Origin of the sequence: Bacillus sp. CFBP9009, assembly GCF_036541465.1 — a bacterium.
Classification (GTDB): Bacteria; Bacillota; Bacilli; order Bacillales; family DSM-1321; genus Peribacillus.
Genome location: NZ_JAZHFU010000008.1, coordinates 115,343 through 173,013, shown reverse-complemented (window position 1 = coordinate 173,013; position 57,671 = coordinate 115,343). Strand labels below are relative to the sequence as shown.

At 37.2% G+C, this 57,671-nt stretch carries 62 protein-coding genes and 4 pseudogenes (1 of these 66 cut by a window edge); 51 read left to right on the top strand and 15 right to left on the bottom strand.

The features are described 5' to 3' along the window. Positions 1-539 precede the first annotated feature (539 nt). From V3595_RS19155 to V3595_RS19120, 8 genes and pseudogenes are all read left to right on the top strand, one after another. The gene (locus V3595_RS19155) at positions 540-1,292 is read left to right on the top strand and encodes a DeoR/GlpR family DNA-binding transcription regulator (protein WP_485908784.1); all 753 of its coding nucleotides are present in this window, start codon (positions 540-542) and stop codon (positions 1,290-1,292) included. 548 nt (positions 1,293-1,840) lie between these two features. After that, positions 1,841-2,821: a substrate-binding domain-containing protein gene (locus V3595_RS19150; RefSeq protein WP_241665200.1), complete on the top strand. Its 981-nt coding sequence runs from the start codon at positions 1,841-1,843 to the stop codon at positions 2,819-2,821. 82 nt (positions 2,822-2,903) lie between these two features. Continuing rightward, entirely contained in the window at positions 2,904-4,469 is a 1,566-nt protein-coding gene (locus V3595_RS19145) for a sugar ABC transporter ATP-binding protein (RefSeq protein ID WP_137020677.1), read from the top strand. An 80-nt stretch (positions 4,470-4,549) separates the two neighbouring features. Then, entirely contained in the window at positions 4,550-5,452 is a 903-nt protein-coding gene (locus tag V3595_RS19140) for an ABC transporter permease (RefSeq protein WP_225988884.1), read from the top strand. Positions 5,453-5,507: 55 nt separating this feature from the next. Continuing rightward, positions 5,508-6,542 (top strand): annotated as a pseudogene (locus V3595_RS19135) (glycoside hydrolase family 32 protein); the annotation flags it as partial. A gap of 78 nt (positions 6,543-6,620) precedes the next feature. Beyond that, a complete protein-coding gene (locus V3595_RS19130) occupies positions 6,621-8,555 on the top strand; it encodes a glycoside hydrolase family 32 protein (RefSeq protein ID WP_485908796.1) in 1,935 nt (644 codons plus the stop codon). Positions 8,556-8,672: 117 nt separating this feature from the next. Beyond that, positions 8,673-9,638 carry a carbohydrate kinase family protein gene (locus V3595_RS19125; RefSeq protein ID WP_485908783.1) on the top strand — a complete coding sequence of 322 codons (966 nt, stop codon included), beginning with the start codon at positions 8,673-8,675 and terminating at the stop codon, positions 9,636-9,638. A 92-nt stretch (positions 9,639-9,730) separates the two neighbouring features. After that, positions 9,731-10,213, top strand: a complete 483-nt coding sequence (locus V3595_RS19120; protein WP_485908782.1) for an HAD hydrolase-like protein — start codon at positions 9,731-9,733, stop codon at positions 10,211-10,213. Between the two features lie 378 nt (positions 10,214-10,591). Here the strand turns inward: V3595_RS19120 and V3595_RS19115 are convergent, their stop codons facing one another. From V3595_RS19115 to V3595_RS19090, 6 genes are all read right to left on the bottom strand, one after another. Continuing rightward, a complete protein-coding gene (locus V3595_RS19115) occupies positions 10,592-11,017 on the bottom strand; it encodes a Fur family transcriptional regulator (RefSeq protein ID WP_485908781.1) in 426 nt (141 codons plus the stop codon). A 524-nt stretch (positions 11,018-11,541) separates the two neighbouring features. Continuing rightward, positions 11,542-11,607: a hypothetical protein gene (locus V3595_RS19110; protein ID WP_485908795.1), complete on the bottom strand. Its 66-nt coding sequence runs from the start codon at positions 11,605-11,607 to the stop codon at positions 11,542-11,544. A gap of 270 nt (positions 11,608-11,877) precedes the next feature. Beyond that, a complete protein-coding gene (locus V3595_RS19105; protein ID WP_485908780.1) occupies positions 11,878-12,867 on the bottom strand; it encodes a CobW family GTP-binding protein in 990 nt (329 codons plus the stop codon). A gap of 15 nt (positions 12,868-12,882) precedes the next feature. Further along, the gene (locus V3595_RS19100; RefSeq protein ID WP_485908779.1) at positions 12,883-13,275 is read right to left on the bottom strand and encodes a (2Fe-2S) ferredoxin domain-containing protein; all 393 of its coding nucleotides are present in this window, start codon (positions 13,273-13,275) and stop codon (positions 12,883-12,885) included. A gap of 123 nt (positions 13,276-13,398) precedes the next feature. Next, positions 13,399-13,527, bottom strand: coding sequence for a hypothetical protein (locus tag V3595_RS19095; RefSeq protein ID WP_485908778.1), 129 nt, complete (start codon positions 13,525-13,527; stop codon positions 13,399-13,401). Positions 13,528-13,596: 69 nt separating this feature from the next. After that, on the bottom strand, positions 13,597-14,532 hold the full coding sequence (locus V3595_RS19090) for a CobW family GTP-binding protein (RefSeq protein ID WP_485908777.1): 936 nt from the start codon (positions 14,530-14,532) through the stop codon (positions 13,597-13,599). 393 nt (positions 14,533-14,925) lie between these two features. Between V3595_RS19090 and V3595_RS19085 the strand changes: the two genes are divergently transcribed. The 9 genes from V3595_RS19085 (at position 14,926) to V3595_RS19045 (ending at position 22,010) form a co-directional block, all read left to right on the top strand. Next, complete coding sequence (locus V3595_RS19085) at positions 14,926-15,909, top strand: metal ABC transporter substrate-binding protein (RefSeq protein ID WP_485908794.1); 984 nt, start codon at positions 14,926-14,928, stop codon at positions 15,907-15,909. An 88-nt stretch (positions 15,910-15,997) separates the two neighbouring features. Next, positions 15,998-16,705 carry a metal ABC transporter ATP-binding protein gene (locus V3595_RS19080; protein ID WP_485908776.1) on the top strand — a complete coding sequence of 236 codons (708 nt, stop codon included), beginning with the start codon at positions 15,998-16,000 and terminating at the stop codon, positions 16,703-16,705. Then, positions 16,651-17,499: a metal ABC transporter permease gene (locus tag V3595_RS19075; RefSeq protein WP_485908775.1), complete on the top strand. Its 849-nt coding sequence runs from the start codon at positions 16,651-16,653 to the stop codon at positions 17,497-17,499. The genes V3595_RS19080 and V3595_RS19075 overlap by 55 nt, the downstream gene beginning before the upstream one ends. Positions 17,500-17,546: 47 nt before the next feature. Further along, complete coding sequence (gene dcd, locus V3595_RS19070) at positions 17,547-18,122, top strand: dCTP deaminase (protein ID WP_485908774.1); 576 nt, start codon at positions 17,547-17,549, stop codon at positions 18,120-18,122. Positions 18,123-18,215: 93 nt separating this feature from the next. Continuing rightward, positions 18,216-18,731 (top strand): MogA/MoaB family molybdenum cofactor biosynthesis protein, encoded by a 516-nt coding sequence (locus tag V3595_RS19065; RefSeq protein ID WP_485908773.1) that lies wholly within the window; start codon positions 18,216-18,218, stop codon positions 18,729-18,731. 154 nt (positions 18,732-18,885) lie between these two features. After that, positions 18,886-19,647, top strand: coding sequence for a class I SAM-dependent methyltransferase (locus V3595_RS19060; protein ID WP_485908772.1), 762 nt, complete (start codon positions 18,886-18,888; stop codon positions 19,645-19,647). A 453-nt stretch (positions 19,648-20,100) separates the two neighbouring features. Next, positions 20,101-20,400 carry a DUF4279 domain-containing protein gene (locus V3595_RS19055; RefSeq protein ID WP_485908771.1) on the top strand — a complete coding sequence of 100 codons (300 nt, stop codon included), beginning with the start codon at positions 20,101-20,103 and terminating at the stop codon, positions 20,398-20,400. Between the two features lie 260 nt (positions 20,401-20,660). Continuing rightward, on the top strand, positions 20,661-21,407 hold the full coding sequence (locus V3595_RS19050) for a polysaccharide deacetylase family protein (protein WP_485908770.1): 747 nt from the start codon (positions 20,661-20,663) through the stop codon (positions 21,405-21,407). A gap of 450 nt (positions 21,408-21,857) precedes the next feature. Then, positions 21,858-22,010, top strand: coding sequence for a YfhD family protein (locus tag V3595_RS19045; RefSeq protein WP_137020665.1), 153 nt, complete (start codon positions 21,858-21,860; stop codon positions 22,008-22,010). Between the two features lie 294 nt (positions 22,011-22,304). Here V3595_RS19045 and V3595_RS19040 read toward each other — a convergent pair. Beyond that, positions 22,305-22,433, bottom strand: a pseudogene (locus V3595_RS19040) (YhjD/YihY/BrkB family envelope integrity protein); the annotation flags it as partial. A 98-nt stretch (positions 22,434-22,531) separates the two neighbouring features. On the opposite strand from V3595_RS19040, the gene V3595_RS19035 reads away from it, so the two are divergent. Both V3595_RS19035 and V3595_RS19030 read left to right on the top strand, forming a co-directional pair. Next, positions 22,532-22,924, top strand: a complete 393-nt coding sequence (locus V3595_RS19035) for a Type 1 glutamine amidotransferase-like domain-containing protein (protein ID WP_485908793.1) — start codon at positions 22,532-22,534, stop codon at positions 22,922-22,924. Between the two features lie 551 nt (positions 22,925-23,475). Further along, a complete protein-coding gene (locus V3595_RS19030) occupies positions 23,476-24,306 on the top strand; it encodes a metallophosphoesterase (RefSeq protein WP_485908769.1) in 831 nt (276 codons plus the stop codon). Between the two features lie 943 nt (positions 24,307-25,249). On the opposite strand, the gene V3595_RS19025 is transcribed toward V3595_RS19030, so the two are convergent. Continuing rightward, on the bottom strand, positions 25,250-25,588 hold the full coding sequence (locus V3595_RS19025) for a tyrosine-type recombinase/integrase (RefSeq protein WP_485908768.1): 339 nt from the start codon (positions 25,586-25,588) through the stop codon (positions 25,250-25,252). Between the two features lie 16 nt (positions 25,589-25,604). Then, a complete protein-coding gene (locus V3595_RS19020) occupies positions 25,605-26,105 on the bottom strand; it encodes a hypothetical protein (RefSeq protein ID WP_485908767.1) in 501 nt (166 codons plus the stop codon). Positions 26,106-26,201: 96 nt separating this feature from the next. Here V3595_RS19020 and V3595_RS19015 point away from each other — a divergent pair, with 96 nt between their 5' ends. The 9 genes and pseudogenes from V3595_RS19015 to V3595_RS18975 all read left to right on the top strand — a co-directional run bounded on the left by V3595_RS19015 (position 26,202) and on the right by V3595_RS18975 (position 30,459). After that, positions 26,202-26,435, top strand: coding sequence for a hypothetical protein (locus V3595_RS19015; protein ID WP_485908766.1), 234 nt, complete (start codon positions 26,202-26,204; stop codon positions 26,433-26,435). 193 nt (positions 26,436-26,628) lie between these two features. Then, positions 26,629-26,835: a DUF1657 domain-containing protein gene (locus V3595_RS19010; protein WP_137020802.1), complete on the top strand. Its 207-nt coding sequence runs from the start codon at positions 26,629-26,631 to the stop codon at positions 26,833-26,835. 181 nt (positions 26,836-27,016) lie between these two features. Next, a complete protein-coding gene (locus tag V3595_RS19005; RefSeq protein ID WP_485908765.1) occupies positions 27,017-27,406 on the top strand; it encodes a hypothetical protein in 390 nt (129 codons plus the stop codon). Between the two features lie 2 nt (positions 27,407-27,408). Then, a pseudogene (spoVAE, locus tag V3595_RS19000) lies at positions 27,409-27,759 on the top strand (stage V sporulation protein AE). 12 nt (positions 27,760-27,771) lie between these two features. Further along, positions 27,772-27,968 (top strand): annotated as a pseudogene (locus tag V3595_RS18995) (DUF1657 domain-containing protein). A gap of 32 nt (positions 27,969-28,000) precedes the next feature. Further along, positions 28,001-28,861: a DUF421 domain-containing protein gene (locus tag V3595_RS18990; RefSeq protein WP_485908764.1), complete on the top strand. Its 861-nt coding sequence runs from the start codon at positions 28,001-28,003 to the stop codon at positions 28,859-28,861. 264 nt (positions 28,862-29,125) lie between these two features. Further along, positions 29,126-29,389, top strand: coding sequence for a YitT family protein (locus tag V3595_RS18985; protein ID WP_485908792.1), 264 nt, complete (start codon positions 29,126-29,128; stop codon positions 29,387-29,389). Between the two features lie 154 nt (positions 29,390-29,543). Beyond that, entirely contained in the window at positions 29,544-29,756 is a 213-nt protein-coding gene (locus tag V3595_RS18980; protein ID WP_485908763.1) for a hypothetical protein, read from the top strand. Positions 29,757-30,123: 367 nt separating this feature from the next. Further along, positions 30,124-30,459 (top strand): hypothetical protein, encoded by a 336-nt coding sequence (locus V3595_RS18975; protein WP_485908762.1) that lies wholly within the window; start codon positions 30,124-30,126, stop codon positions 30,457-30,459. A gap of 152 nt (positions 30,460-30,611) precedes the next feature. Here V3595_RS18975 and V3595_RS18970 read toward each other — a convergent pair whose 3' ends face one another. Both V3595_RS18970 and V3595_RS18965 read right to left on the bottom strand, forming a co-directional pair. After that, positions 30,612-31,127 (bottom strand): undecaprenyl-diphosphatase, encoded by a 516-nt coding sequence (locus V3595_RS18970; protein ID WP_485908761.1) that lies wholly within the window; start codon positions 31,125-31,127, stop codon positions 30,612-30,614. 1,000 nt (positions 31,128-32,127) lie between these two features. Beyond that, complete coding sequence (locus tag V3595_RS18965; protein ID WP_485908760.1) at positions 32,128-32,409, bottom strand: EamA family transporter; 282 nt, start codon at positions 32,407-32,409, stop codon at positions 32,128-32,130. 224 nt (positions 32,410-32,633) lie between these two features. On the opposite strand from V3595_RS18965, the gene V3595_RS18960 reads away from it, so the two are divergent. Next, on the top strand, positions 32,634-33,227 hold the full coding sequence (locus V3595_RS18960; protein WP_485908791.1) for a class I SAM-dependent methyltransferase: 594 nt from the start codon (positions 32,634-32,636) through the stop codon (positions 33,225-33,227). Between the two features lie 29 nt (positions 33,228-33,256). On the opposite strand, the gene V3595_RS18955 is transcribed toward V3595_RS18960, so the two are convergent. Next, the gene (locus V3595_RS18955; RefSeq protein WP_485908759.1) at positions 33,257-33,412 is read right to left on the bottom strand and encodes a hypothetical protein; all 156 of its coding nucleotides are present in this window, start codon (positions 33,410-33,412) and stop codon (positions 33,257-33,259) included. Between the two features lie 446 nt (positions 33,413-33,858). Here V3595_RS18955 and V3595_RS18950 point away from each other — a divergent pair, with 446 nt between their 5' ends. From V3595_RS18950 to V3595_RS18915, 8 genes are all read left to right on the top strand, one after another. Beyond that, positions 33,859-34,152: a hypothetical protein gene (locus V3595_RS18950; RefSeq protein WP_485908758.1), complete on the top strand. Its 294-nt coding sequence runs from the start codon at positions 33,859-33,861 to the stop codon at positions 34,150-34,152. Positions 34,153-34,772: 620 nt separating this feature from the next. Further along, positions 34,773-35,027: a GlsB/YeaQ/YmgE family stress response membrane protein gene (locus V3595_RS18945; protein ID WP_485908757.1), complete on the top strand. Its 255-nt coding sequence runs from the start codon at positions 34,773-34,775 to the stop codon at positions 35,025-35,027. Positions 35,028-35,190: 163 nt separating this feature from the next. Then, positions 35,191-35,319 carry a hypothetical protein gene (locus V3595_RS18940; protein WP_485908756.1) on the top strand — a complete coding sequence of 43 codons (129 nt, stop codon included), beginning with the start codon at positions 35,191-35,193 and terminating at the stop codon, positions 35,317-35,319. 353 nt (positions 35,320-35,672) lie between these two features. Continuing rightward, positions 35,673-35,783 (top strand): YjcZ family sporulation protein, encoded by a 111-nt coding sequence (locus V3595_RS18935; RefSeq protein WP_251543269.1) that lies wholly within the window; start codon positions 35,673-35,675, stop codon positions 35,781-35,783. A 444-nt stretch (positions 35,784-36,227) separates the two neighbouring features. Further along, complete coding sequence (locus tag V3595_RS18930; RefSeq protein WP_485908755.1) at positions 36,228-38,402, top strand: DNA topoisomerase III; 2,175 nt, start codon at positions 36,228-36,230, stop codon at positions 38,400-38,402. 102 nt (positions 38,403-38,504) lie between these two features. After that, positions 38,505-38,933 (top strand): transcriptional regulator MntR, encoded by a 429-nt coding sequence (gene mntR / locus V3595_RS18925; protein WP_063234342.1) that lies wholly within the window; start codon positions 38,505-38,507, stop codon positions 38,931-38,933. Between the two features lie 175 nt (positions 38,934-39,108). Further along, entirely contained in the window at positions 39,109-39,804 is a 696-nt protein-coding gene (locus V3595_RS18920) for a class I SAM-dependent methyltransferase (protein ID WP_485908754.1), read from the top strand. Beyond that, a complete protein-coding gene (locus V3595_RS18915; protein ID WP_350299181.1) occupies positions 39,804-40,499 on the top strand; it encodes an AIM24 family protein in 696 nt (231 codons plus the stop codon). The genes V3595_RS18920 and V3595_RS18915 overlap by 1 nt, the downstream gene beginning before the upstream one ends. A 108-nt stretch (positions 40,500-40,607) precedes the next feature. On the opposite strand, the gene metA is transcribed toward V3595_RS18915, so the two are convergent. Continuing rightward, the gene (gene metA, locus V3595_RS18910; protein WP_485908753.1) at positions 40,608-41,516 is read right to left on the bottom strand and encodes a homoserine O-acetyltransferase MetA; all 909 of its coding nucleotides are present in this window, start codon (positions 41,514-41,516) and stop codon (positions 40,608-40,610) included. Between the two features lie 168 nt (positions 41,517-41,684). On the opposite strand from metA, the gene V3595_RS18905 reads away from it, so the two are divergent. The 9 genes from V3595_RS18905 (at position 41,685) to V3595_RS18865 (ending at position 51,027) form a co-directional block, all read left to right on the top strand. Further along, positions 41,685-42,218, top strand: coding sequence for a hypothetical protein (locus V3595_RS18905; RefSeq protein ID WP_485908752.1), 534 nt, complete (start codon positions 41,685-41,687; stop codon positions 42,216-42,218). A 78-nt stretch (positions 42,219-42,296) separates the two neighbouring features. Continuing rightward, complete coding sequence (locus V3595_RS18900) at positions 42,297-42,773, top strand: glutathione peroxidase (RefSeq protein WP_350299179.1); 477 nt, start codon at positions 42,297-42,299, stop codon at positions 42,771-42,773. Positions 42,774-42,913: 140 nt separating this feature from the next. Further along, positions 42,914-43,759: a DegV family protein gene (locus tag V3595_RS18895; protein ID WP_485908751.1), complete on the top strand. Its 846-nt coding sequence runs from the start codon at positions 42,914-42,916 to the stop codon at positions 43,757-43,759. A gap of 53 nt (positions 43,760-43,812) precedes the next feature. After that, positions 43,813-44,457 (top strand): HD domain-containing protein, encoded by a 645-nt coding sequence (locus tag V3595_RS18890; protein WP_485908750.1) that lies wholly within the window; start codon positions 43,813-43,815, stop codon positions 44,455-44,457. Next, complete coding sequence (locus V3595_RS18885; protein WP_485908749.1) at positions 44,454-46,331, top strand: ABC-F family ATP-binding cassette domain-containing protein; 1,878 nt, start codon at positions 44,454-44,456, stop codon at positions 46,329-46,331. The genes V3595_RS18890 and V3595_RS18885 overlap by 4 nt, the downstream gene beginning before the upstream one ends. A 130-nt stretch (positions 46,332-46,461) precedes the next feature. Beyond that, a complete protein-coding gene (locus V3595_RS18880; protein ID WP_485908748.1) occupies positions 46,462-47,598 on the top strand; it encodes a conserved virulence factor C family protein in 1,137 nt (378 codons plus the stop codon). Positions 47,599-47,885: 287 nt separating this feature from the next. Further along, a complete protein-coding gene (gene ilvD / locus V3595_RS18875; RefSeq protein ID WP_485908747.1) occupies positions 47,886-49,571 on the top strand; it encodes a dihydroxy-acid dehydratase in 1,686 nt (561 codons plus the stop codon). A gap of 170 nt (positions 49,572-49,741) precedes the next feature. Then, positions 49,742-50,176 carry a BrxA/BrxB family bacilliredoxin gene (locus tag V3595_RS18870; protein ID WP_485908746.1) on the top strand — a complete coding sequence of 145 codons (435 nt, stop codon included), beginning with the start codon at positions 49,742-49,744 and terminating at the stop codon, positions 50,174-50,176. A gap of 71 nt (positions 50,177-50,247) precedes the next feature. Next, the gene (locus V3595_RS18865; protein ID WP_485908745.1) at positions 50,248-51,027 is read left to right on the top strand and encodes a class I SAM-dependent methyltransferase; all 780 of its coding nucleotides are present in this window, start codon (positions 50,248-50,250) and stop codon (positions 51,025-51,027) included. Here the strand turns inward: V3595_RS18865 and ggt are convergent, their stop codons facing one another. Continuing rightward, positions 51,028-52,716, bottom strand: a complete 1,689-nt coding sequence (gene ggt, locus V3595_RS18860; RefSeq protein WP_485908744.1) for a gamma-glutamyltransferase — start codon at positions 52,714-52,716, stop codon at positions 51,028-51,030. A gap of 447 nt (positions 52,717-53,163) precedes the next feature. On the opposite strand from ggt, the gene V3595_RS18855 reads away from it, so the two are divergent. From V3595_RS18855 to V3595_RS18845, 3 genes are all read left to right on the top strand, one after another. After that, the gene (locus V3595_RS18855; RefSeq protein WP_413018485.1) at positions 53,164-53,781 is read left to right on the top strand and encodes a YpjP family protein; all 618 of its coding nucleotides are present in this window, start codon (positions 53,164-53,166) and stop codon (positions 53,779-53,781) included. Positions 53,782-53,982: 201 nt separating this feature from the next. Next, entirely contained in the window at positions 53,983-54,747 is a 765-nt protein-coding gene (locus V3595_RS18850; protein ID WP_485908743.1) for a TerC family protein, read from the top strand. A gap of 349 nt (positions 54,748-55,096) precedes the next feature. After that, entirely contained in the window at positions 55,097-55,624 is a 528-nt protein-coding gene (locus V3595_RS18845; RefSeq protein WP_485908742.1) for a dihydrofolate reductase family protein, read from the top strand. Positions 55,625-55,829: 205 nt separating this feature from the next. On the opposite strand, the gene V3595_RS18840 is transcribed toward V3595_RS18845, so the two are convergent. Then, the gene (locus V3595_RS18840; RefSeq protein ID WP_413018481.1) at positions 55,830-56,072 is read right to left on the bottom strand and encodes a hypothetical protein; all 243 of its coding nucleotides are present in this window, start codon (positions 56,070-56,072) and stop codon (positions 55,830-55,832) included. 223 nt (positions 56,073-56,295) lie between these two features. On the opposite strand from V3595_RS18840, the gene V3595_RS18835 reads away from it, so the two are divergent. Both V3595_RS18835 and V3595_RS18830 read left to right on the top strand, forming a co-directional pair. Next, on the top strand, positions 56,296-57,006 hold the full coding sequence (locus V3595_RS18835; RefSeq protein WP_485908741.1) for an anthrax toxin lethal factor-related metalloendopeptidase: 711 nt from the start codon (positions 56,296-56,298) through the stop codon (positions 57,004-57,006). A gap of 57 nt (positions 57,007-57,063) precedes the next feature. Further along, positions 57,064-57,671, top strand: the 5' portion of a protein-coding gene (locus V3595_RS18830; protein WP_048686772.1) for a thymidylate synthase. Its footprint extends 187 nt past the window's final position; the window shows 608 of its 795 coding nt (coding positions 1-608); the start codon lies at positions 57,064-57,066; its stop codon lies off the right edge, out of view.

Genomic DNA, 57,671 nt, shown 5'->3' with positions numbered 1-57,671 from the left:
AATCGCTTTTCTTAATGAACTACCATGAAAATAAGTTTCTTTAAAAATGAAAAATGACAATACTTAAGAAGACCCTGCTCAATCGTTTAAAAAAAGAGGAGAGCGTTAATTAGTTAGTCTATGGATTAGGGTTGATTTGTTTCTTTGCTGGAACTATAACACAAGTAATTGACCCTGGAGTAACAACTTTTCGTGTATTGACGATATGTGGAATCATTATATCTTTCTCTTTCTCTTTTCTCAGTGAGAAAGGACTTTGGAGAAAATTAGCTTTAGGTCTTAGTATATTTGTTGGTTTAGTTTACTTTATGGCTGTTGAATTAATGAGAATAATATTCCAGGGTAATGGATTTTAAATTGTTTATTCAACAAACAGTTGCGTTATTTCATTACCAGGAGCTGATCAACGGCTCCTTTTTCTTATGGGGGTACCCCTAATAGTTCTCACATGTCACTGCAAAATTCTATATACTAAAATTAATTAAACTAGAATACACGAAGAACCTTTAAATAGAAGTGTAATACGAGGAGGAGATATCATGCTTATTACGGAACGGCATCAATTAATTATAAAGCTATTAAAAGAAAAGGAGAATGTTAAGATTCATGAGCTAGTAGAATTAACAAATACTTCAGAATCTACTTTGCGTCGTGATCTAGATCAATTAGAAAAGCAGAACTACTTAAAACGTGTACATGGTGGAGCTTCACTTTTACAAAGTAAACGAGACGAACCAAGTGTGTTTGAGAAAATAACGCAGAACCTTGAGGAAAAAGCTAAGATAGCAAAATATGCGGCAGAACTAATTTTGGACGGCGACTGTGTTTATCTTGATGCTGGAACAACAACGTATCAGATGATCAAACATTTAAGACAAAAAGATATCGTTGTCATTACAAACGGAATTGATCATTTAGATGCATTACTTGAAAATGAAATATGTACATATTTTATTGGTGGGTTTGTTAAAAAGATTACCAAAGCAACAGTTGGACGTTATGCATACGAAAGTATAAAAAAATACAGATTTGATAAGTGTTTCATGGGTGCGAACGCTATTCATTATAATTTTGGATTGACTACCCCAGATCCAGAAGAGGCGCAAATAAAAGAAAGAGCCATCTTTTTGTCACGTGAGGCCTTTGTATTAGCAGATCATACAAAATTTGGAGAAGTATCATTTTCTAAGTTTGCAGATTTAAACCAGACAAAAGTTATTACGAATGAGGAAGGTACAATAACGTTAGGAAAATATAAGGAGAAAACGGAGATAATTATTGTGAGGGACTAAAAACTAAATTTGCTATCGTTGAAGGAAAGCTGGTATTCAAACTGTCTGATTCAGACATTTAGAATACCAGATTTTTTTGAAGATTCTGAAATTATTTTATTGAAAATTTTCTCCTTTGTTTTATCAATATAATAAAGAATGCTTGATTTATTGTAATGTGGCCAATTAACAATGAGGGAAAATCTGCTCCATGTATTAAACATTCCATTTGAAACGTTTAATATTTTATGTTATTAATATATTTTTTGTAATAATTGGAACCGTTGACAATTACAAACAGCTCTAATATAATCAAAATCAATCAAAAACAACCAAAATCAATCAATTATAATTCTAATGTGTAAAGGGTAATCATATTGTTTTACAAGGGATGAAAGCGTTATCAATAAATAGTCAATGTGAAAAACTATCAAAATCAACCATACTTCCATTGTTTCAACCAAAAATATTCATTTAAGGAGGTGATCTAGTTTAAGAGATTGAGAGCGGTAACAATTTCTCGTTCAGTAGCTAATTATTTTCATCTTCAAAAACTAGGGGGGACTAATATGGTGAATTATGTAAAAGTAATAGGGATACTAGTTTTGGCGTTTGTAATTGCCACGATGACGGCATGTAGTGGGGCTAGTGAATCATCAAATGGATCAACAGACGGTAACGAAGGACAAAAAGGTAACAAACAATTAACGATCGGTGTAGCGGTGGGTAGTTTAGCAAACCCTTTCTTCGTCTCCATGGCTAAAGGTGCTGAAGAAGCAGGAAAAGAATTAGGTGCTGAAGTTCTAGTTGAAAGCGCTGAATATGATTTAGCCAAACAAGCAGCTCAAATTGAAAACTTTATTACGAAAAAGGTAGATATCATTCTTTTAAATGCTGTTGATACAAAAGGAATTGCGGCAGCTGTTCAACAGGCCAAAGCGGCTGATATTCCAGTAGTTGCTGTAGATACCAATGCTGAAGGTGGTGTCGATGCCACTGTTACTTCAGACAACTATCAAGCTGGTAAACTGGCCGGAGAATATGTGATTGAAAAATTAGATGGAAAAGGAAAAATAGTTATTATTGATGGACCTCCTGTTTCGGCTGTATCTGATCGTATTCAAGGATTTGAAGATGCAATAAAGGATTCCGAAATTAAAGTTATCGCGAAGCAAAATGGAGAAGGGAATCGCGAAAAGGCATTAACGGTGATGGAAAGTATTTTACAAGCTAATTCATCAGGCTCTATTGACGCTGTATTTGCGATTAATGATCCAGAAGCAATTGGTGTTGAAATTGCTCAAGAGCAAGCGAATCGTAAAGATGAATTTTTCATTGTCGGAGTGGACGGTGCTCCTGAAGCCACAGAAGCAATGGCAAAGGAAGGAAGTACAATTGCTGCTACTTCAGCTCAGTCACCTAGTAACATGATCAAAAAAGCTGTTGAAATCGGAATGAAAGTGAAAACTGGTGAAAAAGTTGAGGAGCTTATTAAAGTTCCAGTTGAGATTGTAACTCAAGATACATTAGATTCTTACCAAGGTTGGTAAGAATCTTTCAATAAATAGGCTGATAAGGATTCCTCCTTTAATCAGCCTATTCAAATCAAAAAAATAGGGGTGAGATAAAGGTATGGCTGTCAATGAAATGTCCCTTAAAGGCCAACAAAGTCTAAAAAAGCCAGTGTTGAATATGGAAGGGATTGGTAAGACGTTCTCGAGTGTAACCGTATTGAACAATGTGAGGATTGAACTTTATCCAGGTGAAGTACATGCATTAATGGGAGAGAATGGCGCTGGAAAGTCAACTTTCATGAAAATCCTCGCAGGCATTCATACACCTGATGACAATGGTGGGAAAATCTACTTGAAAGGTCAACCAATTTTATGGAAGGACCCTACTGATGCAAGGAACAAAGGAATTAGTGTTATTCATCAGGAGCTAAACCTTTCTCCTAATTTAACAATAAGTGAAAATATCTTAATGGGTTCCACCTTTCCTAGAAATGGTTTAGGAATGGTGAAATGGGATAAGGTCCATGAACGTGCCCAAGAGGTGTTAGATTCAATGGGGTCGAATCTAAATCCACGCCAATTGGTTTCGACCTTAAGTGTTGCTCAACAACAAATGGTCGAGATCGCCCGAGCATTATCCTTTAATGCAGAGGTACTCATAATGGATGAACCAACCGCCTCTTTAACAGATAAAGAAATAAAAAAGCTGTTTGAAATTATTGATGATTTGAAAAAGCAGGGAGTTGCCATTGTATATATCTCTCACAGAATGGAAGAAATCTTTAAAATTTCTAATAGGTTCACTGTATTACGTGACGGCGAATGGATTGCAAGTGGGCCGATTGAAGAGACAAATCCTGATCATCTCGTAAAGCTGATGGTAGGACGGGATTTAAAGGACTTGTTTAATCGGTCAAAAGCCTTTGGCACAAAAAATCCAAAGGAAGTTTCACCTGTACTTGAATTGAAAAATGTTTCTGATAACACAATTGTAAAGAATGTATCTTTAAAAATTTACCCAGGTGAAATTGTTGGTTTAGCGGGGCTTGTTGGTGCTGGCAGAACAGAATTGGTTAGGGCCATTTTCGGTTTGTCCGAGTTGAAAAGTGGCGAAATATTGGTTGATGGTCAATCTGTTAAAATCAAATCCTCAATAGATGCTATTGCTAATAGGATTGCACATGTACCTGAAAGCAGGAAAGAACAAGGGTTATTTTTATCAATGTCCGTAAAAGAAAACATCATAATGGCTGAATTGAAAAAACACGCTAAAGCAGGAATTGTTAGTTGGAAGCAAGCAAATGAAAGCGCTAACCAATATATTGAAGACTTAAATATAAAAATAGCTTCCCCAGAACAGCAAGTATCAAACTTAAGTGGTGGGAATCAACAAAAGGTAGTGATCGCTAGGTGGCTATCAATTGCACCAAAGGTATTACTACTGGATGAGCCAACACGAGGGGTTGATATAGGTGCCAAGACTGAAATCCACAAGATTGTTTCAAAGCTTGCAGATGAAGGATTGGCCGTTTTAATGATATCATCTGAACTTCCTGAAGTATTGGGGGTAAGTGATCGAATACTTGTCATGAGTGAAGGAAGGTTAACAGGCGAGCTTTCGAAGGAAGAAGCTACACAGGAAACTATTATGCGTTTAGCTACCATAGGGGGGAGAGAGATATGAGAGGGAATACGCAAACTATTACACATTCACAACGCCTAAATATAGGAAATGTCCTTTATTCTTTATGGAATAGGCTTGGCATGATCATGATTTTATTATTATTGTGTGTAGTACTTTCATTTACAGCACCAAATTTTTTAGATACAGCCAATTTATTGAATGTATTAAAACAAGTTTCCATTATTGCTATTTTAGCTGCTGGGATGACAATCGTTATTTTAACTGGTGGTATTGATTTATCAGTTGGTGCAACAGTTGCTCTATCTGGCGTTATCTCAGTCATGGTCTCTTCTGCAGGAGTTAATCCTATAATTGCGATGTTATCAGGCGTACTAGTAGGGTATGCAGTAGGACTGATTAATGGGTTTCTTACAGCCAAAGCAAAGTTACCAGCATTTATTGTTACACTAGGCAGCTTCACATATGTTCGTGGACTCGCTTATGTCATTAGTGGCGGTTATCCAATTGTTTTACAAAACGAAACATTTAAATTCATCGGTGGTGGAAGTATTTTCGGAATCCCCACTCCTATTTATATCATGTCTTTAGTATATGTTGTGATGTTTTTTGTTCTTAAATATACGATGTTCGGTCGTCATATTTATGCGATTGGTGGCAATGAAGAGGCAGCTCGGTTAACTGGAATTAAGGTTGAAAAGTCTTTAATCAATGTGTATTCGATTAGTGGTTTACTAGCTGGTTTAGGAGGAGTCGTTTTAGCGGGAAGGTTGTTTTCTGGACAGCCAACTGCTGGTCAAATGTATGAGTTAGACGCAATTGCTGCTGTTATTCTAGGAGGAACAAGTTTAACAGGTGGAAAAGGGAAAATAATAGGAACAATTATTGGGGTTTTAATTATGGGGGTAATCAGTAATGGGTTAACTCTAATGGATGTCAACTATTATTGGCAGTTAGTTGTAAAAGGTGGAGTTATTGTAGCAGCCGTTTTATTAGATCGATTGCGCGGAAATAGTCCAGCATAACGATCATATGTCATTTTAGATTTTAAAAAAGGGATGTGAAATAAAAGTGAAGAGGATCATTAGTATTCTACTAATATGTTCAACTGTCACTTGTTTACCATTTAATCGTGCATATGCAGAAGACCCTGGGTATTATAATGAACCATACCGTAATCAATTTCATTTTTCTCCTGAAGCTAACTGGATGAATGACCCGAATGGTATGGTTTTTTATAAAGGTGAATATCATTTGTTTTATCAATATCATCCGTATGGAACGACATGGGGACCGATGCATTGGGGGCATGCTGTCAGTAAAGATCTTGTTAATTGGGAGCATTTGCCGATTGCTTTATCGCCGGATGAAAACGGTCAGATTTTCTCGGGGAGTGCTGTTATTGATTGGAACAATACAGCTGGCTTTGGAAAAGAAGCAATGGTTGCCATCTTTACGCATGCAGGGGATAAGCAAGTCCAAAGTATAGCGTATAGCCTAGATAAAGGAAGAACTTGGGAAAAGTATAAAGGGAATCCCGTAATGCCAGACCCTCCTATACAAGATTGGCGCGATCCTAAAGTATTTTGGCATGAAGAATCAAACCAATGGGTTATGTCGTTAGCGGCTAAGGATAAGATCATGTTTTATACCTCACCTAATTTAAAAGAGTGGGAGTATGCAAGTGAATTCGGCGAAGATGGTGGAATACAAGCAAATAGCTTAGACAGAACTTCTTATACCATGTCATCCCAGACAGGTGAATCATTTAGCTATGAGGGAGATATTACCCTTAATGAGAAGAATGGGAGAGAAGGGGCAGGCGGTTTAGTTTTTCGGTCAGACAGGAGTGCAAAGAACGGCTATGTTGCGAGCTTAGATGCCAAAAACGATGTCATAACATTAAGTAAGAATGTAGATGGAACAAACGAGGAAATTGCGAGAAAACCTTTTACCCTCAAAACTTCAACTACCTACCATGTGAAGGTGGAAACAGATGGGGATCAAATTCAAGTCTCTGTAAACGATCAATCCGTTATAAAAAAAACAGATATAGAATTCGATTATGGATACTATGGATTGTCAGCGTGGAATTCAACGGCTGCCTTTCGAAATGTGGAGTTCAAGAATACATCTAACTTTGAAACCAATTTATCAAAATGGACAGATGTAAACGGAAGCTGGGAGAACACGATGGACGGAAAAAGTGGAGCCTCTACGGAGGATGCTTTTGTAATGAGTGGTCAAACAGGGGATAACTTTTTTTATGAAGCAAACATTGAGATATCTGGGGAAAAAGGTGGCAACGGAGCTGGCTCGCTCGTTTTTCGTGCAGATCCTAATGCAACAAATGGTTATATGGCGAATGTCGATGCTTTAAACGATACAATAAAAATCATGAAAATTGAAAATGGAGACATATCCATTCTAGCTGAAAAAACAATAAATCTAGATACAGATAAAAGGTACCATTTAAAAGCAAGCACTCATGGAAAAAATATTAAAATTTTTTTAGATGGTAATCTCATTCATGATGTAAATGATTCAACTTTTTCGTCAGGGCATTTTGGCTTGAATGTTTGGAATTCATCCACGTTATTCCAAGATGTTCAAGTTGGTAAGAACATCATGACAAATGAGAAGGAAGTTACTAATCATGATTTTGAGACAGGTGATCTAACTGGGTGGAGTACAATCGAAGGTAATGCTTTCACAAAAGATCATGTGACAAATGTACCATCTTACTGGGGAGGGGATTTCGGCCACCAAGGAAACTACCACCTATGGGGGTTTACTGATCTTCAAAAGGGAGATGACGCAACAGGTGAACTGCACTCCTCATATTTTAAACTAGGTGGCTCTGGAGAAATCAACTTTCTGTTGGGCGGTGGTAATGATATCAACAACCGCTATGTTTCGTTAGTGAGAGCCTCTGATGATCAAGAATTAATTCGACAAGCCAATACCAAATTTAAAGAAGAAAAATATCAAAAATACGTCTGGGATGCTTCTAAATACATTGGAGAAGTGTTATATATTAAAGCTGTAGACCATGCTACAGGTGGTTGGGGTCATTTAAACATGGATGATGTTAATGTTTATAATGAAGGGGCCATGCCAAATGAAGTAGACCAAGTTGCCAAAGAGCCTGAGAAAGACGATTCGAAAGAAAGCGGCATCCTTACAGACTGGTCTGCTGTTTCTGGAGAGTGGATACCTTCTACTCATGGTAGTAACGGAGGGATTTGGGAATGTCCTACTCTAATCGAATTACCAATTGATGGTGACCCTTCAAAAACAAAATGGGTACTACAGGTAAGCATTAATGATGGCGCTCCTGCAGGCGGGTCAGGTATGCAATATTTTGTAGGTACCTTTGACGGGAAAACGTTTAAAAATGAAAATTCTTCCGATCAAGTGTTATGGACTGACTACGGGGCAGATTATTATGCCGCAGTAGATTGGAGCGGAATTGATGGTAAGAATGGCGAAAAATATTGGATTGGCTGGATGAGTAATTGGCTGTATGCAAATAATACACCAACTTCGACTTGGAGAAGTTCAACGACATTGCCAAGAAAGATGGAGCTAACTCAGACAGATGAAGGTTTACGTTTAAAACAAACACCAGTTTCTTTAAAAACCATTCGAGATAAGAGTGAAAAAATTTCATATAAAAATAAAGTCATATCTGGTGAAAGTAATCTCCTATCCAAACTATCAGAAGATACATTTGAAATGATAGCTGAGTTTGATGTAGATGATATAAAAGCAACTGAATTCGGCTTTCAAGTTCGTAAAGGAGCAACTGAATATACGACTATTGGCTATGATGTTGCCACCAAACAATTATTCGTAGACCGTTCAAATTCAGGAAGCTTTGATTATGGGAACAATGTGGTCGGTAAGCATGACGGACCGTTAAATGCATTAAATGGGACTGTGAAAATGCATATTTTCATTGACCGATCTGCTGTAGAAGTGTTTGGAAACAAAGGTGAAACGGTTATTTCTGATCAAATTTTCCCGGATCCATCAAGTAAAGGATTACAAATTTATAGCAAGGGTGGAGAAGTTACGCTAAAGTCTTTGAAAATATACCCTTTAAAGAGTATATGGAAAAGATAAAGACTAAATTTGAATCCTATTAAAGAAGGGTTGATAGTAAGAGTTTATGAAGGCTGTCGAAAATGATCGATAGCCTTTCATTTTACTTAAATTACAAGAATGGAGAGTGTAATGTAAATGAAAAAAACAAACCGCGCAGTCATATGCGTTGGGGAGCTTTTGATCGATTTTTATTGTACAGATATTGATGTTAATTTAATAGAAGGTAATCATTTTCTAAAGAAAGCCGGGGGCGCACCAGCGAATGTCGCAGCTGCTATTTCAAAGCTAGGTGGGGAAGCGAGTCTTATTGGAAAAGTAGGAAATGACCCATTTGGATTATTTTTAATAGAAACGATAAAAGAGGTGGGGGTTGATACATCGATGATTGTTACTGATGATTTAGCACCAACTACTTTAGCATTTGTTTCTTTACAAGCAAATGGTGAAAGGGATTTTGTATTCAATAGAGGAGCGGATCGAAATTTAACAGAGGATAACTTATACATGGATAGATTAAGTGGTGCAAAGATCATTCACTTTGGATCTGCAACTGCATTTCTGGAAAACCCTTTTAAAACAACTTATTTAAAGGCAATGGAATTTGCACAAAATAGGGGGATATTTCTTTCGTTTGACCCTAACTTCCGAGATGATTTATGGAAAAATAGAGTGGCTGAATTTATTAGTTTAGCCAGAAAGGGTATATCAATGGCTGACTTTGTAAAAGTAAGCGAAGTAGAGCTTGAACTAATCACGGGAAAAATGGATAAATATGATGGAATAGCAATGCTCCATCATTTAGGGGCAAAAATAGTGGCTGTTACCCTTGGATGGGAAGGCACTCTTCTTTCAAATGGAAGTGGAATGAGTGTAATAAACAGCGTCGAAGTAAATTCAATTGACTCAACTGGTGCTGGTGATGCATTTGTCGGTGCTGCTTTATTTCAATTTGCAAATCTTGAGTCCTATGACACAATTCTTAGTGATTTTAGTAAACTTAAAGAGATCATTCTTTTTGCAAATAAAGTAGGTGCCGTCGTGTGTACGAAGGTAGGAGCGATTTCTTCTCTACCAAACGAAGAGGATATATATAACATTTAGTCTTCATCGTATTGTTTCGGATTGTGAACAAATCGCGGTACACCTGGCTTAGGAGGTCTAGGTGCATCGCGATTTTTTGTTTATATAAGCGGTTGTTAAAAAAAAAAGCGGTGGAAGTTGAATTATATAGGGAAAGGTTTAAGGAAAAGGGAATGTTTGAGAATGAGTTATATTCAAATATTGCATTACTATTGAAATCGTTAAAAGAACAACAATTTACTTTAGTTGTAGCAACTTTAAAGCCTACTGTATTTGCTGAACAAATACTAAAGTACTTTAATATTGACCAATATTTTGAACTTATTGTCGGAAGTAATCTTGATGGAACAAGAGCATCAAAAACTGAAATAATACAATACATACTAGATAAGGACAAGGAACATACGCCTAGTGACTTTATTATGATTGGCGACAGGAAGCACGATATTATTGGTGCAAATAACACTGGAATTAACTCTATTGGAGTAACTTATGGATATGGTTCATTTGAAGAACTAAGTCATTCAAACCCTACTCATATTGTCAAAAGTGTAAGCCAGTTAAAGGATATTTTGATGGGTAGTCAAGTCAAATAAAGATCTTGAACTAAAGGGTGTGTAGGCTAAAGATAGGAGCTGTCTATGGGACAGCTTTATTTTGTTCCACTAATGGGGGAAAGTCATATGCAAACAATTACTTTATTCCATTATATGACCCTTTAAAGTAGCCTTGTGAATATACGATCCTTCCTATTTTCGTACATTAAGATTAGAGAAAAAAGCTTCGAACAAGGAGTTTAAATATGCACTGGTTACCAATATCTCGCAATACAAGATATTGGATATTGGGTGTTATCATATTATTTAATACCTTGCAATTGAAACATTGTAAATTAATTTTAAAAAAGTATATGGTAATAGTTACATAGAGTAAATTGATATCATTTAATGAAAACATTGTACTAATATTAAAGTCTATTCCAAACAAGATGGACAAACTCCGTAAACTTCAAACTTATGATCATAAATTAAGTAATCATTAAGGGAGGTATCCATTTTTTCCATTGGACACAAGTTTAGATCGGTCGTATTCCCACATTCTGTACAAATGAACTTATATTCATGAGTATTAATTTCATTTTTTAAATGGAATAGGCTCTCCCCATCCTGAAAAGTAAGATCGATGATACCGATGTCCTTGAACAAGTGAAGGTTTCGATACACGGTATCAGAACTGACATTTCCCATTTTATTTTGTAAATGATCTGTTACAGATTTGGCTGTCACAAATCTGTTTTTTTGTCCTATAAAATAAGATAATATACTCGATCGTTGAGGGGTGCATCTGTAACCATTATCTTTTATGTAATCTAGATATATTTCTAAATTCAAGAAATTCATCCCCATTTAGTTTTTCTTTGTTTTAAATCTGAAATAAAACGTTCTTTGAAGTCTATATGTCCAAATCCCGGGTATGGATGATGACACATAAATAATAGCGCTGATTTATCTATTGCATCTTGCAAAAAACTTCATAGAGTTTTTAGCCCTAGTTTAGGTGATGTCTCTGCGATAATATGTGAGGGAAGATGCTCCAAAGTTGTTAGATAATTTCCAATACCAATACAGATAATTTTCCTTCCAAACTTAGAAAGAGAAGGGGTATGAACAAGACGGATACCTGAAAGGATCTTCGTATATGGAAACCACTAATACCGTATAAAGATGTTAATGGTTAAGTATGATACATAAACGAAAGAGCATCGTATTCCTTCTCATCTTTTAAAATTTTATCTAATGCTTGCCAAGTCATTAATGCACAATTATGTCTTGCTTTTACTGAAGGACTCCTTGTAGAGATAAACTATCACCTAAATCTACCCCATTTGGTATAACTCCATTCCGAATTAACTGCTCAAATTCTCTTAGCGAGAAATCTCTTTTAGGGACTTGTTTTCGATAAGTTCTGTTATCATAGATGCAGATGCCATACTAATGCTGCAGCCTTCACCAAGAAGGCTGCTTTATGAACTTGATTATGTTCAAGGTCAATAAATAAAGTCCTTTCCGTACAAATTCTCCTGTTAATTCTTCAAAATTTCTCTTTGTTCATAATGATCTTTGATAACTTGTCGACAAAGGTTATCCAGTATAGTAAGGAAGGAAGTTCCCATTTCATTGTGAATGTAGAGATTAAATCGGGTACTTTTCTTTTACACGTAAAATTAGATTATTGGTAGTGTAATAAAAAAACAATTATGTTAGTTCGCAATGCAATTTTTAAATTGCTGCTCTAACTCTTCTTTATTTAAGTCCTTTCCAATAAAAACAAGTTCACTTAGTCTTGTTTCGCTGTCTTTCCATTTCCGATCTGGTCTTCCTGAAAATAACATATGAAGTCCCTGGAATACTATTCGTTGTTGGATTCCTTGTATATGAAGTATTCCCTTATATCGTAATAGATCTTCCCCTTTTTCTTGAACAAGGTAACTCATCCATTCATTTATCTTATCGAAATCGAGTGGCTTCTCTTCACGAAAGGCAATAGATGATACCTTATCATCATGATGGTGATGGTGATGATCTTCTAAGAAATGAGGGTCAATTTCAAGCTTACGATTCACATCGAACGTATTAATTCCTAAAATATCTCTTAAATTTATATTGCAATTTTGAGCATGCATTCTCTTAGCTGCAGGGTTCATGTTGGTAATTCTTCGCTCCAACGTATTCAGGTCGTCATCAGATACTAAATCTGTTTTATTTAGAATAATCACATCAGCGAAAGCAATTTGTTCTTGTGCCTCATCATGACTATCCAAATGCTTTGTAACATGCTTGCTATCTACTACAGTGACAATACTGTCCACTTCGAATTTTTCGGATAGTAATTCATCCATAAAAAAGGTTTGAGCAACAGGTGCCGGATCAGCTAGACCTGTTGTCTCAATCAAAACACGATTGAATTTTGTCTCCCCCTGTTCACTTGAAAAAACCAAAGTTCTTAGGATGCGAATTAAATCCCCACGAACCGTACAACAGATGCAACCATTGTTCATCTCCAAGATCTCCTCATCAGCATCAACTACTAACTGGTTGTCTATTCCAACTTCCCCATACTCATTAACGATAACCGCGATCTTTTGATTGTGCTTTTCTGTTAGGATCCGATTTAAAAGCGTAGTTTTACCTGCACCTAAATATCCAGTCAGAATGGTGACCGGGATTTTGTTTGTTTCTATCAAAGTCATATTTTTTCTCTCCATTTATTTTATTTTTGATACTCTGATTACTTTTTCCTTGTCTTTTGTTACCCCGGCGACAACTCCTTCTGCGCGTTCAAAACCGTCCCCAAGAAATGAGTGGCTTACTTTCTCTGTATAATCCTCATTAGCAAGGAGTGAATCGACAAAGGGGGAGGCATCTTCAGGTTTTAAATCCTTATACCATGTTCCTTTGGGGTAGGCGATGACAACGCACTTATCATGGCACCTTCCATTACAACGTGTGCGAGTTGTGTGAATGGTGTCGTCTACCTGTCGGTCTGAGATTTCTTTCCGAATTGCTTGAGTTAGTTCTTCTGACCCGACCTCAGTACAGCTGCTACCGTTACAAATGAAAACATGATGCTTCGTATTACTTAAATTCCATGTGGCCATATTTAATTTTCCCTCCAGATAAATCGTAATAATTACGATTTAAAATAAATTATTGTCTCATTTTTAACATTCTAAACGAAAATTCACTTAATTACAGAGTAAGTATTTTCAGTAGAGCTATATCTAATGATATTTGATGCCTGTATTTACTTTTCTCGGTGTTGCTTCTGTTTTTTCCGCCTTCGATTTATTTGCCACATCGTTTTCTCCTTTCTCATATAAATATTGTATGATCGCACAAAGCGTAATCATTACGATTTGAATGATATTATTTTAACCCTTTTTTAAGCCATGTGCAAATACTAAAACGTTCAGCAAAAGTTAATGGTCCAAGGACATGCTATTTTTCTCTAAATTATTCAGTGTTTTCTGTAGGTAACAGTGATCTAATCCATCCCCAATAAACACTAGAATATTGTTCACCTTTAAACCTGATTTTGTATGGAAGGGCATGCCATAAGCATATTGGAAGAGAAATGTTTCCTGTTTACCAGTAAAACGGATATACCCCTTAATTCGATAAATTGAGTCAGGCATTATTTTTAAGAAATCTTCAAATAATTTCTCGTTAATAGGGTGAGAGAAGGTATGAACATAAGTCTTGATATGCAGGTGATCAATAGCATGTGTTTGCTCATGTTCATCTTGTCCTTTTCTATCGACAAATTGGATCGTACTCAAGTTGATATTGGCAAATCTCGTAGGAATAATCTTACCAGTTGGATTAATCATGGATAATTCCCTTTCAATAATCCTCTGGCTTTCATCTGAAATTCGATCAATTTTATTCAATACGATGGTATCAGCATGTTTGACTTGCTCCGTAATTAGCTTTCGAAGAGTAATCTTTAAATTATGGCGATCCATCCAACAGGCAGCATCTAATAGAGTAATAATCGAATGTATCCTTACCTTGTCAGCTAGCAGAGGAGATAAACAGGCGTCTAACACTTCAACTGGATGGGCAACCCCAGTCGTTTCAATGTAAATCGCATCCAATTCAAACTGATTTAGGAGTTCGGATAATTGGACTTCGAGTTTATCTGATAGTGTACAGCAAATACAGCCATTTAGTAATTCTTTTAAAGGAACATTTTTTGGAACCGCATCTGAATCTATCGAGACTTGTCCCATTTCATTCATAATTACAGCCACTTTCCTGTTATTTACTTGTTCCTCATTCATAATCCTTTGAAGCAGAGTCGTTTTACCTGCTCCTAAAAAGCCTGCTAGAATATAAATCTCCACACTTCTCATTGAATCATCCCCTCAACTATTAATTGGCGTAACAAAGTCTAACTTCATCCTGATTAGTAAATAAGTATTTAGTAAGTTGCTTAAAAAGTAATGATTACGATTTATAATTATAAAGTGAATGAAACGTTTCTACAAGGTAGGTGTACCACAATTCATTGATGGAAAGAGATCCATGTTAAGTACATTTGAACTTAATATGAACATCAAGATTTTAGAACTTTTTTTGTCACTGTGGTCGTTTTAAACAATAGATATTTATTTCCCTTTTTTAAAAATACACTTGTTCTTTTTTTGAAAAAGTGATAAATTATCAATGGCTTCTCATAAAACGTAATAATTACGATTTGTGAGAGAGATGTACAATTGGGTTTGATCAAAGAAAAGGGGAGAAAAATGAATCTATATAAAGTAAGAGCAATATTAGTAGCCTTGGTTTGTTTTACAGTCATGATGGGATGTAGCCATGAAGAAGAGGTTAACAATTCGGAGGAAAAAGAGTCTGCAAATGAAAAAATACATATCGTCACGACCTTTTATCCTATGTATGAATTTACTAAAAACATTACAAAAGATAAGGCCCAAGTGGACCTCTTGGTTCCATCAAATATTGAACCCCATGATTGGCAGCCTACTCCTAATGATATGGCAGCGATTCAAAAAGCAGATTTTCTTGTTTATAACAGTCCATTTATGGAAACATGGCTTTCTCCTATCCAAAAAAGTTTGGATAAAGACGGACCACTATTTATAGAAGCAAGTGAGAGGATTCCTTTAATGGAAGGAACCGAAGAGGAGTCAGATCACGATAACGATAACGAGGAATCAGACCATCATGATGAAGACCATAAACAGTTAGATCCGCATGTATGGTTAAGCCCAGTACTTGCTCAAAAGGAAGTTCAAACGATCACTGATGCGATAGTCAAACAAGATCCGGAAAACAAGGATTATTATGAAAGCAATAGTCTAGACTATATCGAACAATTGAAAGAGTTAGATGAACTTTACCGTACAACGCTCGATAAAGCTTCCAATAAAGAAATGATTACACAACATGCTGCTTTTGGATATTTAGCAAAAGAATATGGTCTTACACAGGTTCCCATTGCAGGACTATCTCCATCAGAAGAGCCAAGTCCAGCAAAACTTGCTGAACTCAAGGAATTTGCTAAGGAGCAACAAATTAACGTAATTTACTTTGAAGAAACTACTTCTCCTAAGGTTGCCCAAACATTAGCTGGAGAACTGGGAGCTGAAACAGAGGTATTAAATACGTTAGAGGGGTTAAGTAAGGAAGATCAAGAGAAAGGCCTAAGTTATATTGAAGTTATGAAGAATAACTTAAAGTCTCTTGAAAAATATTTTGTGAATAAATAGAACTATGCTGAATTAACCTTAAAAAGTGTGCGCCTTGAGTAGGAAAGGACGCACACTTTTTATAATCATTTCAGAGAGGAGTGGAAAAATGAAACTCGTTTCTTTGCATAATATTGTTTTTGGTTATTCCCATTCCCCTTCATTAAATGGGGTATCCTTTGAGATACAGAGTGGAGAGTTTGTTGGAATTACGGGACCCAACGGAGCTTCCAAATCAACGATGCTACGAGTAATGCTAGGATTACTAAAGCCTTGGGAAGGCACGATTACAATAAGTAAAAAAAACGCCGAAGGAAAACGTCTTACAATTGGGTACGTTCCTCAACAAATCGCCTCTTTTAATACGGGTTTTCCAAGTACAGTTATAGAGCTGGTACGATCTGGAAGATTCCTTAAGGGCAGATGGTTAAAAAGATTAAATCATGAAGATGAAGAAAAAATAGAAAATTCCTTGAAAATGGTAGGAATGTGGGAGTTTCGTCATCACAAAATTGGCGCCTTATCTGGAGGTCAAAAACAGAAAATTATTATAGCGAGAGTGCTCGCTACCGATCCAGACTTATTGGTATTGGACGAACCGACAACAGGAATGGATGCTGAGAGTAGAAAAGGGTTTTATGAATTTATGTACCATCAAGTAAAAAAACATCATCGGACCGTTGTGATGGTCACGCACGAACAGGATGAAGTGCAGGGATATTTGGATAAAATTCTTCGCTTAGAGAGGGGGGAGCAAGGTGGATGGAAATGTTTAACTTGGAATTCATGCAGCGAGCATTTTGGGCAGGTGGATTAATTTCCATTTTTGCTCCTATTTTAGGAGTATTCCTAGTATTAAGAAAACAAGCTTTAATGGCGGATACATTGTCCCATATATCTCTGGCTGGGGTAGCCATCGGTTTCTTTATTCATACAGATATTACGTTATCTAGTATTCTTGTCGTAATAGTAGGGGCAATAGGTATTGAATACATGAGGCAAGCATATCGAACGTATTCAGAGGTTTCAATTGCTATTCTAATGGCTGCAGGATTGTCATTCGCCTTATTTTTATTAAGTCTAAGTGAAGGCGGAATGACAACCAATATCGAGCAATATTTATTTGGGTCCATAGTAACGATCAGCCGGGAACAGCTTTATGTCATGGGCGGAGTAACCACAATTACACTCCTCTATTTCTTTTTTTTAAAGCGACCGTTATATTTAATGACATTTGATGAAGATACTGCCTTTACAAGTGGCATCAATACAAACCTATTGTCCCTGTCCTTTAGTATTTTGGTTGGTTTAGCTATTTCAGTCATTATACCAACGATCGGAGTTCTTTTAGTTTCAGCTCTATTGGTCTTGCCAGCTGCATTTGCGATAAGATTCATGAAAGGTTTTAAAGTGGTAATTGTGACTGCTGTTCTTATTGCCATGTTTAGTATCTTTTTGGGATTGGTCTCTTCCTATACATTAGGAACTCCACCAGGCGCTACCATTACTTTATTATTGGTCATCATCTTATTTATTGGTTTTCTTGTTCACAAATTAGTAGTAAATTTCAATAGAAAAATTAAGAAAAGAATACGTCAGGAAAGCTTATAACGATCATCGCAATATCAGAAATTATGGATTCGGGGGGTACCACTATTGTGATTCTGTCTAATAAAACAATCTTAAAGAAGATGAAGGAGCAAGAGCTTATCATTGAACCACTGAAACAATCCCAACTACAACCAGCTTCTATAGATTTGCGTCTAGGAAATCATTTTTTGACGATTGATGAATATTCCACACCTCTTATTTCACTGGACAAACCAGCTGCTTATAAAGAAATTTACAAAGATCATATTATTATTCCGCCTCATGCTTTTGTAATAGGAACGACCATGGAAGTTATTAAGTTACCAAATAATATGTCTGCTTTCGTCGAAGGCAGAAGCTCTATTGGAAGGTTAGGTTTGTTTATTCAAAATGCTGGATGGGTTAATCCTGGATTTGAGGGACATATTACATTAGAACTTTACAATGCAAACCGTGTGCCAATTGAGTTAAAGGCAGGGAGACGGATATGCCAGGTAGTTTTAGCTTCTTTGGATCAAGAAACTACTTCTTACATAGGAAAATACTATGGTCAAATTAAAGCAACTGAGAGCCAAGTCGATCGTGATGAGGAGTCTGAGGATGAGAGTCTGAAAACAAAATGGAAATTTAAAGAATTTGATTGATTTTTAGGTTTACTCCAGCCTTAGAATTTTAAATTATGTCAGCTATATTGAAACTTTCATTAGTTCATACATTCAAAGAAAAGAGGGAAAATAATGAGTGTTAAACTACATAAGGAAGAAGCGCCTAAAAAGGTGAATTGTAAAGTCATCACAGTAAGTGACACACGTTCAAAAGAGACAGATAAAAGTGGGAGCTTGATGATCAAGATGTTAGAGGATGCTTTATACTCTATACAAGATTATGAAATTGTGACAGATGACCATGAGGCTATCTATGAAGCTATAAAGGCAGGATGTTTAGACAAACGAATTGATGTCGTATTGTTGAATGGAGGAACAGGCATAGCAAACCGAGACGTTACAATTGAGGCTGTTCAAAGTTTGGTAGAGAAGCAACTTACAGGATTTGGTGAGATATTCCGGATGTTAAGTTATTTAGAGGATATTGGATCTGCAGCGATTTTAAGTAGATCTATTGCTGGCGTTTCCCATGATACAGCCATTTTTTCTATGCCGGGATCTAGTGGGGCGGTCAAATTAGCCATGGAAAAGATTATTATTCCTGAGATATCTCATGTAGTGAGGGAAATACGAAAAGATTTAAGATAGAGGATATAAGCAGAGTGAGGAAATGAATTTGTAATAAATAAGATTAATCAATTTTTAAATTATAGAGTGGGTTATAAATCGTAATAATTTCGTTTTGAGATTAAAATAAATTCCTTTAAATTTTTAAAAGATAGATTAGGAGAGTGAACTGGAAATGAACGCGTGGTATGAAGAACATTTTCAAACTGACTATATAAAAATTTATCAACATAGGCACAGTGAAGCAGGTAGTGAGTTGAAGGATCTACTTGAATTAATTCCCTGGAAGAAAGGTCAATCCGTTCTGGATTTGTGCTGTGGTTACGGAAGACATTCTCGCTACCTTGCTCAGCTTGGTTGGAGAGTTACTGGAGTGGATCTCTCCGCACCCCTTCTTCAAGAGGCTATCCACCTGTCATTGAACATGCCTATTCAATATATGAGGTGTGACATGAGGAAGATTCCGTTTCGAAAGGAAATGGATCTCGTTGTAAATATGTTTACAAGCTTTGGTTATTTTGACAGTGATGATGACAATGAGAAGGTGATTGAGGGAATAAGCCATTCTTTGAAGGAAGGAGGTTACTTTATTATGGATTATCTTAATCCTACATTTGTTGAAGAAAACCTTATTCCGTATTCAAGAGAGGAAGTTGGATCAGTGGAACTGATTCAATATAGGAGGATAGTAGGGGGACATGTACATAAAAAAATCATCATTAAATCCGGTAACGATGAAAAACGATATGAAGAGGTTATTAAGTTATATCATAAAGAAAAAATGCTTTCTATGCTAAATTCACATGGACTTGTCGTTCAGAACATCCTGGGTCACTATGATGCAAGTTGTTTTAATTCACGGCAATCACCCCGTATGATCTTTATTTGTCAGAAAGGTGTAAAAAAATATGAAGCGTCTAATAGCATGAAAAATTGAAAAAAATGGTGATTTAGCGCCTAAAACGTTCACTGATAATTGATATTTGTTCAATAGTTACGTACGGTTACTTACTATAATTGTTTGTAATTAAGAGTCTAGAATTTCAACAAAAGTTCCGTTACCAAACAATAAAAGATGTACAGTGGTTTAGGGATGGGGTGGAAAAAGGATTGAAAATCCAGTATGGTGTAAAGAAATTCAAACTGAGGGAGTTCAACAAGAGTATATAATACATTCTATATAAATGAGAACTAATGGAGGCAATATTTCAAATGAAGAAAACTCAAGTTAGGGTGTACTTCAGTTTATTGGTGATGAATTTCCAAGTGAAAAAGTAACGGATAAGTTAGGAATAACACCTACGCTTACCTACATAAGAGGTGAACTCATTAATCGAAGCAATTATTATAACCGCGACTTCCTTTGTAATTATTATAACCGCGACTTCCTTTGTATCGAAAAGAAACAGCTTGGAACTTAGATACTAGCTATCAAGAGTCCTATGATATGAAGGAACAAATTGACCAGATTTTGAAACCATTAAAAAATAAAACAGTTATAATAAATCAGTTAAAGGTGGACTATAAACTGGAGTGTAAAATCTTCATTGTAATTATAATGGAAAATGGAGATACACCTGGTTTGTATCTTGATAATGAGCAGATTGAATTTGCAAATAGTGTAAAAGCTGAATTTGATATTGATATGTATATGTATGGAAACCCTTATAAAGATGATATTAAGGATTAAATAGTACAAATTTTCTTCAACTAAAGGGTGCTTTACTTCATTAAGGGAGTTGCTTTGGCAGCTCTTTTTCTTATAGAGCTAATGTGGCAGTTAGTCCGATTCCTTAGTGTTTTAAGAAATTAGTTTTTCATTTGGGATTATCAAAGTCATCATTGATCAATGGGAGATAGAATCAAATATGGGAGAAATCATAATAGAACTATGCTTTTGAGGCACAATAAATTGAAAAGATATAAAAAGGATGCAAAGCGAGGAATTTTATGAAAAAGGTTGTAATGTTTTTCCTATGTCTTCTTATCTTAATTCTTCCATCACAAGTTTTTGCTCAACGAAAAGTACCTATTTTAATTTATCATTCGATTGACGAGTTTACTGGGCAGGGTTCTAAGGAGCTATATGTAACTCCTGATAATTTCCAGAAACAAATGATTTATTTAAAAGACCATGGCTACACATTATTAACTTTTGATCGTTGGCAAGACATTTATAAAGAAAATAAACCCATTTTCATTACCTTTGATGACGGATACAAAAACAATCTGAATGCATTTGCTATCTTTCAAAAACTTGAAAACGAACGTTTTAAACCAAGTGGTACCATTTTTGTTATTTCTGACTTTATCGGTCGTTCAAACCGATTATCGAAATCGGATTTAAAAATGATGGCTGATTCGGGTATAATCTCAATCCAGTCTCATACTGCTACACATCCTGATTTGACGGAAATAAAAAATTATGAATATGAACTGAAAGGGTCCAAAGATAAAATTCAAAAAATAACAGGCAAACCAGTTAATGCTCTTGCGTATCCATACGGAATTTTCAATGACAAAGTCGTAGAAGAAACGAAGAAATATTATTTGTTTGGACTTACGACAACTCCTGAACTATTTTCTGAGAAGGGCATTAATGACGAACTTTATCTTTTACCACGAATTTATATCAAGTATTCAACTACTCTTGATGACTTTGCAAAGATAGTTGAAGGCGGTTCCTATACCAGGTAATCGCTTTTTCTTTTGGAACCAAGGGAAAAGTACTTAATATTGTTTATAAGCAAATGGGTACGGAAAATAAGGAAAACATCAAATATAATTCAAAAGTTTAAGGAGATAGATATTGAACTAATTGGGTGATTTATGATTGAAGTTCTTTAAAAACAATGGAGTTGATGAATACCACCTTCGTGTGTCACCAAGTAACAAGCAAGCAATAGCTTTTTAAAAAAAGCAATGCTAGAACTTAAATCTGAGTTAGGTGTGAAAGTAATTAGAATGAAAGGTACAATTTAACTTTCACTCTTTTCAACTAGCGGGTGCGTTCGTAGTAGAAGAAGGAGCTGTCCCCAAAAACTGTTTTTAAGATAAAAATGTTCGTTCATGAGCAAATCTAAAGATATATAAATGTGATTCTTAGCCATACTAATAAAGATTAAAATTTCGTTAGGAGGAAATATTATGGGAAGATCAAACAATCAAAAACCATCTAGCAGTAAAAATTCATTACCTCAAACTCCCAAAAACTTAAAAATAGAACCGGATCGTGTGGATGAAGAGTTTTCTCGTGAGCTAGGTGAAAGTGGGAAAATAAGAGCTACAAGACCTAAATGAAACTACAAAAAAAGTGAAAAGATACGGATTGATTACACTCCTCTTTAAATTTTAGTAAAACAGATACAAAAGGGGCCACCCATAAGTCATTTCATTGACTAATATACAAAAGGGAGCCTAAAAGGCTCCCTTTTGTATGCAGCTTAACTTTTTAATGATAGCCATTCTGGTTCCCCTTTTTACCCTTATGCTTTCCTTTCTTACTCATGAAAGAATTCCTCCCCAATACAAGATGTTATTTCTTGATTAGTGTTCGTTGGAGAGCTTTCAGGTATTACGGGAACTGAAGGAAGCTCATTCACATTTTGGATGATCTTCATTTATGAAGGCATTGATTTCTCCCCCTATAATGATGATAAACCCAGATAAATAAAACCAGATCATTAACACAATGATGCCACCAAGACTGCCGTATGTAGCAGACTTAAAGAAATGAAAGCAAAAGAAGACCTTTTAGGATTTGGATTTAAGAAGGTTGATTTTACTGATATAGAATCCGACAAACCAGAACTACTTGAGAAATATATAATGTAATCTATATCAACGGAGGGAATCCGTTTTATTTGCTGTATCATATGAAAAAAAGTGGAGCTGACTTAATATTAAAGGACATGGCAAAACAAAACACTGTAATTGTAGAGGTAAGTGCCGGAGCGATTATTCTTGGACCAAACATTGAAGTGGTAAATTATTTTACACCTCAGATAAATACAGTAGATATGCAGGATTTAACAGCACTAGGATTAACTAATAAAGCTATGTTCCCTCAATATGATAGGGAAGATTTGTTTCAAAATAACTCTGGCAGGTCAATAGAAGATAGGTTGAAAGTGTTCGAAAATATAAATAAATGTTCTGTTGTTACAAGGATGACGAATCTGTACTTATACAATAAAAATGTCTTATTCCATTAACAGGTGCTTTAGCTGTAGATCGGAGCTGTCTTTAAGGCAGTTTTTTCTTATGGGGGTGCCGCCAAGGGTACCGCCAAAAAGGTCGGGCAAATACTGCCCGACCTTTCAACTATACCCCACGACATAGTTAATGGGATATTTATAATACGAAACTATAAAAATATCATGCCTCAATATGTATGTAGATTAGTTTTACTTTGCAAATAAGTGGTTGCCTATTCTAATGATTGTTTCCCTAGTAAAAATCCATTCATCTGTTGCCGAGAACGGAGTAAATATAACTATCGGGGCAGTATGCTTTTTTCTTTTTTATAGGGGGATAAAGATTCAATCCAGATAACTATTTTTAAGGCTGCTACCAATGAGGACATAACTTCACAATGGAATAATGAAATATCATCATTTTCTGTTAGTCATGCACCTGCAACGGATCGTGCAACAATTTAATCCGGCGGCTGTCAGGTTCTTAAGACACGTTTTGACTTCCTTTATTTTCATTTTACTTTTTTTTTCTCAATCCCTATACTGATTTAAAGGAAGGAGGAAATAGTTTGATTCTTTTATTCTTGTTGATATTTCTCGTTCTTGTTTATTTTATATATAGGGCGAATAAAAATACAAAAGTGGCAATCGTTAACACGGTAGCTCCTGTTTCTGCAAATGTGACTAGCCCCAACTGTTCTAATCTACGCGTTCTTCAATTATCAGATATGCATTTAGAAAACTTATCGATTTCTCCGGAAAAATTATATAATCAATTAAAGCAAGAGAATTTTGATTTAATCGCTTTAACGGGCGACTATTTAGATCGAACGAAAAGTATCCCTAAAATAATTCCTTATCTAGAAGTAATACAACAATTTAATCCAAAATATGGCATATATGCAGTCTTCGGAAATCATGATTATATTTTACGAGAGGAAAGTTTTGGACGTTTAAAGGCATTATTTGAACAATATGATATCAAAACAATGCAAAATCAGAATGATACGATTATTGTGGAAGGAAACTTAATTTATATTATCGGAATTGATGATTACCATACAAAAAGAAGCAACTTAAGCTTAGCATATAATGGCTTGATAGAAAAAGGTTATCGACTTGTTTTAACTCATGATCCCAACCTTGTTCTACAAATGGAAAAGTTCGACTTTGATTATTTACTTGCTGGACATTTTCATGGCGGTCAAATTTGTTGGCCGAAACCGTACCACTTAAAAAAGTTCGGAAAACTTGTTCGTCTCAACTTAATTAAGGGGCTTATTCATTACCAAGGGAAAGTTTTCTATATCAATGAGGGACTTGGACAAACCTTGTTTAATATTCGTATAGGAAGCAGACCGGAAATTACTATTCATGAACTAACAATTCATAATCTTTAATAAGTACAGAGGAACATGGATTTTCTATTTAGTTTGAATTTAAAAGTGCAAACAAGAAATTTTTCCTTATATTCGAAAGTTCTGTCACCTTCACCTCTTTGAGGTGAAGGTCTTATTATATTTTCCACTAGCTCGAGATATGATATGAATATATTGCCCGAAATTTGAAAAGTTCTTATTTTAGTTATGTCTTTAGACTAAAAAAAGAAAGCTTAATTTGGAACGAAATAAGCAATAATCACTTAGATATTAACTAAAGCCCAAGGTTAAGTCTCTTGGAAATTATTTTCTTCCGGTATGAAGCATCTAATAGAAGTCCTCTACAAGCGTCTATCAAAAGAACGAGTGAAATTGGTCAAGTTTTGGAAAATCATCGTTATCATTTATTATCAGGGAGCTATGTGATATTCCATCATTATTGAAAATAGGAAAGCCGTTTTATTTGGCTTTTTTGCATAATTTCGAATGAAGATAAGGATTTTAATTAAGAAATCTAGGAGAAAGTTGGTAAAGGACCTATTTTAACTGAATTTTTTCCGCAATTATATCATAATTTAGTACGTCCTAAGTGGTTTACAGAGAAGTATATACATTTTTACTTACAAGAGGAATTTGAATTTAATGATAAAACTGTCTTAGATTTCGGTTGGGGTACAGGGGTAAACTGCACTTTATTTTCTCCTGACCGTTATATGGGATTAGAACCTGACCAAAAAAGAGTTATGTATTCGAAAAAGCTATATTCAAATTATGAATTCAAAGTTTTAGAAGAATATTCTCTGCCAGTTGAAAGAAGAACGAAACTTCAAAAAAGGCAATCGACTCTCTTTAATGGCTTTTGTTAAGTATTGAGACAAATAAGAGGGAGAGTATGCACGGCCTGTATTGGTCGTAAAGAGTGGGTCGTCTCCTTCTGCTGCATCTATATCGTAGATTCCCCTAGCTAACGGAACATTCGAATACTATTCATTCCTTTTTCTTTCAATGGTATTTGCCTTCTTTTATTTTCTTTACCTATGACCTCTAAAAAATACGTGCTAGCAATGGAATCATATTGAAGATCCTTGACTCGGAGTCTTGTAAACTCTTCATTACGCATGCCTGTCATCGTTAGGATATGAATAATCGAAAAAACGATGGGGTGGTTGATTTCCCTGAAATAATCAAGTAGCTGAATGACTTCCTTCGGTCCCAAATCACGGTTCGGCCGATCATCTTTACGAATATTGATTTTAAAGAAACCTTCATGAATTGGCTCAGTGATATAGCCTGATTCGAACAAGAATTTTTAAAAATTCTTAATGATGGTTGTCTTTCTGGATAATGTGGCAACGGAATAAGCTCCTTTTGTTAAGACATAGGGTTCTTTTTTCTGATAACCATTCCTGATATCTTCGAATGTGCCGGGTAGATAGAGATTTAAAGAGGGAACCGTCCGTAACTTTTTCAAAGTCTACATTGATTTCCACCGAATAAGTGAGCAATTGTTCAATAAATTGAATAAGTTCTCGCTCATAGGCTTGGACGGTGCGGGTGGATTTTTCGTGTTGCTGTTTTAAATGCTCTCGCCGTTGTAGAAACCACTGTAGCATGTCTACATCGCTAAAGTCTGAAAAAGGATGATGCCCATTCTTTTCTGTTGTATCTAATCGTTCTTGTAACGTGTAGATAGAAATTTCTGAAAGGCTTTTTTTCCATGCACCACCCTGAAGCTCTTTCGTTTTTTCTATCAGATTATGGTTGCCGTTCTCCCAAAAGGAAAAATGAATGTCAAATATTTTATGAATAAATAACTTCATAAAATATTGTCCATTTTTCCAGAACCACCCATAACGGGTGGTTTTGTCTATTTATGATGGTAAACATGAAGTGTTGTGCAATAGCTCAAATTAGTAATGAAAATATTCTTGATAGATATATTAAAAATGTTCTTTATAAAAAATCTAAAAGTAGCTATTGTTATGCAATTACCCGAAGACTTTAAAAATTTTTTAGGAATAAATCCAGCTAGGCATAAAACAGAAGGGTTAAGTTTAGATCCATGCTTTTCACAACTCATCATACATAAGGAAATACACGGGGATAAAGTAGTCGTACCATTAGATAAAAGAATTTGGAATCGTTTATAGCAATAAAAAATAGAAACCGTGTGGATATAAACGATTGCTATTTTTTATTTTTAGGAAATAGGATGTAATTTTTATCAATTACATCTAAGGATGGATCTTAGGTATAAATATGGAAAAAATTTGAAGGTATAAAAAGATCTGTTTTCACCATTATAAAAGAGTAATATCTTTATAAAAAAGGGAGGCGTTATTCATGACAGTAATCAATGACGTTAAGACAACTCTTGCAGGTTTGAAAAGTGCTCAGGCTAGCTTCGAAACCTTTTCACTGGGTACAGACAACGAACAAGCAAAGCAGCTTTACCAGGATGCTGCTAAACAAACTCAATCCGTTATAGACACCATTGAACCACGTGTTCAACAAATCGAACAAGAAGAACCCCAATACAAACAACAATAATGTAAAAGCTAGGAAAGGTTGGTTGAGTATCAACCAACCTTTTTTATCTTCAATGATAATCAAAGGTGTGATTTCATGAAAGATAAAATAAAACAATTAATCATTCATATTAAATCAATCCGTTGCGAATCAAGTAAAAAAAAAGGTCATCACGGAGGAAGAAATTTCGGATGTGAAGGCTGTGAATACGGATAAAGAGCTATTAATAGCGATAAAAAAGGAACGGAACATTCATCCATCTTATTACGATTTAATTGTCATGGGGATCTTGGTCAGATTGGCCATGATGTATCCCTTGATTTATTTAAAAAGCATGAAACCCCAATTAGTGAAGATCAGTATCAGGACTGCGGATATGATTTATCGGAAAGGGCAACCGGTTTTGGCAGGAGGTAGTGGTGCGGGGTGTTCAGCAACAGTCGTCTATGGTCATTTATTAAACCGAATGAAAAAAGGTGAATTTATAGGAATGTTAGTGGTAGCAACAGGGGCCTTATTATCCCCCCCCTATCCTTTACAAATTCCTTGTATCGCCCATGCGGTATCGATTGAATACGGGGGTAAACAATAGACATGATCTATTTTGGGGCTTTTGTCATAGGTGGTTTGATTTGTGTTATTGGGCAAATTATGTTTGATTTGTTTAAACTTACACCGGGACATACGTTAAGTACCCCTGTAGTGATAGGTGCCATTTAAGATGGGGTGGGTTTATATGAACCCTTAATTGATTTTGCTGGGGCGGGAGCTACCGTTCCTATTACAAGCCTTGGGAACTCTCTTGTACATGGGGCTATACAAGAAGCCGATATACACGGGTTAGTCGGTGTACTCACAGGGATGTTCGAAGTGACAAGTGCCGTCATTTCAGCTGCCATTATTTTCGGCATGTTAGGAGCTTTGATTTTTAAACCAAAGGGATAAGGAGGATGTAAGATGACCATCGGTTCGGAAGTAAAGCAATGTCTTGCCAGCCTAAAAGGCGTAGAAGCTAGTCTATCGAGTTTAGCATTACGGACTCAAGAAAACGAATCCAAACAACCCTTACATGAAACGATGATGGTAGTGACCGAAGTAGTAAGAGATTTGAAAAAAGGGTTGGAGAATTGGAGAATGAGGAATTTCAGTATTAAGGGTTTTAAAATAAAAAAGGAGGTGTTATGTAGTGCCTGATTGGTTAGATGTATTTGTACGGGCTTTGTTGTTTCTAATTATCCTTTTTTTAGTAACTAAATTACTAGGTAAAAAGCAACTATCTCAACTGTCTTACTTTGAGTATGTGGTTGGTATAACCATAGGTAGTATTGGGGCAGAAGTGATTACGGGTCTTGAACGAAATATTTCAGTGGGGATTATAGGGATTGTAACCACTGCAGCAATACCTTTTATAGTTGGATTAATTACTTTGAAAAGTAAAACGCTTCGGGACCTTGTAGAAGGAAAAGGAACTGTTTTTATTAAAGATGGAAAAATCATGGAAGATAATTTAAAGAAGGAAAGATATACAACAGATGAATTGTTAGAGTTACTTCGAAAGAAGGATGTCTTTCAGGTGTCTGATGTTGAATTCGCGGCTTTAGAGGCAACTGGAGATTTATCCGTTATGTTGAAGAAAGAGAACCAGCCTTTAACCCCAAAGGATTTAAACATGACGGTCGCTTCAGTCAAGGAGCCTCAGACTGTCATAATGGATGGTAAAATATTGGATGAACCACTTGCGACGATTGGAAGTAGTCGAGGTTGGTTACACACTGAATTAGAAAAATTAGGGGTCATAATTGAAAATGTCTTTCTAGGACAAATAAATTCTTATGGAGAACTAACGGTGGATCTTTTTGATGATATATTGCAAGTCCCATCTCCTCAAGAAAGGCCTTTACTTCTTTCGACCATGAAAAAATGTCAAGCGGACTTAGAACTATTTGCACTAGGAACAGAAAATAAAGAAGCCAAGCAGTTATATGAAAAAAACAGTGAAAAACTACAAAAAGCTATTGATAACGTTGCCCACATCTTAAAAAGTTGATTGTATGATCGGTTTTTATAAGTTCATGGGTTATTTCATTAATTCTAAAAACATAGGAGCAGATAAATGCCTCCTAAAACTCACCCAAAAGTTATCAAACGTAATGCAGTAAAAGGAGATTTTATATGTATATGTTGACTAAGGGGAAATTCAACTTGTCACGCCCATTTTTAAAAAAGTTGATTTCAACTAGTTACAAATCTTAGCCTCATTCTGAAATAACATGCTTGTACATATATTAGCAATAAACAAGTGATAAAGGTGATGTATATTTTTCAGAAAATCGCGGCTATTTTGATAGGTAGTCTATTATTGAGTATCGGAATAAACGGCTTTTTAGTTCCCCATCATTTGTTAGACGGAGGGATTACAGGCATTTCTCTCATCATCCATTATTACTTTGAATTTCCAAAAGGTTTAGCTATGTTTCTTTTAAGGATCCCTCTGAGCATATTCGCGTGGATCCATGAACGAACGTTCTTTTATAATAGTTTTCTTGTGTTTAATTGTTGCTTCTATGTTCATTGATTGGTTATATCCTTTAAGAAATTTTCTACAGGAAGAGAAAAAAATTGGTCAAATAAAACCATCATTTTTGGGGATTTTCCCGGTTATAAAAAGACTGAACTAGGTAAAGATATAAAAGTAATTAAATTAAAATAATAAAAAAGGGGAGATCCTAATGGCTCAAAAACAAATTGACGTAAACCAATTAAATCAAGCTAAAGCAAATGTGACCCTTACACAAAATTTACTAACTCAAGCAATTGAGAAATCATCTTCAGACCCAACTTTAGCTCAAGAAGCAATCAAACAAGCTTTCCATGAGATTGCACAAGCTCAAACAGCAGTGAGTCAAGTGCAAAGTGCATTTTTAGCCCAAAAATCTGAATGAAATACTTAATTTTCCCCTGTAACTTATAAAAGTTGCAGGCTTTTTTCTTAGAGTATTTAAATGAAATCAACAATGTAAAGGGATTTTTTAAAAAAACAGGTACCATGAATTAACCATTTTGTATGAGTTATTTTTGCTAACCCAATGTCTAGACTTTTTTTGTTAAAAACACCAAAAAGGATATATTTTTAACGTTTGGAATGTTTACATGGGAAGGATTTGTCCTGAAAGCCGTAAGGTTTCAAGTTATCGATGGAACGAGAACCAGACAGTCATCGTAATGAAAAATGGCACGGTTCTATATCAAAACATTTCCAGCATCATCACACCCTTAAAAACAAATATTAGATGATGGAAGGGGAAATTTTTGCTTTCCAAATTTTATATAGAGGATGTGCCTAAAAAAATGAATAACTGGAAACCAGTCCTTTTGAATAAAGGTATAAGGAAAAATGTGTTAAATAGGTTTGGTAGAAATAGAAATAATAGAAGAGGTATGATATGGGCGTCTTTATTAGGTCTAGGAGTTAGTGCAGCAGCTTATGGATTAGGAAGAAATCGGAACGGAAATATGCTGCTTCCTGTTCAAAATGTAATGAATGATATTCGAACGCGAACAGTTGGCCAAATGCCAAACGCGGCTGCTATAACTGAGTTTTCAAAGGAATTAGTCTCTGATAAAAATCCTTTAACAAACAAATGAAATTTCTCTTCACATAAAAATGCCCACTTCAATGTGGGTATTTTTATGTGAAGAAATTAGAATCAGTAAAATCCAAAAAAATTTTCTCTTGGTAAAAGACTGTTTCCTGTATAAAATCAATAATCTCACAGATGTCGACTAAGATATAGCTGCTATTGACGGGCAAAATAATTTACGCGTCGGGCAATTTTATCTAAAATGATGCTGGTCATGGTGGCAATAAAGGCACTTCCGATAATATCAGATGGATAATGATGTCCTACCCAAATACGTGAGAAGCCCGTAAACACAGATAATACCCATAGGATTGAACCAAGGACACGGTCATAAAGAAAGATAGAAGTAGACATAGCAAATACAAGAAGAGTATGTTTACTTGGAAACGAAGAATCCATTTTTGAAGGAATGAGGATGCCGACCCGACGTTTCACAAATGGACGTCGTTTAAAACAAAACAATTTAATCAAAGTGTTAATAAACAAAGTTACCCCCACAGATATCATCGCGTTGCAAGACACTTTTTTGTAAGAATCATTTTTAAACCACATGAAAATCAAAACAAAAATAAACACATAACGAATTTTTTTTGATATCAATATCATCAGCAAATCAATAGGAGAACAATTTCTAGAACGCTGATTAATTGATTTAAATACTTTGTAGTTCATAAATTTATCTCCTTACACTATAGATACAAATAAAATTCCCTCTTAATCAAGAAATATGTAAAAATCGATGAGAAATTGATCTTTGTCCCATTATTTTAGCTACAAAGTAAGAAATAATTTCCTCAATATCCATTTAATTACAGTGAGTGATTCTTGGCCTAAAAAAACCCCATCTAGATCCACCTCCCAGATCATATGGGCAATAATTTTTATTCCCATTAATCAATGGTTATGAGAATGAAAATGCACAGGTGAAGAACCACTACGATTGAGCCAATTATTAGTCAATATACGAAAACAACTTTTAGAATCATAAGGTACTAAAAATAAATAATAGAGGATTTTAAAGCGATCTTTAAATGTGTTTCAATACAGATGGCAGTTGATACTTCTGATTAGAAAGTTATAGAGATGGCAGTTTAAAAAGAGTAGGTTATACAGAAAATAAACCTGTCATCAAACAACCAGTGTCATATTCTCTATTTCCGTAATCTTGAAACTATTACGTCCAACTTTCTCTAATTTCTTGATCTGCCTTATGGCGTAATGGGTCATGAAGGATGCACAATTCTAGTCATTCTTAACAGCTACGATTATTAAGGAACTAAAAAACTGAACGAACAAAAGGGAGCCTAAAAGGCTCCCTTTTGAGTGTAGCATCTTTAATGATAGCCATTCTGCCCATTTGCAGAACTTGATGTTTTATGGTTCCCCTTTTTACCCTTATGCTTTCCTTTCTTACTCATAAAAGAATTCCTCCCCAATACAAGTTGGTATTGCTTAATTAGTATTCGTTGAAGAACTTTCAGGTATTACGGGAATTGAAGGAATCTCATTCACATTTTGGATGATTTTTTTCATTTATGAAGGCATTGACTTCTCCTCCTTTTTGTATTTTTCGTTTTACTCTTTCTGGTAATTTTTCTCCCTCGATATGGATGAACAAAACTCCAAATAGCGTGATTACTCCTCCAAAAAGGATAGTCGATACCTCACCAAGTCAAATCCAAGCAATCACAATTGTAAGAGCTGGTGTTAGGTAAAGGAAGCTTGTTGCCTCTGAAGTTCCTGCCCGAGATGTAAGATGCGAATGCAAGATAAGGAATACCGTAGGAAAGAGACCTAAGTACAAGATGCTAAGTATAGATTTTATAGAGGATCTTAATATTTCCTGACCTAATCCTAGGAGTAAGAAAAGCTTAAAACATGTACCTGCCCAAATCGTATAGGTAGTAAAAGCATTATCTACTTTCAGGACACTTTCATTTTCATGGAGATCCAATTTGTGGCCAAAACCGTACCATTTAAGAAAGTACGGATAACTTGTTCGATACTTAATTAAGGGGCTTATTCATTACAAAGGGAAAGTTTTCTATTTCAAAGAGGGGCTTTACAAACTTTGTTTAATATTCGTTAGAGGGAGACCGGAAAATCTTTTTTGCATAATTTCGAATGAAGAAAGGAAATGTAATTAAGAAATCTTAAGGGAAAGTTGGTGAAGAACATATTTTAACTGAATTTTTTCCGCAATTATATCATAATTTAGTACGTCCAAAGTGGTTTACAGAGAAGTATATACATCTTTACTTACAAGAGGAATTTGAATTTAAAGATAAAACTATCTTAGATTTCGGTTCCGGTACAGGGGTAAACTGCACTTTATTTTCTCCTGAACGTTATATAGGAGTAGAACCTGACCAAAAAAGGGTTATGTATTCGAAAAAGCTATATTCAAATTATGACTTCAAAGTTTTAAAAGAATATTCTCTACCAATTGAAAATGAAAGTATTGATTATATTCTCATTATTTCCGTGTTACATCACATCTCTTGTGCTGACATAAAAACGTATATAGAAGAATTTAAGCGAGTATTAAAACCAAATGGGAAAGTCATTGCAATTGAGCCTTGCATGTACAAGCATAAGCCTTTTTGTAACATCTTTATGAACTGGTTAGATCAAGGACGTTTTATAAGGGATGAGAAAGGGTATATAGATTTTTTTCATAAAGACGGTTATAAATGCGATGTTTTAAAGCGTTTTACAAAATGTTTTGTATACAACGAACTATTTTTCTCGGCTGCATTAAAAAAATATTAGATAAAATTCTAACATCGATAATTTTAGGTTTATTTTGAAGCTGTCCCATCGCCATGCTCTTTAAAGATTACATGGCACGGAATGAAGATCGATTGCTTAGAAGCCGGATTATAACCAAAGCAGCTTTGCTTGTTTTCTCTTTGATAGGATGTGTACGATAAATATTGAAAGGATTGATTCTCCATTAATTTTCTTGGTTTAACCTACACTTCTGTAATGGAAAAAGCAATGTTTCGGGCTCATGATTGGTTATGCACAATATGCTCAAAAACAGGAGCAACGTCTAAAGTAGAACAAGAACGGGAACAGGACTATTTACAAAGCAGACGTATATTAGAGAGGATGAGAGCCAATTTTTTTTTGAAATGAATACCAATAAACAAAAACAGTTTAAATAATACTAATAAAACAAATGAGAGAGCAATCCTAAGATTGCTCTTATTGTCATGCAGTACAAACGTTCTTTAAGAGTTGCAAGTGAGAAACAGAAGTTTCATGTTTCTTTCGGAGAGACCTTCCTCTATTAATTGGGCGGTATCTTTATTTTTGGTTCTTGTATACTTTCTTTCACATGAGGAATGATAAGTAAAGATCAAAATGGTCATGAATAATTTACGAAAGGGGAATTACTATGAATAAAAAATGGTTTCTCATGCTAACAGGTATACTTTTATCCGCAATGATGGTAGTGGGATGTAACGTTGACCCGGATCCTGCTCCTCCTGAAGAAAATCAAAATCAGGTTGATGAAGATTTAGATAATACAAATGATCAAAATGACGGTACAAATCCTGAAAACGATACACCTGGCGTAGATGAAAATGATAACATGTTTAAAGATGATGAAGAAGATACCGATCAAGATCCAGAGGATCCAATAGAAGATCCAGAAGATATCCAGGATGAAGATAATAGAGATGATTAATTCAGATGGCTTTCTAATCTCTTACTAATACGCGCTGTAGGATTTTTAAATTCTAAAAAGCCTGAAGATCTATCTGATTTTCAGGCTTTTGCTGCTCCCAGGATGAAACTGGTTAAAAAATAGACTCTTTAGAAGCTGATGAAGCAGTTAAACAGGTTGCACCGTTGATATTTACTTTTTAAGATGTGGATAACTTATCAATAGATTTTTGCAGTTTTTCACTGTTTTTACTGTCTACATATACCAAAATACCCTATACAACATTTCGATGAAGGCAATTACGTTTAGTTATAATTTTTAGGGAGTCATTTATCTCCCTAGACTTTTAAAAATGTTAGAGAAATACCCCATGAACTTATCTAATACATATAGGTAGCTTTTTTCAACTGTTTTAAGATAAATGGGAAAAATGGGAGCTTTACCAATCCGTCCATTCAGTTTTCCTTTAGTATATTAATCAACATAGCCAACTTTTGAATGCTTTTTAGGTCTAAATAATAATTTTTTTTTAATACGGGGCCAAATATAAAGTATAACGGCAAGCTTATGAACTACATTAAAAATGCTTGAAAACTTATACGATTATGCTTTAAAAAGTGAATTTAAAAGGAAGAAGAAAAATGTCATTTTTATGGTCATTAATTATTGGAGGTATTATCGGCTGGTTAGCAGGTTTGATTATCGGGCGCGATATTCTGTTTGGTATTGTCGGTAATATCATTGCTGGTATCGTAGGAGCCTGGTTAGGCTCATTAATTCTAGGAAATTGGGGTCCAGTTGTTGCCGGCTATGCGATTATTCCAGCGTTAATTGGTGCTATAGTGTTGGTATTTATCTTGAGCTTGATCTTAAAAGGACTACGTAAAGCTTCTTAAACAGAATTAAAATACCTAAAGATGACCTTTAACAGGTCGATTCCTTCAAATTTTGATTTCTATATCAAAGTAAACATTCCTTTTAAATTGTACACTTAGATGCATGGTGAAACCTTTAATAGTGCATATTAATTTTTAGATTCATTGGAAGGAGTTAATCATCTTGAAAAAGCAAAATGAAAAGGATACTGAAGAAAGACAAGAGGAGGTACAAACAATTAATGATATTTCTAACTGCGAAAATAAGCAGCCGGTTCCTCAGCCTAAAGATTACGATGAAATAGAGTATTAAGATAAAGTAAACCCCGTGATAAATGTGTTTAAACCAATTCCTTCAGTAGCTAATTTAAGGGTACATTTTCGTATTCTATATACCCAGTCAATAATATGTAAATGATCACGTTACCCATCTAAAAAAGTTAATTGTATTAGTGGTTCTAGTTAAGTTCAGGTGCGTTAGCGCCATAACAGCCAATTGGAAAAACTTTCGGCTATTGGCTTTACAAGGTCACGAAGGATATTGCCATGCTGCAACGGATACTGCATCATTCCCATCCTTCGAGATTGGGTCATTTTCCTAATTAGAGCATACCATGATATAACCCACTTAAGTACCTCCTTAAAAATAAATAAGGAGATGTTTCTATGTCAGGTTGTGACCACGATTTTGACCACGGTTTTGGATTTGGTGGAGGTTTCGCCTTTATAGTCGTATTGTTTATACTTTTAATCATTGTTGGGTGTAGTTGTTTTTAAGGCGTATGTGTGTCCTTTATTATGGCGGCTTCTGCTAAAAATAATATGAAAAAAACCGACCAATAAAGGTCGGTTTTTTCTAATCCTTTAGCTTTTATATTAATAATATCAAAAAAATTAATTCCTCATCTTCGTCTAACCAAAGGAAGGCAAGAAAAGGAACATTCAACATTGTACTTGTTGTTTTTGTATAAAGCTCAATTCCCCCCTAACCTATGCTGACCATCCATTAGTGAAGCTTTTTTTTTTTGCAGATTAATCTGCCTATATTTGGACGGATTTTATCATAAGCCTGAAAATCCCACTAGTTCACCGAAAGTAAGCAATCATTTCATGCTTTCTACTATCAGTTCAGTAAAAACGAAGTCATATCTAGCCGATTGTGATAATTAAGGTATAATGATAGGGGAAAGATATTTTGTAACGGATTAGGTGAAGATGATCATGAAGCTAATCATTGCGGAGAAACCAGATCAAGGTTCAACGCTAGCAGCTCAATTTAAAACGAAGAAACAGCAAGGCTATATAGAAATCATGCCGACTGAACTTTTTCCCGATGGAGCTTATGTAACTTGGGCCGTCGGGCATTTATGTCAACTTGTTTCACCGGAAACCTATCATTCAAAATGGAAAAAATGGTCGATGGAAACGTTGCCGATGATTCCTGAGAAATTTCAATATAAAGTGACCCGACAAAAGGCAAAGCAATTCAATGTTGTGAAGACTTTGCTTAGGAAACCGGAAGTCGATGAAATCATTCATGCAGGTGATGCCGGGCGTGAAGGAGAATTGATTGTACGCAACATCGTTAACTTATGCAATGTCAATAAACCGATGAAACGTTTATGGATTTCCTCTTTGACCCCAAAAGCGATTTATGAGGGATTCCAAAATCTGAAAAGCGAGGAAAAAACCAGGCCGCTTTATTATGAAGCGTATACGAGAGCTTGCGCGGACTGGGTTGTGGGAATGAATGCGTCGAGAGCGTATAGTATTTTATTGAAACAAAGGGGAGTTTCGGATGTGTTTTCAGCTGGAAGGGTTCAGACACCGACTCTTGCCTTGATTGTGAAGCGGGAAATGGAAATTGAGCAATTCAAGTCTGAACCGTTCTGGGAAGTGTTCGCTGACTTCAAGATGGATGGAAAGAAATATCAGGGAAAATGGCAGCAGAACAATGATCCGAGAATAAAGACAAAAGAAATGGCTGATAAAATTGCCGCCTTTTGCAAGGGTAAGGAAGCTGAAATAGCTGAAATGGATACTGAAAGGAAAGAATTTCAGCCGCCTTTGTTATTTAATCTATCGTCATTGCAAGCGACAGTAAACAAGATTTATAAATATTCACCGAAACAGACGCTTGATATAGTACAAAGTTTATATCAAAAAGGGATCGTTTCTTATCCACGTTCAGACTCCAATTATGTGACGGAGGGGGAAGCCGAAACATTTCCTGATATTTTGCAAAAACTAAGCGGATTTTCAGAATATGAATCCCTGTTTCCTTTGCCACAACCAAACATCATGAATAATAAACGGTTTGTAAATGAAAAAAAAGTGACTGATCACTATGCAATTATCCCGACGGAGCAGGTAACAGACCCGAAGCGGCTTTCCGCCGAAGAACGGAATATATATGACTTGGTGGTACGCCGGTTGATTACGGCTCATTATGAGAAAGCCATTTTCGATTACACCACCATTAAAACGCTTGTCGATAAGCGTGCCGAATTCGTTTCTAAAGGCAAGCAGCAGATTCAAGAGGGATGGCGCAAAGTGATTTTCCAAAATGACAAGGATGATGATGATATCATTTTGCCGTCCGTTACCAAAGGAGATACTGGAAAGGTCGCCAATATAAAGGTGAAAGAAGGAAAAACCCAGCCTCCTAAGCGCTATACAGAAGGTCAGCTGATCACTTTGATGAAAACAGCCGGAAAGCATCTGGATAATGAAGAGTTAGAAAAAGTGCTGATGAAAACCGAGGGTCTCGGAACCGAAGCAACTCGGGCTGGCATCATTACCATGCTCAAAGACCGTAAATACATCAATGTCAAAAAAAATCAGGTTTTTGCGACAGATAAAGGGAAAGTGCTGATTACTGCCATCGGGGAGAAGATCCTGGCTTCACCTGAAATGACAGCCAAATGGGAACAGCGTTTGAGGGAAATCGGTGAAGGAAAGGCTTCAGCTGGCGGCTTTATGGAAGCTGTTAAAAAGATGTCAGCAAAAATCATCAGTGATGCCGTGGAATCATCGGAAAGCTGGGATTTCCAAGGACTGGACACCGAGTCGATTCAACGGAGCGGCCCTAAAAAAAGAAGCTCGGCATCTGTGGGTAGCTGTAAACTATGCGGTTCTAAGATTGTCGATAAAGGGGAATTCTATGGATGTATAAGTTATCAGAAAACAAAATGTAACTTCACTATCTCCAAAAAAATCCTTAATAAGAAAATCAGTCAAGCAAATATAAAAAAGCTGTTGGCGAGCGGTGAAACGGATTTGATAAGCGGTTTTAAAAAAGGGGAAAAGACCTTTGATGCCATTTTATCGTGGTCCGATTCTGAAAAGAAGATCAGTTTTACATTCCCAACAGAACAAAACGTCAAGCAAACTTGAGAAGAAACATCATTAAAGGCGCCCTGAGACTTATATCTTCTTGTTTCAGGGCCGTTTATATAGTAAAATTTTTAGATATGCGTTTGAATGGGAGGATTCCGAATGCCTACACCGAGCATGGAGGATTACATAGAACAAATTTATTTACTTATTGAAGAAAAAGGATATGCAAGAGTTTCCGATATTGCCGAAAATCTTTCCGTCCACCCATCTTCTGTTACAAAAATGGTTCAAAAACTGGATCAGGAAAAATATTTGATATATGAAAAGTACCGGGGTCTCGTTTTAACTGCAAATGGGAAAAAAGTTGGTAAAAGGCTCGTATACCGTCATGAACTTTTAGAACAGATGTTAAGGTTGATTGGGGTCAAGGAAGAAAATATTTATCATGATGTAGAGGGGATTGAACACCACCTTAGTTGGAATGCCATCGATAGGATTGGAGACCTGGTTGAATTCTTTGAAGAATCTCCTGACCGTGTCGAGGATTTACGAAAGATACAAAAAAGAAATGAAGAAAATTCAAAATAAGCTGCCGCTGGCAGTTTTTTTTTATGTATTTGAAAATCACTAAGGGGCGAGGTTTTAAAAGAGGATTTTTGAATTAAGAGCAGAATAGCTATAGGGAAGCCCCGGTATTTTGATTCGGCAAAATATTTTTCAGGAACTTATTTAGTTAGAGGTTAAATGGGAGGATGAATTTGAGATGAATTTACATACATGGCATGAAGAGTCGAAAAAGGAATGGGATGTTTTTGCACCTATGTGGGTGAAGAATTCGCAAGAAATGTGGGAAACGGGGAGCCGGAAAAACATTATTCCTTTCTTTTCTGAATTTGTACCTTCGGGAGTGAAGGTGGCTGACATAGGCTGTGGAGATGGAGTTGGTTCCTTAAAATTGGCCGAAGCGGGATATGAAGTAACCGGAGTTGATTTATCCAATGTGATGATTGAATTTGCAAAGGGAAAAACCGCTCAACAACCAGGACTTTCTTTCCTGCAAGGAGATTTTTATAATCTTCCATTCAAAGATGAAGAAATGGATGCGGCAATGGTCATTAATTCTTTGGAATATACGGGTGAACCATTAACGGTGATGAAGGAAATCCAACGGGTATTAAAGCCTGGAGGTTATGCCTGTTTTGGAATACTTGGTCCAACAGCTGAACCGCGAAAAAAATTCAGTTTTCAACGGTTATTAGGAGACCAAGTCATCATGAATACAATGCAGCCTTGGGAATTTGAAAAAATGGCTTTAGAAACGGGATGGAAGGCAGTAGCTGATACCGGCGTTGCAAAGAGAGGGGTGGACTATACAAAGCTGGGACATTTTTCAAAGGAATTAAAGCAAGCTGTATCGTTCATGTGGCTGTTCCTCCTGCAAAAAGAGGTGGGGCAGTGATGGAGAAGTATCAAATCGATCAATTCGTTGAAAAGACGAAACAGCAGGATAAAGGGCAAGGATTATTCGAACTTGAAACGGAACGAATCCTGGAGATTAATTTGGAAAAGCAGATCTGGGCAAAAATGGGGACGATGGTTTCTTATCGCGGCCATATTAAATTCGAGCGGGAAGGCATCTTGGAGCATGGTCTTGGTAAACTCTTTAAAAAGGCCTTAACTGGTGAGGGTGCATCATTGATGAAAGCGACCGGAAGCGGCAAGCTATACGTCGCGGATCAAGGGAAGAAGATTTCTATTTTACAGTTAAATGGTGAATCGATCTGTGTTAACGGAAATGACTTACTTGCATTTGAGCCGGGGATTTCATGGGATATAAAAATGATGCGGCGAATTGCCGGTTTATTGGCAGGGGGATTGTTCAACGTTAGGCTCGAGGGGAGAGGCATGGTCGCATTCACTTCTCATTATGAGCCGCTTACTTTAATGGTGGAACCTGGGAATCCGGTTTATACGGACCCGAATGCCACAGTAGCTTGGTCAGGGGAATTGCAGCCTGAATTCGTAACGGATGTTTCATTGAAGTCGTTTTTTGGAAGGGGAAGCGGCGAATCCGTTCAAATGAAATTCGAAGGACAAGGATTTGTGGTCGTCCAACCTTTTGAAGAGGTATATTTCGGTAATAAGGAATCATGAAAGAAACAACCTGAGTCAGATACTCAGGTTGTTTCCCATGATGATCGGATGTGTCTGCCATAAAAAAGCGATTCATTTCAAAGTGAAAGCTTCTTTTTTCTTACCCTTTCAATCCCACTCATAAGGGGTTGATTGGTAGACATAATAGTTCAGCCAATTCGAGAACATCAGGCTGCAATGGCTCTTCCAGCGGTGAAGAGGTATCCTGGTCGGATCGTTATCAGGAAAGTAATTTTCAGGGAGTTGCGTATTGATCCCGCGTTCCCTATCGCGCTTATATTCTTCACCTAGGGTATCGGCATCATACTCGAAATGGCCGGTAACCATAATTCTTTTTCCATCAACTGAAGCAGCCATCAATACACCAGCTTGATCGGACTGTGCGAGAACCTTCAATTCAGGATGGTTAACTAATTTTTGATAGTCAATATCCGTATAGCGTGAATGAGGGGCCATAAAATAATCATCGAATCCGCGGACTAGATTTTCATTCGGTTCAAGGACCTCATGAGTGTATACCCCGAAGCATTTCTCTGGAAGTTTGTATTTGCCTATTCCATAATGATGGTACAGGGCAGCTTGTGCCCCCCAACAGATATGTAGGGTGGATGTGACATTTTCACTTGACCAGTTCATGATGCTCTGCAGTTCTTCCCAATAATTAACGTCTGAAAATTCCAGCTTTTCCACTGGAGCGCCTGTAATGATCAAGCCGTCATATTTCTTCGTGCGAATATCATTAAATGATTTGTAAAATTGATCTAAATGAAATTTACTTGTGTTCTTTGATTCATGTGTGCTTAAGCGCAGGAATGATATATTTACTTGAATGGGAGTATTGCCAAGAAAGCGCAGTAACTGGGCCTCCGTTTTTTCTTTCTCTGGCATTAGGTTTAAAATTAATATATTCAATGGACGGATTTCCTGATTGGTAGCTCTTTCCTCATCCATTACGAAGATATTTTCCTGTTCTAAAATTTCCCTTGCTGGCAGTTGTTCCGGAATTCTGATTGGCATGATTAGCCTCCTTCTTCAAAAATCATAATATTTTAATTATATAGAAAATTATTGAATAGAAAAGCTATTTTAATAATTTCTTGTAAATCCCGAAGGAAATGGCCCGGGAATGGTAAAATGGGAAGATCATGAATACATAAACTTATAAGTTGGAGAGGTGTTTGGAGATTGTTTGATCCTACAGCATTTGAGAACATGAAAGTGGTATTGGAAGGAGCGGTTTACGATCGTGACTTCATTGGAGATATATTGGTCATAAACCGTGATGATATAGTGAATCTCTCAACCATGTCCAGATCATATAAGATTGAGATGGAATTGAAAAAAACAATGGCGCCTATTTCGATCAGCGGTGCCATCGAGTTACACGCTTCTCTCAAGAACCTAAGTTCGGAGTTACTCGATGCCGATATTGATGATACGCATACGGGCTGCACGGTCAATATTTTCATTTCTTTTCCCAAAAAGCTTGATGAAGTGAATGCTGAACAATTGTTGAACGACCTGGAAAAAATTTGGGGAGATCAAAGAATCATTACAGTGACGACCAGCGATACGGTCAGTAAAAAAATGCAACCAGTTACTTCATCTATATATAAAGTATCATTTGGAAGGCTTGTAAAAGAAGAGCAAATGGATGATTTGGAAGACATGGTAGAGTATTTGATTCAATCCATCCAAGCAGTGAAGATTCCAGGATGATAGGCAAAGGATAAAAGTTGGTAAACGTACCTTTAAATACGGTAAAATGAATCATCATACTAAAGGGAGAGATCATATATGTCCATTTACGAATTTGAAGTCAATAAAATTAATGGCGAAACCATCTCGCTTGAGGAATATAGAGGGAAAGTGATGATCATAGTGAATACCGCAAGCAAATGCGGTTTTTCGCCACAGTATGATGATTTGCAAAGCCTGTATGTGCAATATAAAGAGGATGGGGTTGTCGTACTTGGTTTTCCGTGTAATCAGTTTTTGAATCAGGAGCCTGGTGATGATCTGGAAATCGATTCATACTGCAAATTGAATCATGGTGTAACATTCCCGATGTTTGCCAAAGTGAATGTTAATGGAAAGGAAGCCCATCCCTTATTCAGCTATCTGACTGAAAATGCTCCTGGAGTGATGGGGTCCAAATCAATAAAATGGAATTTTACAAAGTTCTTGATTGACCGAGATGGAAATATCGTCAGCCGGTATGCGCCTAAAACAAAACCTCTGGAAATGGAAGAGGATATAAAAAAATTATTATGAGGAATGATATCGAGTCCAACGGAAGCTTCAGTTGGGCTCTTTTTTTGAGATAAGAAATTTAATGCATGCATCCGTTTTTTTGAGGGGACAGATGGTTGGGATGTTGAATATAATGGAAGACACAAATGAGGGGGGAAAACATGGAACGAATTGCATGGGTAACAGACAGTACGGGAACTTTAGATGAAGAATTATCATTGAATGAACATGTATACGTCGTTCCGATGGTCGTCATCATCGATGGGAAGGAATATGAAGATGGCGTCGACCTATTACCTGAGGAATTATACCGGCGGATGAGTGAGGATAAAATCACCGCCACTACGTCACAGCCGTCGGTCGGAAGATTCCAGGAGTTATATAAGGAGCTTGAAAAAAGCTATGATCGAATCATAGCCGTACACCTTTCAAGTGAATTGAGCGGCACCGTTTCCGCGAGCAGGCAAGCTGCACAAATGGTTACAATCCCCGTTGACGTTTTTGATACTTTACTTATTTCCTTTCCGATGCTATTAATCTTGAAACGGCTCATGCATCATATGGATAATGGCGATACAATCAATGAGGCTTTCGTCAAAACGAGAATGTATGCGGATAACCATGAAACCTATGTATTAATAGGTTCTTTAGATCAGCTGCACCGCAGCGGCAGACTAACAAACGCACAGTATATTCTAGGAAGCCTGTTGAGCTTTAAACCCATCATTTCAATCGAAAACGGTGTGCTTCATACTAAATCTAAACCCCGGAACCTTAAAAAAGCGGAAAAACAGATCTTCACTGATTTTCGCAGATCAGTCGAAGCGGGAAAAGTAAAAGAATGCACCATATTATATGGTGCAGTGTCGGAGCAGGCACACAGATGGAAAAAGATGATATCCGAAGAATTTCCTCATGTGTTGACCCATGTATCCCCACTTGGCAGTGCCATCGGGGTGCATACCGGTGAACAGACGATTGGAATCAGTTGGTTCAATGAAGATTAAAGCACACCATTATTGAGAACCATGGTAAAATAGATAGGACATGGAGTGGTGAAATGAAACAAACGATGATTGAATTAACGGAGAAGTATGTATATGACCAATTGAATTCTGATGCCAGCGGCCATGATTGGTTCCATATCAATCGTGTACGTAAGCTGGCTTTACATATTGCAAAAGAAGAACGAAAAGGGAATGAGTTCATCATTGAATTGGCGGCTCTGCTTCATGATATCCCGGATGATAAATTAAACCAGGAAGCCGATGGAGGCTGGAAAAAGCTTGATGCTTGGTTTGATGAAATAAAGTTGGATAATGATAGTGTGGATGCCATCAAACAGATCATCAATACAATTTCATATAGTGCAGGGCAGTTGAAGCTTCCCTCGATTGAGGCTGAAATTGTTCAGGATGCGGACCGCTTGGATGCAATTGGTGCCATTGGCATAGCCAGGACATTTGCATTTGGCGGAAAAAAGGGACAACTTATGTATGATCCTTCATTGCCCATAAGGGAAAACATGACCAAGAAGGAATACAGGAATGGCAAAAGCTCTTCCATTCATCACTTTCATGAAAAGTTATTGCGTTTGCAAGATATGCTCAATACTTGTACAGCCAAGAAGATTGCAAGTGAAAGGCATGAATATATGATTGGATTTTTAGAGGAATTTAATAAGGAATGGGATGTACGATTATGAAAGTTTTTAGCATGGAAAATGTAATGAAAACCCAAGGGGAAAAGCTGCTTTTTAAAGATGTCTCTTTTTCCATTACCGAAGGGGAGAAAATCGGGATCGTTGGAATAAACGGCACCGGTAAATCGACATTATTAAATATTATCGCAGGATTGGAAGACAGTGATTTAGGAACGAAGGATCACCCGAATGATTACACGATTTCCTATCTATCCCAAGACCCTCATTTTGATGAGAAATTGACGATCATGGAATATATGTATGAAAGTTCAACTCCTGTATTTTCGTTGATTAAAGAATATGAAAAGACGCTCGTTCAACTCCAGGTAGATCCGCAGAATGGCGCAGTACAAGACCGTTTGTTAAAACAGCAGCAGGATATGGACACGCTTGGCGCCTGGGATACAAGTGCCAATGCCAGAACGATTCTGACCAAGCTTGGTCTTCCTGATCACTCAAGGAAATTGGGGGAACTGTCAGGTGGCCAAAAAAAACGTGCGGCCCTGGCAAAAACCTTGATTGAGACCCCTGATTTACTGATTTTGGATGAGCCTACCAACCATCTCGATTTCGAAAGTATCACTTGGCTTGAAGAATATTTGGGGAAATATCAAAAGTCCGTTTTATTTGTAACCCATGATCGATATTTCCTTGATCGTGTGTCCAATAAGATTTGGGAAATTGCCCAAACGCAGCTTTTCGAATACAAAGGAAACTATGCGGATTATTTAGAATCAAAGGCCATTCGTGAAGAGAACGAGTCAGCTGAAAGAACGAAAAAGGAAAGTCTATTCAAAAAAGAACTGGCCTGGATCCGTAAAGGAGCCAAGGCCCGTACAACGAAACAAAAGGCCAGGATCCAACGCTTCGAAACATTGGAATCAGGTGTAAAGGATAAGCAGAAAACCGAGAACCTGGAAATGGAATTAAGCGGTGCCCGTCTTGGGAAAAAGGTGCTTGAGATGCAGGATGTTTCTAAATCCTTCGGTGATCGAACCATCATCAACCATTTCTCCTTCCTTTTCAAACCGGGTGATCGCATTGGGATCGTCGGTAATAATGGCAGTGGAAAGTCAACCTTGTTAAATATCCTGGCCGGACGGGAATCCATTGATGAAGGTAACCTGGAAAAAGGGCAAACCGTGAAAATAGGCTACTATACGCAAGAAAGCGTCGATATGGATGAGAATTTGCGCATGATAGAGTATATTCGTGAAACGGCGGATTCCATCGCCCTTAAAGATGGCAGTTTCATATCGGCTGCGCAGATGCTTGAAAGGTTCTTGTTTCCAATGGGATCGCATGGAACGCCAATCCGCAAGCTGTCCGGTGGGGAGAAAAGGCGATTATATCTCCTTAACATATTGATGTCGGCACCTAATGTCCTGCTTTTGGATGAACCGACGAATGATTTGGACACGCAAACCTTGACCGTTCTGGAGGATTATTTAGAAACGTTTTCAGGTGTAGTCATTACCGTATCACATGATAGGTATTTCCTGGATAAGACGTGCCATCAGCTTCTTGTTTTCAAGAATAAAGGTGAAATTGATTTCTATTACGGCAATTATTCAGAGTTCTTGGAAGAAAAGACGGAAGTGACCGTGCCGGTAAAAGCACCGGAACCTCAGATGAACCGGACCGAAAAGAAAAAGAAAAAACTGACCTATGCGGAAAGTAAGGAATGGGAAGGAATCGAAGGGAACATGGAACGGGCCGAGCTGCGCCTGAAAGACATAACATCAGAAATGTCAGCGGCGGGAAGCGATTTTGAAAAAGTCCGCCTGCTGCTTGAAGAAGAAAAGGAACTAACGGATAAATTAGAGCATTTGATGGAAAGATGGACATATTTAGCGGAAAAATTGGAAGAGGAATGAGCGTGGAGACTGGTCCAAGGGAGCAAACTTGGATCGGTCTTTTTTTTGCCAATCTCAATTGCATGAGAATCTGTTGCCGATGTGATAATATCTAGTACATGGAAACGTCTTGTAAAAGGAGAGAAATGCATTGAAAATTAAGTCGATAGAACCTACACCAAGTCCGAATACAATGAAAATCAACTTAACTGAAGAGCTATTAGCTGGTAAAAGCAATAATTATAAGAAAGATCAAGCTGATCAGGCACCCCAGCTGATCAAAGATTTATTTACGATCGAGGGAGTGAAAGGGGTATATCATGTTGCGGACTTCTTAGCCGTTGAGCGGAATGCGAAATATGATTGGAAAGATATCTTGGTCCAAATCCGTCAGGTTTTCGGGGAAAAAACCGAAGAACAAAATCAACAAACAACATTAAATGAACATTACGGAGAAGTAACTGTTGCCATTCAACAATTCAAGGGCATTCCGATGCAAATTAAAGCTAGTGATAGCTTACACGAAAAACGTTTTGCCTTACCGGATTATTTCATAAAGGGCATTGCCGCTGCCCAAAAAGAAGATGACAATGTAGTCCTGCTTCGAAAATGGAAGGATTATGGCGTAAGATATGGTGATATGGAAGATATCGTGAAGGAAGTATCGGACGAGCTGATTGCAGCTTATCCGGAAGAACGAATTAATCGGCTAGTAGCCGCTGCAAATGAAATGGTGGATACGAAGGAAGCATTTTTGAAACGACCAAAAATTAAACTGACTGCAGAAATGCTGAATGACGAAAGCTGGGAAAAGCGTTATCAGGCTTTAGAACAAATGGAAGATCCAACGGTTGATGATATACCCGTATTGGACATGGCACTCTCCGACAGTAAGGTCTCCATTCGAAGGCTCGCGGTCGTATACTTGGGTATGATCGAGGATAGAAAAGTGCTCCCGAGCTTGTATAAAGCATTGAAAGATAAAAGTGCGGCCGTAAGACGAACGGCTGGTGATTGTTTATCAGATCTTGGCTTTGAAGAAGCGATGGGAGAAATGTCTCAATCACTTTCGGATAAAAATAAATTGGTTAGATGGAGGGCGGCGATGTTTTTATACGAAGTGGGAAATGAAACGACCCTCCCTTATCTTAAGCAAGCGGAACAGGATCCTGAATTCGAAGTGGCCCTTCAGGTCAAGATGGCCATTGACCGTATAGAAAATGGGGAAGAAGCAAAAGGTTCGGTTTGGAAGCAAATGACAGAATCAAGACAAGTGAATGACAAGTGATTTGGAATAACCCAGGCAAAAGGCATGCGGATGATTTAATCCGCATGCCTTTTTATTTTTGCGAATCATTTCCAGTCGTTTGACATAAGTTCCCCTCAGGTCGAATCCCAAAACATTAGTTTCTAAGATATAAATTTGATCTCTATTATTTTAGTAAAATGATTTTTGTAGAAATTTAGTGTTGAATGGTTGCATTTGTATGTAAATATGTTAGAATTTTTAGAGTATACTAAAAATTATATTATATTGAATCATTAAACATTTAGTGGAAATTGGGGGTACAACAAATGTCTACATCAAATATGAGAAGCGACATGATTACAAAAGGGGTCGATCGAGCTCCACATAGAAGTCTGCTGCGGGCAGCAGGGGTTAAAGAAGAAGATTTCGGTAAACCGTTCATCGCGGTTTGTAATTCATACATCGATATCGTTCCAGGTCATGTCCACCTTCAGGAATTCGGAAAAATAGTGAAGGAAGCGATTCGCGAAGCGGGCGGTGTTCCTTTCGAATTTAATACGATCGGGGTAGACGATGGAATTGCAATGGGTCATATTGGTATGCGCTATTCCTTACCAAGCCGTGAAATCATCGCAGATTCCGTGGAAACTGTTGTATCGGCACATTGGTTTGACGGTATGGTCTGCATACCAAACTGTGACAAGATAACGCCGGGAATGATGATGGGAGCACTTCGTGTCAATATTCCTACAATATTCGTAAGCGGCGGACCCATGAAAGCAGGTAAAGATAAAAATGGTAAATCTCTTTCATTAACATCCGTTTTTGAAGGGGTGGGTGCTTATCAAGCAGGTAATATCAATGAAGAGGATTTGCAGGAAATCGAGCAAGTTGCATGCCCTACTTGCGGTTCTTGTTCAGGAATGTTCACAGCAAACTCCATGAACTGCCTGGCTGAAGGATTAGGACTTGCACTTCCGGGAAATGGAACGATTTTGGCGGTAGCCGAAGAACGTAAGGAATTCGTTAAGAAATCCGCTAAACAGCTGATGGAGATAATCAAACAGGATATCAAGCCTCGTGATATCGTTACGATTGAAGCAATTGATAACGCATTTGCATTGGATATGGCGATGGGCGGTTCGACCAACACCGTTCTTCATACACTTGCATTGGCACATGAAGCAGGTTTTGAATATCCGATGGAACGCATAAATGAAATAGCTAACCGCGTACCGCATCTAGCGAAAATAGCACCGGCATCCGATTATCATATTGAAGATGTACATAATGCCGGTGGGGTAAGTGCCGTCATTAATGAGTTACTCAAAAAACCAGGTGCCTTTAATGGAGATTGCCTTTCTGTCTCAGGTAAAACGCTCCGCGAAAATGTTGCTGGTTGTGAAATATTGGACAAGGATGTAATCCATCCATTGGATAATCCGCATTCTGAGCGTGGCGGGCTTGCTGTATTGTTCGGTAACCTTGCTCCTCAAGGTTCCATCGTAAAAGTGGGCGCGGTTGACGCATCAGTTGGTGGCTACCACAGAGGTCCTGCCATTTGTTTCGATTCCCAGGAAGATGCTCTTTCCGGGATCATTACCGGTAAGGTTAAAGAAGGGGATGTAGTGGTCATTCGTTACGAAGGGCCTAAAGGTGGGCCGGGTATGCCGGAAATGTTGGCACCAACTTCCCAAATCGTCGGAAGGGGACTTGGAGCGAAAGTCGGTTTGATCACTGATGGCCGCTTTTCAGGCGCATCTCGAGGCATCAGCATTGGTCATATATCCCCTGAAGCAGCTGAGGGAGGCCCAATTGCCTTTGTTGAAGATGGTGATATCATCGAATTGGATTTGAATAATCGCAAAATCCAATTGGAAATTTCCGATGAAGAATTCGAAAAACGCAAAGCGAATTGGAAAGGCTTCGAGTCAAAAGTCAGAACAGGCTATTTAGCACGTTATTCCAAACTTGTAACGAATGCCAGCTCAGGCGGAGTGATGAAAGTTTAAGTTAAAAGGAAGACTAAAACATGGTGGCAGAATGAAAGTGGATTCTATCACCATGTTTCTTTGTGAGGAACAATGAATTTTACAAAGCTTTAAGCGTCATTTTTGCATATTCACTTAACAATATAGTATGATTATTCTAATTGAAGAAATGTAACCAAGGGGGTTTTTTTATGTCAATGGCATATGATGAATACATGAAACAAATGGTGAAACCAATGCGTGCGGAACTGGTGCAAGCAGGTTTTGATGAGTTGGAATCCGCTGAAGCGGTTGAAAACTTTATGGAATCGGTAGAAGGTACGACACTTGTGGTCGTGAATTCCGTTTGCGGCTGTGCTGCAGGGTTAGCCCGTCCAGCTGCTACTCAAGCCGTACTGCAAGCAGACAATAAGCCAGATCATTTGGTAACTGTATTTGCCGGCCAAGATAAGGAAGCGACAGCTAAAATGCGGGAATACTTCGATGGAATAGAACCTTCTTCACCATCAATGGCTCTTTTAAAGGGCACAGAGGTCGTACATTTCATTCCACGACATGATATAGAAGGACAGCCAATGGAAGCTATCATGGAAAATTTATTGGCAGCGTTCAGTCAAGTAAAATAAGTGATAAAGCGGAATGTCCTGGAAACAGGGCATTCTTTTCAAATTTAAGAGAGTATGAAGGGGTAGGATCCATGTTTGTCACAACAGTAGGAAGAGCCGATAAAGAAACGATGATATTAGCGAAAAAGTTAGCTGAAGAATTACATATCCCCTTTATAGCCCGAAGAAAACGATCGGTGAGAGATATCCAAGCGGAACAGAATGAAGATGATTGCCTTGTTTTTGGTAAAAAGCGGATGGAGTTATATCGATACCAGGAAAAAGAACCATTCTTTTTCCACCCGAACCTAGCGATGATCCGTATAAAAAGAATAATGCGCGGAGAGAGTGATCCATTTCTCATTGCCGGAGATATAAATGTAGGGAACTCTGTGCTTGATTGTACCTTGGGTTTGGGCTCTGATGCGATTGTCGCAAGTTTCGCAGTGGGTGAACATGGACAGGTTGTCGCATTGGAAGGAAATCAATATTTGGCCTTGCTCGTGGACCATGGGATGAAGACATGGGAGGATGCAGAAGAAACGATGATTTCGGCGATGAGAAGAATAGAGGTCATGCAAGGTGATCATTACGAAATTTTGAAAACATTGCCGGATAATCATTTTGATGTCGTATATTTCGATCCCATGTTTGAAGAAACGATTCAGGAATCGAATGGGATCAGGGGACTGACTCATTTTGCGGAAGGTAAGTCTTTATCTGTGGAAATAATGAAAGAAGCCAAGCGGGTTGCACGAAAGAGAGTCGTGTTGAAAGACCATTTTCGCAGCTCCCGCTTTGAGGAATTTGGATTTGACGTAATAAAGAGAAAAACATCCAAATTTCATTTTGGCTTCATTTCCATTCAGTGATCAAGATTTATAATCTGTTTCGTCCAGGCCCATGGCACAGCCTTCTCGGCTTGAATCGGCAGCACCATAGTTAGAGCCATCAGGGTTGATTTGAATCGCTTGGACATTCCCTATGGAGTGGGGAACTTCATTAAAGGCGAAGCCCATTGCTTCCAAGTGGCCTTTGCTGGTCATATCAATTCCTGGTTCCCATTCAATATGAGGGCCCATTGGAGTGAAAATTCTAGGTTCTTCGATGGCTGCTTTCAAATCCATTTTCATATCGAGTACATTGATGATCGTTTGCACGACTGAACTGATGATGGTTGGTCCTCCAGGTGAACCCAGCGTCAAGATCGGCTCGCCGTCTTTAAAGATGATGGTCGGGCTTTTACAGCTGACTGGGCGTTTATTGGGCTGCACTTCATTCATGCCGCCTGGAATGGAATCGAAATCAGTCAGTTCGTTATTCAGCATGAAACCATAGTCAGAAACCATAATGCCTGATCCGAATGGATGTTCCACTGTAGACGTGCATGCTGCGATATTCCCCCATCTGTCACGGACGGTGAAGTGTGTGGTTTCACTGATATCCTCTTCATTAGGCTGAGGAATGACTTCCCTTTGCTTCACGGAATCATAAATCCAAGGGTTTCCGAAGTCAATGGCATTATTTCTTGTTTTGAAATTAATGAATGAACGTCGTTTAGCTATATACTCATCATGCATTAGACCCGCCAATGGCAATTCGGCAAATTCGGGATCAGCGAGAAATGCCTTTTTGTCTGTAAATGCCAGACGCATCGCTTCTGCAATTAAATAATATTTTTCCCAAGAACGGACGTCATATTGTTCTATATGGAAGCTCTCCAATATTTTCAGGATTTGGATGACCGTGAAGCCGCCAGCACTTGGGGCATTTGATGACGCAATTAGATAATCCTTATAAGTCCCATACATTGGTACATCGATAGTAGCTTTATAGTCCTTTAAATCAGAAAGCTCCATGAACCCTCCAAGCTCCTGTATACAGGAAATGATGCCTTCTCCGATTTCACCTTCATAAAAAGCGGAAATTCCTTCACGTTGTAAGATCCGATAGGTATTCGCCAGCTTTTCTTTTATCAGCAAATCGCCATCCTGATAGGGTTTTCCGTTTGGTATGAAGAACCTACGCGCTTCTTCGCCCAATCGATATTCAAAATTTTTAAGAGCGTCGCAAAGAACCCAATTGACGGGAACTCCTTTTTCTGCAAATTCAATGGATGGCTCGATGAGGTCCGCTAATGGCTTACTGCCATTTTCAGCGAGTGCTTCATCCATAGCTTTCAGTATTCCGGGTATGCCTACCGCTGTGGCTTTGATCGATCTTTCTTTAAATGGGATGACTTCCCCTTTTTCATCAAGAAACATGTCTCGATGTGCGGCTTTAGGTGCTCTTACATGGCCATCGTATATTTTCGTTTCCTTATCTTTAGCGTTATATACCATTAGGAAACCACTTCCGCCGATACCGGTCATCATGGGTTCCACAATATTCAGGGCAAATTGGATGGCGACCGCCGCATCGACAGCATTTCCACCTTCACGTAATATTTTTTCCCCTATGGAGGTGGCTACCGGATGAGCTGTAACGACCATTCCGGCGCCCCCTGTAGCTGTTTCCCTTTTGTAATCCTTATCTTTAATGATCTCATTATTGTTTTCCAAAATAATTCCTCCATTATTCAGTCCTTTTATCTGCCAAAAGGTAAGGCTTATGTTTGAATGAAAAGAAAACCTTGTCATTGTAGAAGAATGACAAGGAGATTTTTCGTAGGTATTCATTTATTCTTAATCAGCAAATGATAAATATACGAAAAATGCTAATGTTACAAGACATAAAGCCACCATGGCAGTCGAAGCCATATAAGACCCCTCCTTAAAAAGACTTGAATCTAATTAATTTCTCCAAAAATCGTCAAAATCCTTCATTTAAATGTAAATTTATTGATATTTAATAAAAAAGTTCGAATTCATTTCGAGTTCATAAACTTTATATAGGTATTTATCCTTTTTTTTGATTTTTAAAACATGGGTAACTATATATTCGTAATTACCAAAAAATAAAAGTATACTAAATATAAAGACAATACAAAAAAGGAGGGGGAGTGTGATTTGAAAGCGGCGGTTTGGTTCAGGAAAAGTCTCGTCATTTTAGTATCCGTTTTAACGTTTGGTCTTGTCACTCCTTCAGATCTGGCGTGGCTTGCGGAAGCCGATTCGTTAAAGGATACTAAAAAAGGGTTAGTGGAAGAAGAGGGATTATCCTATCTTCCTTCGCAAAATTCGACTGAACTAGAAGAGGAATTCAACCGGGAAGAATTTTTATCGGGCATAATGAATAAGGCAGAGGAAAACGCATTTGTGAAATTTGGCGATAAGATCAATCCTAAAATTGGCGATGAGTTCAAAATGGCCATATTACCAAAAATCGAAGAAGCCATTACCGAAATGGCTGCCCAATTTCCAGATGAAAAATTACAGCAATTAACCATCACTGAGCAGCCGAGTGCGGGCAGGGCCGAAAAAATATTTCATATTTATGATTCAAATAGCGGCAAGGATATCATCAGATTCCATGTCAGGCAGGAAAATCCTCCACTGGAAGGGTATTGGTTCGATTTTCATTATCATACCCATCATGATTCATTTGCCACCCATTATAATATAGGGAAAATATATTGGGATAAAAATACGCCGCCAGAGTGGACGAGTAAACAAAGGATCTCATAGCGGTTGGTTTCGTTGATTTTATGTAAGTGTAAGAGTATGATGAAAATGAAATGAATTTCTAATAGCATCGAAATGATACGTTGTCATGCAACGTATTTATTTTGTGTTGAAATAAAAGCAGAGTTTTTATCATTGCGGGGAACAATGTTATTTTAAAAGGTTTTCTAATTTTGCTGTTATAGTAGCAGAGGAGTCTTTATCATGTCAGAGTTATTAAATAACATCATGCAAACGTATGCACAGTTTTTTGACTGGCATATGTGGGTGGAGGTTTTATCCGACCCGGTGAGCTGGGGATTGATTGGAACGCTCGTATTAATGGAAGGGTTGCTATCAGCGGACAACGCTTTGGTATTAGCTGTAATGGTCAGGCACCTTCCGGAAAAACAACGGAAAAAAGCACTTTTTTACGGTTTATTAGGTGCTTACGCTTTTAGATTTATAGCGATTGGAATCGGTGTTTTCCTCATTAAGCTTTGGTGGGTGAAGGTAATTGGGGCCGCCTATCTTGGTTGGCTCTCATTTAAATACTTTAGGGATAAAAGAAAAAAACAAGCTGATGAAGATATTCAGGGAATGAGTAAAAACAGCATACTGATCCGTATGTTTGGTACCTTATGGGGAACGGTTGCGGCAGTGGAATTGATGGATATAGCATTTTCCGTCGATAGTGTCTTGGCCGCATTCGGGGTGAGTGAAAAAGTCTGGGTGCTTTTGACAGGCGGAATGATTGGTGTCTTGATGATGCGGGGAGTGGCGGGATTATTTCTAAAATTGATAGATAAGGTTCCTGAATTGGAAACTGCCGCATATGTCCTTATCGGATTCATTGCTATAAAAATGTTATTGGCCGTTGCAAGGATAGAAATCCCGCCTGCGATCTTTTTTGCATTTATTTTACTGATTTTCGGCACCACGATCGTATTCCATTTGAAGAAAGGGAAAAAGCTCAAGGAACATGGTTGAGCACTATTTAAAAAAGCTGTCATCTAAAATGATGGCAGCTTTTTGTCGCAAAAGTTTCAGAATGGTATCATCCCGAAGCCCTTTTACGATTTTTTGTTCATAATTCGACTTCCCCAATTACGAATATTACCATTTCTCGATCTTTCCAAAAAAAGCTCATTGTTTTATCGATTGAATTCCTTTATCTTCTTCAACTAACGACGCAGGTTAGTGAAAGAAGGGGAATCAAATGTAGTGGAGAATTAATCTTGTTAGAATCTTATTTTACCTGGGGAAGTATCAATGGAATTACGAGATGGTTTATATGAAAGAAATATCAAGTTTATGTTCCGAGGGGGATCTGTTGTTGATGAAAAAACAGCGTAACATTATTTTATACATTGGTACTTCAATTGATGGCTATATTGCAAATGATGACGGTACATTAAAGTGGTTAGAATCAACAGAAGTAGAAGGAGACTCTGGCTATAAATCACTACTGGAAAGAATTGACACTGTTGTAATGGGAAAAGGAACTTATGATGTCATTCGTGGATTTGATATGAATTATCCTTATAGTGAATATAAAAATTATGTATTTTCTAAATCTGTTAGTGGCTCAGATGAATATGCTACATTTATTGATGAAGATGTCAAAACTTTCATTAAAAATATAAAACATAAGCCTGGTAAAGATATATGGTTAATTGGTGGAGGAAACTTAGCACGTGAATTTTTTAAAGAAAGTTTAATTGATGAATTCCAGCTAGCCATTGCACCCATTATTTTAGGGAAAGGAATCTCCCTTTATATCGGAGATGATATTACTGTAAATTTCACATTAACCAAAGTACAAAAATTAGGTCAACTTGCAATGCTTCATTATATTAAAAAATAATTACGCGCTTTGCCCGCAGGAGTCTCGCACACCCCTTCCAATCAACTGGAACGTTTTTTTGAGGGTTAAGTAAATCTGATCGTTGATTTCCACTCCAGGCACTCGCTTTCCGCGGGCGGTCCGGCAGACAGTCGGCGGAAAGGGAGCGGATTTCTGAAATCAACTGGATATTTTATAAAGTTTGAAGCTGACATCAAATATGATGTCAGCTTTTATTTTGGAAAATATCAAGTATTTGAAGAAGGGCTGTAAATGTTGTGAAGAAAAGAAATGGCAATAAAAAGTTAAGCCAAAGTGAAGACAGTAGCGGATGCAGCAGTATGCCAAATAAGATGGAGAACAGAAAAAGGTCGAGAATGATGAACACTCTTAAACTGTAAATATCAAGCACTTCTTCAGCAAGTTCACGGTGCTCATTCAAGATGGCTTTTTTATTATTGGTTTCCATGCGATCACCTTAAACCTTTTACGATTATATACTGTTGATATATGAAAAGCGCGGATCAATGGTTCTTCTCATGATGAATGGCAACCGAAATTACCAAAAAAACATAGAGTTTTTACATTAGGGCAATATGTTATACTAATATAATAGTATCAAAGGTTTAGAGTTTTTAAATAACATATATTTTCTTAACATAAATGAGGAATGAAGAAGGGGGGAGAAGCGTGTGAAAAGGAAAAAATGGTTATCCATACTTGCATTAATTGTCTTTTTATTCTCAATGCTCTCCTATTCATTAGCGAAGGATGATGGGGTGAAATGGCGGAATTTACCCAAAGATAATCTTTTAAGACAAGCTGAACTTTTTAAGGGCAATAAAGAATTGCAACGAATATTTTTATTTCCAGAAGAGGAGTACGATGAAAGGGAAGCACTTAAAATTGCTGGTACCATTAATAATCTGCCTTATTCCCTTTTGGTGAAAACTGCTGAAAGTGGTGTGAGGATCAAACTATTCGATGGTGATTTAACAGAAAATCAATCCGCGGCAAAATTAAAGGGGAAAACCCCGCGTGGTTATTCGAATAAAGAAACAACTTGGGATGATGTGCCTGGTATGGGCGGATCACATACGGTATTGGTTAAAATCGGGGCAAGTGACAAGGGCAACGGGCATGGCTCCGTTAATTTGGAACTGCATGAACTGGGGCATTCAATTGATAATATAGTGTTTGATGGAATCCGTGAAGACATGGATTATTTGAAGATTTGGGGTAAGGAAGTGGATGGGCTGTTTCCTGGGATTACGTATTTTTCCAATTACCCTGAGGAATACTTTGCAGAAACGTTTGCCATGTTTTATGTAAACGATGAACAAAATCAATTGCTTAGACAAAAAGCACCCAAGACTTATAATTTTATTAAACAATTAGATTAAACATTGGGCAATAATACGTTAAAATAAGGAGAATGAAAGTAGAAAAGGTGGTTTATCATGAAGCAATATTTAGATTTATGTAAGCATGTACTCGAAAATGGAACTCAAAAGGGTGATCGTACGGGAACAGGAACGATCAGTACCTTTGGATATCAAATGAGATTCAATTTAAAAGATGGATTCCCTGTACTTACAACGAAAAAGGTTAGTTTAAAAGCGATTATCCATGAACTATTGTGGTTTTTGAAGGGTGATACGAACGTTGGCTACCTTCAGGAAAATAGCGTGCGCATCTGGAATGAATGGGCTGATGAAAAGGGAGAATTAGGTCCGATTTATGGTCATCAATGGCGTTCTTGGGGAACGGCTGATGGAAGGCAAATCGACCAAATCAGTGAATTGATCGAACAAATCAAAACGAATCCAAATTCAAGAAGGCTGATAGTCAGTGCTTGGAATGTTGGTGAACTGGACGAAATGGCCTTGCCGCCTTGCCATGCTTTCTTTCAATTCTATGTCGCTGATGGCAAGCTTTCATGCCAGCTATACCAACGTTCAGCGGACGTCTTTTTAGGTGTTCCTTTTAATATAGCTTCATATGCGCTCTTAACGATGATGATCGCCCAAGTGTGTGATTTGGAAGTTGGCGAATTTGTACATACTTT

Excerpts from the sequence above, each read along its gene's own strand:
- V3595_RS19145 (WP_137020677.1), top strand. The coding sequence starts at position 2,904 with ATGGCTGTCAATGAAATGTCCCTTAAAGGCCAACAAAGTCTAAAAAAG.
- V3595_RS19075 (WP_485908775.1), top strand. The coding sequence starts at position 16,651 with ATGGAAATGTTTAACTTGGAATTCATGCAGCGAGCATTTTGGGCAGGT.
- V3595_RS19130 (WP_485908796.1), top strand. The coding sequence starts at position 6,621 with ATGGACGGAAAAAGTGGAGCCTCTACGGAGGATGCTTTTGTAATGAGT.
- V3595_RS18945 (WP_485908757.1), top strand. The coding sequence starts at position 34,773 with ATGTCATTTTTATGGTCATTAATTATTGGAGGTATTATCGGCTGGTTA.
- V3595_RS19010 (WP_137020802.1), top strand. The coding sequence starts at position 26,629 with ATGACAGTAATCAATGACGTTAAGACAACTCTTGCAGGTTTGAAAAGT.
- V3595_RS18985 (WP_485908792.1), top strand. The coding sequence starts at position 29,126 with ATGTATATTTTTCAGAAAATCGCGGCTATTTTGATAGGTAGTCTATTA.
- V3595_RS18845 (WP_485908742.1), top strand. The coding sequence starts at position 55,097 with ATGAAAAAACAGCGTAACATTATTTTATACATTGGTACTTCAATTGAT.
- V3595_RS18935 (WP_251543269.1), top strand. The coding sequence starts at position 35,673 with ATGTCAGGTTGTGACCACGATTTTGACCACGGTTTTGGATTTGGTGGA.
- metA (WP_485908753.1), bottom strand. The coding sequence starts at position 41,516 with ATGCCAATCAGAATTCCGGAACAACTGCCAGCAAGGGAAATTTTAGAA.
- V3595_RS19155 (WP_485908784.1), top strand. The coding sequence starts at position 540 with ATGCTTATTACGGAACGGCATCAATTAATTATAAAGCTATTAAAAGAA.
- V3595_RS18870 (WP_485908746.1), top strand. The coding sequence starts at position 49,742 with ATGTCAATGGCATATGATGAATACATGAAACAAATGGTGAAACCAATG.
- V3595_RS18900 (WP_350299179.1), top strand. The coding sequence starts at position 42,297 with ATGTCCATTTACGAATTTGAAGTCAATAAAATTAATGGCGAAACCATC.
- V3595_RS19020 (WP_485908767.1), bottom strand. The coding sequence starts at position 26,105 with ATGAAGTTATTTATTCATAAAATATTTGACATTCATTTTTCCTTTTGG.
- V3595_RS19095 (WP_485908778.1), bottom strand. The coding sequence starts at position 13,527 with ATGATTACGCTTTGTGCGATCATACAATATTTATATGAGAAAGGAGAA.
- V3595_RS18890 (WP_485908750.1), top strand. The coding sequence starts at position 43,813 with ATGAAACAAACGATGATTGAATTAACGGAGAAGTATGTATATGACCAA.
- V3595_RS19080 (WP_485908776.1), top strand. The coding sequence starts at position 15,998 with ATGAAACTCGTTTCTTTGCATAATATTGTTTTTGGTTATTCCCATTCC.
- V3595_RS18980 (WP_485908763.1), top strand. The coding sequence starts at position 29,544 with ATGGCTCAAAAACAAATTGACGTAAACCAATTAAATCAAGCTAAAGCA.
- V3595_RS18970 (WP_485908761.1), bottom strand. The coding sequence starts at position 31,127 with ATGAACTACAAAGTATTTAAATCAATTAATCAGCGTTCTAGAAATTGT.
- V3595_RS19015 (WP_485908766.1), top strand. The coding sequence starts at position 26,202 with ATGAAAATATTCTTGATAGATATATTAAAAATGTTCTTTATAAAAAAT.
- V3595_RS18920 (WP_485908754.1), top strand. The coding sequence starts at position 39,109 with ATGAATTTACATACATGGCATGAAGAGTCGAAAAAGGAATGGGATGTT.
- V3595_RS18840 (WP_413018481.1), bottom strand. The coding sequence starts at position 56,072 with ATGGAAACCAATAATAAAAAAGCCATCTTGAATGAGCACCGTGAACTT.
- V3595_RS19090 (WP_485908777.1), bottom strand. The coding sequence starts at position 14,532 with ATGAGAAGTGTGGAGATTTATATTCTAGCAGGCTTTTTAGGAGCAGGT.
- V3595_RS18915 (WP_350299181.1), top strand. The coding sequence starts at position 39,804 with ATGGAGAAGTATCAAATCGATCAATTCGTTGAAAAGACGAAACAGCAG.
- V3595_RS19150 (WP_241665200.1), top strand. The coding sequence starts at position 1,841 with ATGGTGAATTATGTAAAAGTAATAGGGATACTAGTTTTGGCGTTTGTA.
- V3595_RS19050 (WP_485908770.1), top strand. The coding sequence starts at position 20,661 with ATGAAAAAGGTTGTAATGTTTTTCCTATGTCTTCTTATCTTAATTCTT.
- V3595_RS19065 (WP_485908773.1), top strand. The coding sequence starts at position 18,216 with ATGAGTGTTAAACTACATAAGGAAGAAGCGCCTAAAAAGGTGAATTGT.
- mntR (WP_063234342.1), top strand. The coding sequence starts at position 38,505 with ATGCCTACACCGAGCATGGAGGATTACATAGAACAAATTTATTTACTT.
- V3595_RS18930 (WP_485908755.1), top strand. The coding sequence starts at position 36,228 with ATGAAGCTAATCATTGCGGAGAAACCAGATCAAGGTTCAACGCTAGCA.
- V3595_RS18885 (WP_485908749.1), top strand. The coding sequence starts at position 44,454 with ATGAAAGTTTTTAGCATGGAAAATGTAATGAAAACCCAAGGGGAAAAG.
- V3595_RS18865 (WP_485908745.1), top strand. The coding sequence starts at position 50,248 with ATGTTTGTCACAACAGTAGGAAGAGCCGATAAAGAAACGATGATATTA.
- V3595_RS18950 (WP_485908758.1), top strand. The coding sequence starts at position 33,859 with ATGAATAAAAAATGGTTTCTCATGCTAACAGGTATACTTTTATCCGCA.
- V3595_RS19085 (WP_485908794.1), top strand. The coding sequence starts at position 14,926 with ATGAATCTATATAAAGTAAGAGCAATATTAGTAGCCTTGGTTTGTTTT.
- V3595_RS19115 (WP_485908781.1), bottom strand. The coding sequence starts at position 11,017 with ATGAATTTCTTGAATTTAGAAATATATCTAGATTACATAAAAGATAAT.
- V3595_RS18850 (WP_485908743.1), top strand. The coding sequence starts at position 53,983 with ATGTCAGAGTTATTAAATAACATCATGCAAACGTATGCACAGTTTTTT.
- V3595_RS19100 (WP_485908779.1), bottom strand. The coding sequence starts at position 13,275 with ATGGCCACATGGAATTTAAGTAATACGAAGCATCATGTTTTCATTTGT.
- V3595_RS19125 (WP_485908783.1), top strand. The coding sequence starts at position 8,673 with ATGAAAAAAACAAACCGCGCAGTCATATGCGTTGGGGAGCTTTTGATC.
- V3595_RS19045 (WP_137020665.1), top strand. The coding sequence starts at position 21,858 with ATGGGAAGATCAAACAATCAAAAACCATCTAGCAGTAAAAATTCATTA.
- V3595_RS18895 (WP_485908751.1), top strand. The coding sequence starts at position 42,914 with ATGGAACGAATTGCATGGGTAACAGACAGTACGGGAACTTTAGATGAA.
- V3595_RS18955 (WP_485908759.1), bottom strand. The coding sequence starts at position 33,412 with ATGGAGAATCAATCCTTTCAATATTTATCGTACACATCCTATCAAAGA.
- V3595_RS19140 (WP_225988884.1), top strand. The coding sequence starts at position 4,550 with ATGATCATGATTTTATTATTATTGTGTGTAGTACTTTCATTTACAGCA.
- ilvD (WP_485908747.1), top strand. The coding sequence starts at position 47,886 with ATGTCTACATCAAATATGAGAAGCGACATGATTACAAAAGGGGTCGAT.
- V3595_RS19060 (WP_485908772.1), top strand. The coding sequence starts at position 18,886 with ATGAACGCGTGGTATGAAGAACATTTTCAAACTGACTATATAAAAATT.
- V3595_RS19105 (WP_485908780.1), bottom strand. The coding sequence starts at position 12,867 with ATGACTTTGATAGAAACAAACAAAATCCCGGTCACCATTCTGACTGGA.